At 70.0% G+C, this 56719-nt stretch carries 53 protein-coding genes and 5 pseudogenes (2 of these 58 only partly in view); 38 read left to right on the top strand and 20 right to left on the bottom strand.

Annotated elements, in window-relative coordinates; all coding sequences use genetic code 11:
• Both DK389_RS00720 and DK389_RS00715 read left to right on the top strand, forming a co-directional pair.
• A protein-coding gene (locus tag DK389_RS00720) for an outer membrane beta-barrel protein (protein ID WP_418291993.1) crosses the window boundary here: on the top strand, positions 1-90 show its 3' portion. 1191 nt of this gene lie to the left of the window's left edge; 90 of the gene's 1281 nt are visible here — the last part of the coding sequence; the start codon falls outside the window, past its left edge; its stop codon occupies positions 88-90.
• A gap of 253 nt (positions 91-343) precedes the next feature.
• Positions 344-1288 (top strand): TorF family putative porin, encoded by a 945-nt coding sequence (locus DK389_RS00715; RefSeq protein ID WP_236960500.1) that lies wholly within the window; start codon positions 344-346, stop codon positions 1286-1288.
• 78 nt (positions 1289-1366) lie between these two features.
• Here DK389_RS00715 and serA read toward each other — a convergent pair whose 3' ends face one another.
• The 3 genes from serA to trmD form a co-directional block, all read right to left on the bottom strand.
• Positions 1367-2959, bottom strand: a complete 1593-nt coding sequence (gene serA, locus DK389_RS00710) for a phosphoglycerate dehydrogenase (RefSeq protein WP_109886844.1) — start codon at positions 2957-2959, stop codon at positions 1367-1369.
• A gap of 135 nt (positions 2960-3094) precedes the next feature.
• Positions 3095-4264: a phosphoserine transaminase gene (locus DK389_RS00705; RefSeq protein WP_109886842.1), complete on the bottom strand. Its 1170-nt coding sequence runs from the start codon at positions 4262-4264 to the stop codon at positions 3095-3097.
• A 137-nt stretch (positions 4265-4401) separates the two neighbouring features.
• Positions 4402-5130: a tRNA (guanosine(37)-N1)-methyltransferase TrmD gene (trmD, locus tag DK389_RS00700; RefSeq protein ID WP_109886840.1), complete on the bottom strand. Its 729-nt coding sequence runs from the start codon at positions 5128-5130 to the stop codon at positions 4402-4404.
• Between the two features lie 158 nt (positions 5131-5288).
• On the opposite strand from trmD, the gene DK389_RS00695 reads away from it, so the two are divergent.
• A complete protein-coding gene (locus DK389_RS00695; RefSeq protein WP_109886838.1) occupies positions 5289-6032 on the top strand; it encodes a class I SAM-dependent methyltransferase in 744 nt (247 codons plus the stop codon).
• Positions 6033-6196: 164 nt separating this feature from the next.
• Here DK389_RS00695 and rimM read toward each other — a convergent pair whose 3' ends face one another.
• From rimM to DK389_RS00675, 4 genes are all read right to left on the bottom strand, one after another.
• Entirely contained in the window at positions 6197-6883 is a 687-nt protein-coding gene (rimM, locus tag DK389_RS00690; protein WP_109886836.1) for a ribosome maturation factor RimM, read from the bottom strand.
• Between the two features lie 10 nt (positions 6884-6893).
• Positions 6894-7256 carry a 30S ribosomal protein S16 gene (gene rpsP, locus DK389_RS00685; RefSeq protein ID WP_109886834.1) on the bottom strand — a complete coding sequence of 121 codons (363 nt, stop codon included), beginning with the start codon at positions 7254-7256 and terminating at the stop codon, positions 6894-6896.
• 90 nt (positions 7257-7346) lie between these two features.
• Positions 7347-8909, bottom strand: coding sequence for a signal recognition particle protein (gene ffh / locus DK389_RS00680; RefSeq protein WP_109886832.1), 1563 nt, complete (start codon positions 8907-8909; stop codon positions 7347-7349).
• Between the two features lie 19 nt (positions 8910-8928).
• Positions 8929-9150: an eL24 family ribosomal protein gene (locus DK389_RS00675; protein WP_109886830.1), complete on the bottom strand. Its 222-nt coding sequence runs from the start codon at positions 9148-9150 to the stop codon at positions 8929-8931.
• Positions 9151-9416: 266 nt separating this feature from the next.
• On the opposite strand from DK389_RS00675, the gene DK389_RS00670 reads away from it, so the two are divergent.
• The 4 genes and pseudogenes from DK389_RS00670 (at position 9417) to DK389_RS00655 (ending at position 14294) form a co-directional block, all read left to right on the top strand.
• On the top strand, positions 9417-9893 hold the full coding sequence (locus DK389_RS00670; protein WP_109886828.1) for a hypothetical protein: 477 nt from the start codon (positions 9417-9419) through the stop codon (positions 9891-9893).
• A gap of 434 nt (positions 9894-10327) precedes the next feature.
• Positions 10328-11353 carry a Rieske 2Fe-2S domain-containing protein gene (locus DK389_RS00665; RefSeq protein WP_109895860.1) on the top strand — a complete coding sequence of 342 codons (1026 nt, stop codon included), beginning with the start codon at positions 10328-10330 and terminating at the stop codon, positions 11351-11353.
• A gap of 68 nt (positions 11354-11421) precedes the next feature.
• A pseudogene (locus DK389_RS00660) lies at positions 11422-12482 on the top strand (MBL fold metallo-hydrolase).
• A gap of 171 nt (positions 12483-12653) precedes the next feature.
• Positions 12654-14294, top strand: a complete 1641-nt coding sequence (locus DK389_RS00655) for a methyl-accepting chemotaxis protein (RefSeq protein WP_236960497.1) — start codon at positions 12654-12656, stop codon at positions 14292-14294.
• Between the two features lie 73 nt (positions 14295-14367).
• Here DK389_RS00655 and hslU read toward each other — a convergent pair whose 3' ends face one another.
• From hslU to DK389_RS00620, 7 genes are all read right to left on the bottom strand, one after another.
• The gene (gene hslU, locus DK389_RS00650; RefSeq protein WP_109886825.1) at positions 14368-15681 is read right to left on the bottom strand and encodes an ATP-dependent protease ATPase subunit HslU; all 1314 of its coding nucleotides are present in this window, start codon (positions 15679-15681) and stop codon (positions 14368-14370) included.
• Positions 15682-15856: 175 nt separating this feature from the next.
• Entirely contained in the window at positions 15857-17527 is a 1671-nt protein-coding gene (locus DK389_RS00645) for a methyl-accepting chemotaxis protein (RefSeq protein WP_109886823.1), read from the bottom strand.
• 76 nt (positions 17528-17603) lie between these two features.
• Positions 17604-18140, bottom strand: a complete 537-nt coding sequence (gene hslV / locus DK389_RS00640; protein WP_109886821.1) for an ATP-dependent protease subunit HslV — start codon at positions 18138-18140, stop codon at positions 17604-17606.
• A 97-nt stretch (positions 18141-18237) separates the two neighbouring features.
• A complete protein-coding gene (locus DK389_RS00635) occupies positions 18238-18633 on the bottom strand; it encodes a GFA family protein (protein WP_109886819.1) in 396 nt (131 codons plus the stop codon).
• Positions 18634-18691: 58 nt separating this feature from the next.
• Positions 18692-19813, bottom strand: a complete 1122-nt coding sequence (locus tag DK389_RS00630; protein ID WP_109895858.1) for an ATP-dependent DNA helicase — start codon at positions 19811-19813, stop codon at positions 18692-18694.
• Positions 19804-20739, bottom strand: a complete 936-nt coding sequence (hemF, locus tag DK389_RS00625; RefSeq protein WP_109886817.1) for an oxygen-dependent coproporphyrinogen oxidase — start codon at positions 20737-20739, stop codon at positions 19804-19806. Before hemF ends, DK389_RS00630 begins: the two co-directional genes overlap by 10 nt.
• 4 nt (positions 20740-20743) lie before the next feature.
• Positions 20744-21244 (bottom strand): tRNA (cytidine(34)-2'-O)-methyltransferase, encoded by a 501-nt coding sequence (locus DK389_RS00620; protein ID WP_109886815.1) that lies wholly within the window; start codon positions 21242-21244, stop codon positions 20744-20746.
• Between the two features lie 102 nt (positions 21245-21346).
• Between DK389_RS00620 and DK389_RS00615 the strand changes: the two genes are divergently transcribed.
• The 14 genes and pseudogenes from DK389_RS00615 to coaA all read left to right on the top strand — a co-directional run bounded on the left by DK389_RS00615 (position 21347) and on the right by coaA (position 34328).
• The gene (locus tag DK389_RS00615; RefSeq protein WP_109886813.1) at positions 21347-23266 is read left to right on the top strand and encodes an ABC transporter ATP-binding protein; all 1920 of its coding nucleotides are present in this window, start codon (positions 21347-21349) and stop codon (positions 23264-23266) included.
• A gap of 76 nt (positions 23267-23342) precedes the next feature.
• Positions 23343-24782, top strand: a complete 1440-nt coding sequence (locus DK389_RS00610; RefSeq protein ID WP_109886811.1) for an MATE family efflux transporter — start codon at positions 23343-23345, stop codon at positions 24780-24782.
• A 199-nt stretch (positions 24783-24981) separates the two neighbouring features.
• Complete coding sequence (petA, locus tag DK389_RS00605; RefSeq protein WP_109886809.1) at positions 24982-25560, top strand: ubiquinol-cytochrome c reductase iron-sulfur subunit; 579 nt, start codon at positions 24982-24984, stop codon at positions 25558-25560.
• A 24-nt stretch (positions 25561-25584) separates the two neighbouring features.
• A pseudogene (locus DK389_RS00600) lies at positions 25585-26870 on the top strand (cytochrome b).
• A 22-nt stretch (positions 26871-26892) separates the two neighbouring features.
• Positions 26893-27789, top strand: a complete 897-nt coding sequence (locus tag DK389_RS00595; RefSeq protein WP_109886807.1) for a cytochrome c1 — start codon at positions 26893-26895, stop codon at positions 27787-27789.
• A gap of 202 nt (positions 27790-27991) precedes the next feature.
• Positions 27992-28867, top strand: coding sequence for an S-methyl-5'-thioadenosine phosphorylase (locus DK389_RS00590; protein WP_109886805.1), 876 nt, complete (start codon positions 27992-27994; stop codon positions 28865-28867).
• Between the two features lie 112 nt (positions 28868-28979).
• Positions 28980-29567 (top strand): imidazoleglycerol-phosphate dehydratase HisB, encoded by a 588-nt coding sequence (gene hisB / locus DK389_RS00585; protein WP_109886803.1) that lies wholly within the window; start codon positions 28980-28982, stop codon positions 29565-29567.
• Between the two features lie 36 nt (positions 29568-29603).
• Positions 29604-30088 (top strand): annotated as a pseudogene (locus tag DK389_RS00580) (DUF2628 domain-containing protein).
• Between the two features lie 31 nt (positions 30089-30119).
• A complete protein-coding gene (gene hisH / locus DK389_RS00575; RefSeq protein WP_109886802.1) occupies positions 30120-30782 on the top strand; it encodes an imidazole glycerol phosphate synthase subunit HisH in 663 nt (220 codons plus the stop codon).
• A 37-nt stretch (positions 30783-30819) separates the two neighbouring features.
• The gene (gene hisA / locus DK389_RS00570; RefSeq protein WP_109886800.1) at positions 30820-31575 is read left to right on the top strand and encodes a 1-(5-phosphoribosyl)-5-[(5-phosphoribosylamino)methylideneamino]imidazole-4-carboxamide isomerase; all 756 of its coding nucleotides are present in this window, start codon (positions 30820-30822) and stop codon (positions 31573-31575) included.
• Positions 31576-31601: 26 nt separating this feature from the next.
• A complete protein-coding gene (locus tag DK389_RS00565; RefSeq protein ID WP_109886798.1) occupies positions 31602-32090 on the top strand; it encodes a DUF29 domain-containing protein in 489 nt (162 codons plus the stop codon).
• 7 nt (positions 32091-32097) lie between these two features.
• Positions 32098-32874 (top strand): imidazole glycerol phosphate synthase subunit HisF, encoded by a 777-nt coding sequence (gene hisF, locus DK389_RS00560; RefSeq protein ID WP_109886796.1) that lies wholly within the window; start codon positions 32098-32100, stop codon positions 32872-32874.
• A gap of 111 nt (positions 32875-32985) precedes the next feature.
• Entirely contained in the window at positions 32986-33309 is a 324-nt protein-coding gene (locus DK389_RS00555) for a phosphoribosyl-ATP diphosphatase (RefSeq protein ID WP_109886794.1), read from the top strand.
• Positions 33310-33335: 26 nt separating this feature from the next.
• Positions 33336-34328, top strand: coding sequence for a type I pantothenate kinase (coaA, locus tag DK389_RS00550; protein ID WP_109895856.1), 993 nt, complete (start codon positions 33336-33338; stop codon positions 34326-34328).
• A gap of 10 nt (positions 34329-34338) precedes the next feature.
• Here coaA and thpR read toward each other — a convergent pair whose 3' ends face one another.
• Positions 34339-34878 carry an RNA 2',3'-cyclic phosphodiesterase gene (gene thpR, locus DK389_RS00545; protein WP_109886792.1) on the bottom strand — a complete coding sequence of 180 codons (540 nt, stop codon included), beginning with the start codon at positions 34876-34878 and terminating at the stop codon, positions 34339-34341.
• Between the two features lie 7 nt (positions 34879-34885).
• Positions 34886-35566 carry an arylesterase gene (locus DK389_RS00540; RefSeq protein ID WP_109886791.1) on the bottom strand — a complete coding sequence of 227 codons (681 nt, stop codon included), beginning with the start codon at positions 35564-35566 and terminating at the stop codon, positions 34886-34888.
• Between the two features lie 115 nt (positions 35567-35681).
• On the opposite strand from DK389_RS00540, the gene DK389_RS00535 reads away from it, so the two are divergent.
• From DK389_RS00535 to DK389_RS00525, 3 genes and pseudogenes are all read left to right on the top strand, one after another.
• On the top strand, positions 35682-36365 hold the full coding sequence (locus DK389_RS00535) for an ABC transporter ATP-binding protein (protein ID WP_109886789.1): 684 nt from the start codon (positions 35682-35684) through the stop codon (positions 36363-36365).
• Positions 36366-36445: 80 nt separating this feature from the next.
• A pseudogene (locus DK389_RS00530) lies at positions 36446-39035 on the top strand (ABC transporter permease).
• A gap of 262 nt (positions 39036-39297) precedes the next feature.
• Complete coding sequence (locus DK389_RS00525) at positions 39298-40065, top strand: Bax inhibitor-1/YccA family protein (RefSeq protein ID WP_109886787.1); 768 nt, start codon at positions 39298-39300, stop codon at positions 40063-40065.
• A 79-nt stretch (positions 40066-40144) separates the two neighbouring features.
• On the opposite strand, the gene DK389_RS00520 is transcribed toward DK389_RS00525, so the two are convergent.
• A complete protein-coding gene (locus DK389_RS00520; protein ID WP_109886785.1) occupies positions 40145-40897 on the bottom strand; it encodes a phosphodiester glycosidase family protein in 753 nt (250 codons plus the stop codon).
• 185 nt (positions 40898-41082) lie between these two features.
• On the opposite strand from DK389_RS00520, the gene DK389_RS00515 reads away from it, so the two are divergent.
• Complete coding sequence (locus DK389_RS00515; protein WP_109886783.1) at positions 41083-41631, top strand: hypothetical protein; 549 nt, start codon at positions 41083-41085, stop codon at positions 41629-41631.
• A gap of 47 nt (positions 41632-41678) precedes the next feature.
• On the opposite strand, the gene DK389_RS00510 is transcribed toward DK389_RS00515, so the two are convergent.
• A complete protein-coding gene (locus tag DK389_RS00510; protein WP_236960493.1) occupies positions 41679-42095 on the bottom strand; it encodes a DUF4174 domain-containing protein in 417 nt (138 codons plus the stop codon).
• A 134-nt stretch (positions 42096-42229) separates the two neighbouring features.
• On the opposite strand from DK389_RS00510, the gene DK389_RS00505 reads away from it, so the two are divergent.
• The 11 genes from DK389_RS00505 to DK389_RS00455 all read left to right on the top strand — a co-directional run bounded on the left by DK389_RS00505 (position 42230) and on the right by DK389_RS00455 (position 53802).
• Complete coding sequence (locus DK389_RS00505; RefSeq protein WP_109886781.1) at positions 42230-43246, top strand: NADP-dependent oxidoreductase; 1017 nt, start codon at positions 42230-42232, stop codon at positions 43244-43246.
• 202 nt (positions 43247-43448) lie between these two features.
• Entirely contained in the window at positions 43449-43979 is a 531-nt protein-coding gene (gene ssb / locus DK389_RS00500) for a single-stranded DNA-binding protein (RefSeq protein ID WP_109886779.1), read from the top strand.
• A gap of 260 nt (positions 43980-44239) precedes the next feature.
• A complete protein-coding gene (locus DK389_RS00495) occupies positions 44240-44917 on the top strand; it encodes a trna delta -isopentenylpyrophosphate transferase (RefSeq protein WP_109886777.1) in 678 nt (225 codons plus the stop codon).
• 41 nt (positions 44918-44958) lie between these two features.
• Positions 44959-47184, top strand: coding sequence for an SF1B family DNA helicase RecD2 (gene recD2 / locus DK389_RS00490; protein WP_109886775.1), 2226 nt, complete (start codon positions 44959-44961; stop codon positions 47182-47184).
• Positions 47185-47351: 167 nt separating this feature from the next.
• Positions 47352-50084, top strand: coding sequence for a DNA gyrase subunit A (gyrA, locus tag DK389_RS00485; RefSeq protein WP_109886773.1), 2733 nt, complete (start codon positions 47352-47354; stop codon positions 50082-50084).
• 209 nt (positions 50085-50293) lie between these two features.
• Complete coding sequence (locus DK389_RS00480) at positions 50294-50524, top strand: hypothetical protein (RefSeq protein ID WP_109886771.1); 231 nt, start codon at positions 50294-50296, stop codon at positions 50522-50524.
• 91 nt (positions 50525-50615) lie between these two features.
• Positions 50616-51674: a zinc-binding metallopeptidase family protein gene (locus DK389_RS00475; RefSeq protein WP_109886769.1), complete on the top strand. Its 1059-nt coding sequence runs from the start codon at positions 50616-50618 to the stop codon at positions 51672-51674.
• Positions 51675-51755: 81 nt separating this feature from the next.
• Positions 51756-52256, top strand: a complete 501-nt coding sequence (coaD, locus tag DK389_RS00470; RefSeq protein ID WP_109886767.1) for a pantetheine-phosphate adenylyltransferase — start codon at positions 51756-51758, stop codon at positions 52254-52256.
• Positions 52257-52307: 51 nt separating this feature from the next.
• Positions 52308-52859 (top strand): peptidylprolyl isomerase, encoded by a 552-nt coding sequence (locus tag DK389_RS00465; RefSeq protein WP_109886765.1) that lies wholly within the window; start codon positions 52308-52310, stop codon positions 52857-52859.
• 9 nt (positions 52860-52868) lie between these two features.
• Complete coding sequence (locus DK389_RS00460; RefSeq protein ID WP_109886763.1) at positions 52869-53330, top strand: hypothetical protein; 462 nt, start codon at positions 52869-52871, stop codon at positions 53328-53330.
• Positions 53331-53343: 13 nt separating this feature from the next.
• Entirely contained in the window at positions 53344-53802 is a 459-nt protein-coding gene (locus tag DK389_RS00455) for a peptidylprolyl isomerase (protein ID WP_109886762.1), read from the top strand.
• A 96-nt stretch (positions 53803-53898) separates the two neighbouring features.
• On the opposite strand, the pseudogene mobA reads toward DK389_RS00455, so the two are convergent.
• Together mobA and DK389_RS00445 are read right to left on the bottom strand one after the other, a co-directional pair.
• Positions 53899-54473: pseudogene (gene mobA, locus DK389_RS00450) on the bottom strand (molybdenum cofactor guanylyltransferase MobA).
• Positions 54474-54522: 49 nt separating this feature from the next.
• Positions 54523-55656: an Mrp/NBP35 family ATP-binding protein gene (locus tag DK389_RS00445; protein WP_109886760.1), complete on the bottom strand. Its 1134-nt coding sequence runs from the start codon at positions 55654-55656 to the stop codon at positions 54523-54525.
• 197 nt (positions 55657-55853) lie between these two features.
• Here DK389_RS00445 and DK389_RS00440 point away from each other — a divergent pair, with 197 nt between their 5' ends.
• Entirely contained in the window at positions 55854-56357 is a 504-nt protein-coding gene (locus DK389_RS00440) for a pyridoxamine 5'-phosphate oxidase family protein (protein WP_109886758.1), read from the top strand.
• A 144-nt stretch (positions 56358-56501) separates the two neighbouring features.
• A protein-coding gene (locus tag DK389_RS00435; RefSeq protein WP_109886756.1) for a nicotinate phosphoribosyltransferase crosses the window boundary here: on the top strand, positions 56502-56719 show its beginning. 1075 nt of this gene lie beyond the right edge of the window; 218 of the gene's 1293 nt are visible here — the first part of the coding sequence; its start codon is at positions 56502-56504; its stop codon lies off the right edge, out of view.

Here is a 56719-nt window from a genome sequence, read left to right as displayed (position 1 = left end):
GGGGGCGTGACGCCTGGCCTCGGCTTCGGGCGGCTCGGCAATCGCGGCGGACAGGACCGCTACATGATCGAGACCGGGTTCACCTTCTGATTGAAAACTGATTCGACACCGGCGCGCGCTGCCCGGCAGCGCGCTCGCTTCTGCCCGGTCGCCTGGGATCCACCCGAGAGCACCGCGGCAACAATGTGGCGCCGATACCACAACCACAGAGCAAGCGCAGCGGGACGGGGGTGGATGCCTACGAAATAGGCAAGTGCCTGAAATCTCATTTTGCCGAGTTGAACCGTTTTCGGCACTTTTCCATCATCAAGAAAAAGGGGCTGGTCTTGCTATGACGTCGAACATGTTCTTGAAGGGTGCCGCTGCCGCGCTGGCCGCCTGCCTCTGCTTCGGACAGGCCGAGGCCGCCGACATGGCGGCGCCGAAGATGATGCCGCCGGAGGCCAAGGCGCCCGATCCGATCATCGGCTTCGCGTTCTACTCGCAGATCGCCTCCGACTATAACTTCCGCGGCGTCTCGCAATCCGACCGCCAGTACAGCTACCAGAGCTTCTTCGAGACGCAGTTCTTCAATAACCTCGCCTACGCGGGCTTCTACACCTGGCAGACCCGCCTGCCGACCCGGCCCGACTTCGAGTTCGACCTCGTCGCCGGCATCCGGCCGGTCTTCGACAAGCTCTCGTTCGACCTCGGCGTGATCTACTACTACTACCCGGGCGAGACGCCGCTGATCATCAACGGCACGACCTTCACCACCCGGAACACCGACTTCATCGAGTACGCCGGCAAGGCGCTCTACCAGGCGACGCCCGAACTCGCGATCGGCGCCAACGTGTTCTTCGCCCCGAACTACCTCGGCCAGCACACCAACGGCACCTACGCGTCGGGCACCATCGCCTATACGCTACCTGCCACTTGGTTCTCGTTCCTGCCGGAGGCCTATGCCGGCGGCTTCTCGATCTCGGGCGAGGGCGGCCACTACTTCCTCGGCGCGGCCAAGACCTCGGCCACCGGCTTCATCCCCTTCGACCTGCCGAGCTACAATTACGGCAACGTCGGCATCTCCTGGGCCTACAAGAACCTCCTGGTCGATCTGCGCTTCCACACGACCGACCTGAACCCGACCCAGTGCTTCAACCTGACCACAGACCCGAAGGGCATCCTGCGCGGTACCGGCCGGTCCGACTGGTGCGGCGACGCGGTGATCGGCTCGATCCGCTGGCAGGCCTCGACGGCCAACCCCGGCGTCTACGCCGAGCCCGGCGGCTTCCTCAACATCTTCAAGTAATCCGTCTGCCTCAGGAAGGACGGAGACAGGGAAAGGCCCCGGAGCGATCCGGGGCCTTTCTCCGTTCAGGCGATCGCGTCAGAAGCTGACGGCGCGCACCCGCTTCACCTGCGGGATCGCGGCGATTTTCTCCAGCACGTCCGGCCCGACGGGGCCGTCCACCGCCACGAAGGCGATGGCATTGCCGCCCTCGGTCTCGCGGCCGAGGTTGAACGTCGCGATGTTGACACCGGCCTCGCCCAGCACGCTGCCGAAGCGACCGATGAAGCCCGGCTTGTCGTGGTTGCGCACATAGAGCATGTGCGGCGCGAAGGCCGCGTCGATGTCGATGCTGCGGATCTCGATCACCCGGGGCTTGCCATCGTGGAAGACGGTGCCGGCGGCGTCTCGCGGCATGTCCTCCGCCTCGACGGTGATGCGCACGACCGACTCGTAATCTCCGTCGCCGCCCTCGCGCTTCACCTCGTCGATGACGATGCCGCGCTCACGGGCGATGGCGGGCGCCGAGACCATGTTGATGTCGGAGAGGAACGGCCGCAGCACGCCGGTCACGGCCGCGGAGGTGAGCGCGCGGGTGTTCATCTCGGCCACGGCGCCCTCGTAGGTGATGCGAATGCCCTTGATCGGCGCGTCGGTCAGCTGGCCGAGGAACGAGCCGAGCTTGTCGGCGAGCGACACGTACGGCCTCAGGCGCGGCGCCTCCTCGGCCGATATCGACGGGAAGTTGATGGCGTTGGTGATGGCGCCGCTGAGGAGGTAATCCGACATCTGTTCGGCGACCTGGAGCGCCACGTTCTCCTGCGCCTCGTTGGTCGAGGCGCCGAGATGGGGCGTGCAGATCACGTTCGGGTGGCCGAACAACGGGTTCTCACGCGCCGGCTCCTCCACGAACACGTCGAAGGCCGCGCCGGCCACGTGGCCCGAATCGAGCGCCGCGCGCAGCGCCGCCTCGTCGACGAGTCCGCCGCGGGCGCAGTTGACGATGCGCACGCCCGGCTTCGTCTTCGCCAGCGCCTCGGCCGAAAGGACGTTGCGGGTCTTGTCCGTCATCGGGACGTGCAGGGTGATGATGTCGGCCCGCGCCAGAAGCGCGTCGAGCTCGACCTTCTCCACGCCGATCTCGCGGGCCCGCTCAGGCGACAGGAACGGGTCGTAGGCGACGACCTTGAGCTTCAGGCCGATGGCGCGGTCGGCGACGATCGCGCCGATATTCCCGCAGCCGATCACGCCGAGGGTCTTGGCCGTGAGTTCGACGCCCATGAAGCGGTTCTTCTCCCACCGGCCCGCCTGGGTCGAGGCGTCGGCTTGCGGGATCTGGCGAGCGAGCGCGAACATCATGGCGATGGCATGCTCGGCGGTGGTGATGGAATTGCCGAAGGGCGTGTTCATCACGATCACGCCTTTGGCGGTGGCGGCGGGCACGTCGACGTTGTCGACGCCGATGCCGGCCCGGCCGACGACGCGCAGGCGCGCGGCCTGATCGAAGATCTTCGGCGTGACCTTGGTGGCGGACCGGATGGCGAGTCCGTCATACGCGCCGATGATGGCGGCGAGCGCGTCCTTGTCCTTGCCGAGTTCGGGACGGAAATCGACGTCGATGCCGCGGTCGCGGAAGATCTGGATCGCGGCTTCCGACAACGCGTCGGAGATGAGCACCTTGGGAGCGGGCATGCGTGCCTCCTGCTCTGGAATGGTGGAGAAGCGGCCGGATCGACCGGCCGTGGGATCGCAAAGGGCGCGGACAGCGCGACGCACGCCCTCTCCCGCTCGGGAGAGGGGACCCCGCGCCGTCAGCGGGTGCGGGCGCTACGCGGCCTTGGCGAGCTTCGCCTTGGCCTCGCCGAAGGCCCAGTCGAGCCAGGGCGTCAGCGCCTCGAGATCGGCGCGCTCGACGGTGGCGCCGCACCAGATGCGCAGGCCCGCGGGCGCGTCCCGGTAGGCGCCGATGTCGTAGGCGACGCCCTCGCGCTCCAGGATCTCGACGATGTCCTTGGCGACCGAGGCCACCGCCGCGTCACCCTTGGCGAGCACGTCCGGATCGGCGATCACGAGGCAGACGCCCGTGTTGGAGCGGGTCGCCGGATCGGCCGCGAGGTTGGCGATCCAGGGGGTGCGCGCCACCCAGTCGAGGATGATCGTCGCGTTGGCGTCGGCGCGCGCGTGCAGCGCGTCGAGGCCGCCAACGCTCTCCGCCCAGCGCAGGGTGTCGAGATAATCCTCGACCGCGAGCATCGAGGGCGTGTTGATGGTGTCGCCCTTGAAGATGCCCTCGATCAGCTTGCCGCCCTTGGCGAGGCGGAACACCTTTGGCACCGGCCACGCGGGATTGTGGCTCTCGATGCGGGCCACCGCCCGGGGCGACAGGATCAGGATGCCGTGCGCGGCCTCGCCGCCCATCACCTTCTGCCACGAGAAGGTGACGACATCGAGCTTGTCCCACGCGAGCGGCTGCGCGAAGGCGGCCGAGGTGGCGTCGCAGATCGTCAGCCCCTCGCGATCGGCCGCGATCCAATCGCCGTTCGGCACCTTCACGCCGGCAGCCGTGCCGTTCCAGGTGAAGATGACGTCATTGCGCTTGGTGTCGATCTTCGCGAGATCCGGCAGCACGCCGTAGGGCGTCTGGTGCACGACGGGGCTGATCTTCAGCTCCTTCAGCGCGTCGGTGACCCACTCGGCCCCGAAGGCTTCCCAGGCCGCGACCTCGACGGTCTTCGGGCCCAGCATCGTCCACATGGCCATCTCGACGGCGCCGGTGTCGGAGCCCGGCACGATGCCGATGCGGTAATCGGCCGGCACGCGCAGGATCTTGCGCGTCAGGTCGATGGCTTCCTTGAGCTTGCCCTTGCCGAGGGGGGAACGGTGCGAGCGTCCGAGCGCCGCGTCCGAGAGGGCATCGAGGGTCCAGCCGGGGCGCTTGGTGCAGGGGCCGGACGAGAAATAGGGCACGCGGGGGCGCGTGTCGGGGCGGTTCGTCATGTGATCCATCCTTGCAGATGGGCGCTCCTCGTTGGGGAGGAGTGTCCCGCCGATCCGCATGATGGAACTTCGTTGCGAGCGCAAGGTGCGAAACGATCAAAGCGCGGTAATCGTCCGGCTCTGTCACTTTTCCGCAGTCATTCCGTGAAGGGCATCACGCTCCGATCGAGAAGATCCGGCCGCCGCTCGGCAGTCAGGCGCAGCGCCTCTGCCCCCCGCCAGCGGGCGATCGCCGCATGGTTTCCGCCGGTGAGCACGTCGGGAATCACGCGGCCCTCCCATTCCCGCGGCCGCGTGTAGTGCGGATATTCGAGCCGCCCGTTCTCGAAGCTCTCCTCGACGCCCGAGGCCTCCTTGCCCATCACGCCGGGGAGAAGGCGCACGCAGGCGTCGATCAGCACCATGGCGGCGATCTCGCCGCCGGAGAGCACATAGTCGCCGATCGAGACCTCCTCGAGCCCGCGGCCCGCGATGACCCGTTCGTCGACGCCCTCGAAGCGGCCGCAGATGACGACGAGGCCGGGGCCGGCGGCGAGTGCCCGCACCCGCGCCTGCGTCAGCGGGCGGCCGCGGGGCGACATCAGGAGGCGCGGACGCGGATCATCCGGTCCGGAGGCCGCGTCGATCGCGGCGGCGAGCACGTCGCAGCGCAGCACCATGCCGGCGCCGCCGCCCGCGGGCGTATCGTCGACGCTGCGATGGCGGCCGAGCCCGTGCGCGCGGATGTTCTGCGCGGACAGGTCCCACGCGCCGCGGCCGAGCGCGTCGCCGGAGAGGGAGACGCCGAGGGGCCCCGGGAACATCTCGGGGTAGAGGGTCAGCACGGTGGCCCGCCACGGGGCGGACAGGGCGGTCGCGTCACTCATTCGGGCGTCTTGGCGCGGAGCCCGTCCGGGGGTCAATGGCTGGGACGCAAGGTCGTCTTTGCGAACCCGCCAGGGCTTCTATTCTCCGCACCGCGCGAAGCCGCCTCATCGTTGAGAGGGGGCATGCGCGCTACCGGCGTTCCCCAGAGAAAGCCCGCATGCTGCGTGCAAGTCCCTTCGCTTCCCTCATCGTTCTCGCCCTGGCCGGCCACGCAGGCGCGGCCGAGCCGCTTGGGCCGCCGGGCGCCCCGGCCTCGGCCTTCCCGAAGCCCGACCGGCCCGTCGCCGAGATCGTCGCGGCCCAGTGGGCGTTGGAGAAGGAGCGCGAAAAGGCGGACGAGGTCGGGCAGGTGGCCCGCCTGATGGGCATCGCGCCGGGGCAGGTCGTCGCCGACATCGGCGCCGGCAGCGGCTACTACACGCTCCGTCTGTCTCCGCGCGTCGGGCCACAGGGCCGGGTCCTCGCCGAGGACGTCACGCCGCGCTACCTCGCCGATCTCCAGAAGCGCGTTCGCAAGGCGGGCCTTCATAACGTGACCGTGGTGCGGGGCGAGCCGCACGACCCGCGCCTCAAGCCGGCTTCCGTCGACGCGGCCGTGCTCGTGCACATGTATCACGAGATCAGCCAGCCCTACGGGCTGCTGCACAACCTCGCCGCCGCGATGAGGCCGGGCGGGCGGGTCGGCATCGTGGACGCCGACGACATCCCCTCGCGCCACGGCACGCCCCCTGCGCTGCTGCGCTGCGAGCTCGCCGCCGCGGGCTACCGCGAGACTGGCTTCACGGTGCTGGAGGGCGGTGTCGGCTACCTGGCGATCTTCGAGGCGCCGGCCCCGGAGAAGCGGCCGGACCCGCGCGCGATCCGGCCCTGTCGGGACGAGGCGAGCCGCGGGGCCAAGTAACGAAGGACCAAGTGACGAAGGACCAAGTGACGAAGGACCAAGTGACGAAGGGCCGAGTGACGGCGGATCAGGTCGCAAGCCGAAGCTGGTAGATCCGACGACCTGAGATCCGGGCTGCGCCCCGGTCCCGTCGCCGCGTGGAGGCCGAATGTCCGTTCCGCGCCTCAGACCGGTTCGTCCGGCGGCTTCGGGCCGGGCGGAGCAAAGAGATCGTCCGGCGGATCGACGGTGATCCGGCCGCCGGGCAGGTCGAGGCCCGGCACGAAAGCCTTGGTGAAGGGCAGGAGCGCGGTCGGGCCGCCGGCTTCGGGACGGATCTCGAGGAGATCGCCGCCGCCGTAATTCGGCACCGAGACCACGTTGCCCAGCTTCTTTCCGTCCGTATCGACGACTGACAGGCCGACGAGATCGGCCGTGAAGAACTCGTCCTCGTCCTCGGCCTGTCCGAGCGTCCGGCGCGGGACGTAGAGCCCGACCCGGTTCAGCGCCTCCGCACCGCTCCGGTCGGACACGCCCCTCACGCGCGCGACGAGGAGGTCCGGCGCTGGGCCGGGCGCGGGGCGGGCGCTCACGATCTCGATGCTGCGGCCGTCGGTCGTGCGGAGCGGACCGTAGCTCGCGATCGCCACCGGATCGGCCGTGTAAGATTTCAGGCGGATCTCGCCGTTTAGCCCGTGCGCCCGCCCGAACTCGCCCAGGAGAACGAGGTCGGGATCGGGCGAGGCGGGCGCCGGCCTCGTCTCGGCGGCCTTGTGCCGGGGCGAGGTCTCGGACGCGGGCGCGAGGCGCGGCGGCCTCGCGCGGCGGGAGCCGTCCCCTCGGGGTGATTGTCCGCCGGGACGGCGCGCCATGTCCCGCGCCTCAGGCCGCGGCGTCCTCGGCCGGGGCGGCAGCCGCCTCCGCGCGCTTGGCCGCGCGCTCCTTGGCCTTCTCGCCGGGCTCGGCCTTCTGCGGGTTGTTGCGGGCGGGGCGCTTGGCGAGGCCGGCCGCGTCGAGGAAGCGCAGGACGCGGTCGGTCGGCTGCGCACCCTTGGCAAGCCAGGACTGGATCTTGTCGGTCTCGAGCTGCACGCGAGCCGGATCGTCCTTGGCCTTCATGGGATCGTAGACACCGACCTTCTCGATGAAGCGGCCGTCGCGCGGGGAGCGGGCATCGGCGACGACGATACGGTAGTACGGGCGCTTCTTGGCGCCGCCGCGGGTGAGACGGATCTTGAGGGACATTTATTCAACTCCTGACTGTGCTTCTTGCAAGTGACCAGCGAGCGGTGAGGCGCGAAGGGGGCTTTCCTGCCCCTCGCAGCTCGCCACTCCCTACTTCTTCTTCCCGAACGGGAATCCGCCGAGGCCGGGCAATCCCGGCATCTTCGGCCCGCCGAGCCCCGGAAGGCCCGGCATCTTTCCGCCGCCCATCCCGGACGGCATCGGCGGCAGCTTGCCGCCGAACTGCTTCTCGATCTGCGCGATCTGCTCCGGGGTCGGCTCGGGCATGCCCGGGGGCAGGGCAGGCATGCCGCCCGGCATCCCGCCACCGCCGAGGCCGAACATGTTGCCCAGCGCCTGGCCGATTCCACGCTTGCCCGACCCCATCGCCCTCATCATGTCGGCCATGGTCCGGTGCATCTTGAGGAGCTTGTTGATCTCCTCGACCTTCACACCGGCGCCCGCCGCGATGCGCTTCTTGCGGGAATTCTTGAGAAGGTCGGGGTTCTTGCGCTCCTGCGGTGTCATCGACGAGATGATCGCTCGCTGGCGCCTGAACATCTTCTCGTCGAGATTCGCGCCCTCGACCTGCTTCTTGATCTGGCCCATGCCGGGCAGCATGCCCATCAGGCCGCCGATACCGCCCATCTTCTCCATCTGGCCGAGCTGCATCGACAAGTCCTCGAGGTCGAACTTGCCCTTGCGCATCTTCTCGGCGGTGCGCATCGCCTGCTCGGCGTCGATCGTCTCCGCCGCCTTCTCGACGAGGGAGACGATGTCGCCCATGCCCAGGATGCGGTTGGCGACGCGCGCCGGATGGAACTCTTCCAGCGCGTCGACCTTCTCGCCGGTGCCGACGAGCTTGATCGGCTTGCCGGTGACCGCGCGCATCGAGAGCGCGGCGCCGCCACGGGAATCGCCGTCCATGCGGGTCAGCACGATGCCGGTGACGCCGAGGCGGCCGTCGAAGGCGCGGGCGGTGTTGACCGCGTCCTGGCCGGTGAGCGCGTCGGCGACGAGCAGCACCTCGTGAGGCTTTGTCGCCGCCTTCACCTCGGCGGCCTCGGCCATCAGGGCCTCGTCGACCGTGGTGCGGCCGGCCGTGTCGAGCATAACCACGTCGAAACCGCCGAGGCGGGCGGCGTCCATGGCGCGCTTGGCGATCTGCACCGCCGATTGGCCAGCGATGATCGGCAGGCTCTCGACGCCAACCTGACCCGCCAGGACCGCGAGCTGCTCCATGGCGGCCGGGCGGCGGGTGTCGAGGGAGGCGAGCAGGACGCGGCGGCGCTCGCGCTCGGTCAGGCGGCGAGCGATCTTGGCGGTAGTGGTCGTCTTGCCCGAGCCCTGCAGGCCCACCATCAGGATGGCGACGGGAGCGGGCGCGTTGAGGTCGATCACCTCGGCCTGATCGCCCAGCATCGCCACGAGCTCGTCGTTGACGATCTTGACGACCATCTGGCCGGGGGTGATCGACTTGAGGACGACGGCGCCCACCGCCTTCTCGCGCACGCGCTCGGTGAAGCCGCGCACCACTTCGAGCGCCACGTCGGCCTCGAGGAGCGCCCGGCGCACCTCGCGCAGGGCGGCCGTGACGTCGGCCTCGGTCAGCGCGCCGCGGCGCGTCAGCCCCGAGAGAATGCCGGAGAGTCGGTCGGACAGGCCTTCGAACATGGTCAGGCGATTCCGTGGGTCACTGGTGGAGGCCCGCCTTCTCGACGCGGCGCGCCTGGAGGGCGGCCTCGAAGCTCTGCAGCGCGCGGGCGAATTTGTCCCGGCACTCGGGATTGCAGAACCCAACGACCGCGCCGTTGTAGAGCGTCAACGAATCCGCCGCGACCGGCTTGCCGGACCACGGGCAGGTCTCGTTGATCGCATCCTCGATGCGAAGGGGGGTCTCGCGTGCTGGCGTCATGGCTTGGGCACACCGGGGCAGGACGCGCTTTCTGCCAACGCAGAACACGCCCGAGGGCGCGGACGCGCTGTCGGGCGTTGACCTCCGGCCTCGTGGACCGGTCGGCGTTCAGGTTGACGTCGATGCGTCGGATTGGAACGCGGGCCTTAGGCGGGCATGCCCGAAAAGTCAAATTCCCGGATCGGATCGGGAAGGCTACGTTAAGCTTTACGCTTCCTTAAGCATGATCTGGTCGGATGGGCACGAGATCGCAAGGACGCCCGCCGATGTCGGAACCCGCCCGTCAGTACCCGTCGCATGAGAGCGGTCGCCCGGCTCCCGGCCCCTTGCGCGACTGGCTCGCCGCGATGAAGGCCCACACGCCGCCCGCCCAGGAGAAGTCGGCCGAGCGGGCCGCACGCCCCGAGGCGCCCCGCGCCGCCGAGGCCCAGCCGAACTGGGCGCCGCGCCTCGTACCGCCGAAGCCGGCCCAGGCCGAGCGCGCACCCGCAGAGCCCGTCCGCAACGCGGTCGAGGGCGAGGACATCTCGGAGCTGATGGCCGAGAACCTGATTCTCAAGGCGAAATTGCGGGTCGAGGCGGATCGCTATGCCGAGTTGCAGGCGATCCTCGCGCAGGAGATCCGGGATCTCCGCAAGCACGTCCAAGAGGAGATGAGCGCGCTCGACGCCGTGCGCGAGGAGCGTGATCTCTGGCGGGCGCGGGCCGAGGCGCTGGCGCAGCCGCTCTTCCAGAAGCGCTGAGCCTCCGACCCAAATTCGAAAAGCCGAAGGGCCGCCCGAGAGGGCGGCCCTTCCATTGCCGAACCGCGGTCCGGCCGAAACTGTCTCGCGTCTCGGAACGCTTTACGCGAAAGCGCCGGAGGCGACGGTCCAGGTCCGGAGAGCCGACGACCGCGGCTGATGACAATGAGACACTGGATCACCTCCTTTCGTTAGTTGTGGGAGCCCCAAGGTAGGAAACCGCACGGGCGATGTGAAGGCCCCCGCCTGCGCCCTCTCGCCGCTGCCGGACCGGCGCTGGCCAGCACTGGCGGGGACGATTAAAGAGGGCGGCCCCTTTCGGGCCGCTTCGACGGCCGGAAGCCCGAAGCTCGCGGTCCCTCGTGTCGAACGCTCCCCTCCAGACCCTGCGCCAAGCAGCACCTGCCGACGAGGCCGCCCTCGATCCGGACGCCATGCGCCAGCCGCTGCCGGACGCGTGGTACTGCGTCGGCCGCGCGGAAGCGCTGAAAGCCGGGACGCTCCGCTCGGTGCAACTGAACGGCGAGCTGATCGTGATGGGCCGCGACGGGGAGGGCGCGCCCTTCGCCCTGCGCGACCGCTGCCCCCACCGGGGCATGGCGCTCTCGAAGGGCCGCTTCGACGGCGATGCGCTGACCTGCCCGTTCCACGGCTGGCGCTTCGGCACGGACGGGCGCTGCCGCGACGTGCCGACGCTCTCCGCCTCGGACGCTGCCGACCTCTCGCGCATCGCCGTGCAGCGCTTTCCCGTCCGGGAGAGCGCGGGCTTCGTCTGGGTCAACCCGCATCTCGGGGCTTCAGGGAGCGACGTGCCAGCCGTGCCCGAGCTCGACTTCGAGCCCGCGGGCTGCGTCGTGGTGGCGCTGGAGGTCGAGGCTTCGTTCGACCTCACGACGCTCAGCCTCGTCGATCCGGGCCACGTCGCCTTCGTGCACGATTCCTGGTGGTTCCGCCCCTCGAAGGAACTGCGCGAGAAGGTGAAATCCTTCCGACCGACGCCGCACGGCTTCACCATGACGAGCCACGCCACCAGCAAGAGCTCGCCGGTCTACCGGCTGCTCGGCGGCGTGCCCGACGTTGAGATCGAGTTCCGGCTCCCCGGGGTCCGCCTGGAACGGATCAGGGCCGGCTCGAAGCGGGTGGCGAACTACACGTTCGCGACGCCGATGACCCAGAACCGGACCCTGCTGACGAACGCCCTCTATTTCAGCGTGCCGGCCCTCAAGCCCTTGCAGCCCGTCGCCAAGCTGCTGATGCGCCAGTTCCTCACCCAGGACCAGCAGGTTCTGCAGCACGCGCAGGCGGGCCTCGACCGCAAGCCCACCATGGTGCTGTTCGGGCAGGGCGATCTGCCCTCGCAATGGTATTTCCGCCTCAAGCGCGAGGCGCTGCAGGCGGCGCGCGAGAGCCGCGCTTTCGCGAATCCGCTCCAGTCGCAGGAGCTGCGCTGGCGCTCCTGAGGCGCGGTGCGTGCGGCACGGAGACATGACGCCTTGACGGGATCACGGGCCAAGCCATCTCCCCGTCGATGAAACGGCGAAGCCTCCTCGCGGCCGCCAGCGCCGCCACCGTGATGACGCTGGGCGGCGTCGGGTATGCCGCGCACCGGCGCAGCCGCAATCCCTATTACCAGGGTCCGAAGAGCGACCATTTCGACGGGGTGCGCTTCCACAGCCCGGATCAGGCCGCCGACAAGGATCTCGCCGAGGTGATCCGCTGGCAGCTCGCGCGCCAGGGCGAGCCCTGGCCCGCAAGCTTCCCGAGTCCGTTTCCGGCCGACAGGCCGCCCGAACGCTCCGAGACGCTCCGTGTCGTGCTCATCGGCCACGCGAGCTACCTGTTCCAGGTCGCCGGCCGCAACATCCTGGTCGATCCGGTCTACGCCAAGCGCGCGAGCCCGGTTCGGTTCGCGGGGCCGAAGCGCGTCAATCCACCGGGGGTCGCGTTTGCTGATCTGCCGCCGATCGATGCGGTGCTGATCACCCACAACCACTACGACCATCTCGACGGGCCAACCGTCGCACGCCTCTGGCAGGCGCATCAGCCCTTGATCGTGGCGCCCCTCGGCAACGACGCGATTCTGCGCTCCTACGACGAGACCATGCATGTCGAGCCGCGGGACTGGGGCGAGAGCGTCGATCTCGGCGCCGGGCTCGCGGTCCACCTCGTGCCGGCCAACCATTGGTCCGCCCGGGGCTTGAACGACCGGCGTATGGCGCTCTGGTGCGCCTTCGTGATCACGGGACCGCACGGCGTCCACGTCCATGTTGGCGACAGCGGGCTCGGCGACGGCAACGTCTTTCGCTCGCTGCGCGACCGCTTCGGTGCGCCCCGCCTCGCGACGCTGCCGATCGGGGCCTACGAGCCGCGCTGGTTCATGCAGCCGCAGCACATGAACCCCGAGGACGCGGTCGAGGCGGTGCGGCTGCTCGGCGCCGAGCAGGCGCTCGGCCATCACTGGGGCACCTTCCGCCTCACCGACGAGGGCGTCGAGCGGCCGCTCGAGGCCCTGGAACGCGCGCTCGAGGCGGCCGGGCGCCCGGCCGACAGCTTTCTCCCCTCCGTCCCGGGCAGGTCTGGGCAGCCTGAGCGATCAGGATCGATCGCGCGGAACCGTACCGATTGAAACGAGACGCTAAGACACCCGTGCCAAGATGTTCGCTCCAAGCAGAGCAGATGCCGATCGAGCGAACGATTTCCATGCATAGGTTTAGCAGCCTCACGACCAAGATCATCCTCCTAGCCGGTGCGGCGATCGTCTTGACGGTCGGTATCCTCCTCGCTGCTGCGAGCCATCAGATCTGGTCGCAGATCGAAGACAAGCAGCGTGAAGAGGCTGAAACCCATCTGAGGACGCTCTCGCTCGTCTTCGCCGGCAAGGTCGCAGGCGCCTCAGTCGGCCTCGACGGCTCACGGGTCGAGCGCGTCGTGGCGCCCGATCTCGGGAGCCTGAGCGATCTCACGATCGTCGACGACGTCACCGCCTTCATCGGCGGCAACGCCACGGTCTTCGCCAGCGAGGCTGGCAGCGACCGCTACCTGCGCCGCATCACCAACGTGAAGAAGGAGAACGGCGAGCGCGCCGTCGGCACCGCTCTGGCGGCCGACCACCCGGCCCAGGGCGCGATCCGGGCCGGCCGGGCCTATTCGGGCACCGTCACATTGTTCGGGCGCCCCTTCTACACTCTTTACCATCCGACCTTCGACAGGGCGGGCACCGTCAACGGCATCCTCTACATTGGCATCCCCCTGGAGCGGTACCACGCGGATTACGCGGCCACGATGTGGACGATGGCGCTGCTCAGCCTCGCCGTGGCCGTCCTCGCCTGCCTCGTCATGATCCCCATCGCAGTCAGGATGTTCCGTCCTCTCAACGAGATCGCCGCGCGCACGACGCGCCTTGCCGAGGGCGACCTCGACAGGCCGATCCCCTCGCAGGCGCGCCGGGACGAGATCGGCGCCGTGGCGCGCGCGCTCGGCACCCTGCGCGACACGAGCCGTCGCGCCCGCAGCCTCGAGTCGGATCAGCGCATGGCAGGCGAGGGCGAGCGGCAGCGCCGGGAGCTTCTCGACGGCGAGGTCGAGCGGTTCCGCGTACGCGTGCAGCAATCGATCGCGACCTTCAACGCGCGCACCGGCGAGATGCGCGAGCGCGCGGCGGCGATGAGCGCCGTCTCGGCCGAGGCCAACGCGGCGATCGACGGCGCCTCTGCCGGCTCGCGGGAGACATCCGCCAACGTCCAGACCGTGGCGAGCGCAGCCGAACAGCTCGCGGCCTCGATCGCCGAGATCCAGGCCCGGATCGAGCGGGCGAAGGGCGAGGTCGATGGCGCTCTCGGCGAGGCGGAATCGATGAACGCGCAGGTCGGCGACCTCGCAGCCTCGGCCCAGCGCATCGGCGACGTGGTCGGCCTGATCCGGGCCGTGGCCGAGCAGACGAATCTTCTGGCGCTCAACGCCACGATCGAGGCGGCGCGGGCCGGAGAGGCGGGCCGCGGCTTCGCGGTGGTCGCCGCCGAGGTCAAGGAGCTCGCCGGACAGACGGCGCGGGCCACCGACGAGATCGCGGCCCAGGTCGCGCGGGTTCAGGGTGCGACCGGCGTCGCCGTCGACGCGATCGGCCGGATGACGAGCCGGATGGGCTGCATCAGCGCCACCACGGCCGACATCTCGGGCGCGGTCGCCGCGCAGGGCGCCGCCACCGACGAGATCTCCCGCAACGTCGGCGAGACCGCCCAGACCAGCGTCGCCATCGCCCGCGACCTCGGCACCGTCTCGAACGCAGCACAGCGCACGTCCGAGATGGCCTCGACGGTGGAATCGGCCGCCTCGTCGGTAGAGGACGTGGCTACGGGGCTCGAGGCCGAGATCGGCCGCTTCCTCAAGGCGGTGGCGGCCTGAACGGAACGCGCCTCTCCTTCCTCATGCGGAGAGGAGAGGCGCCCTCGCGCCCCTGAAGGGCCGCGACGCGAATTCAGAGGATGAACCGGCTGAGATCCGCGTTCGCCGCCAGGCTCTCGACGCGGTCGCGCACGTAGGCTGCATCGATCGTGATCGTCTCGCCCGCGCGATCAGTCGCCGTGAAGGAGATGTCGTCGATCACGCGCTCCAGCACGGTTTGCAGCCGACGGGCGCCGATGTTCTCGACCGAGGAATTCACCTCGACCGCGACGCGGGCCAGAGCGTCGACCGCGTCCTCCGTGAAGGCGAGGGTGACACCCTCCGTCTCCATAAGCGCGACCGTCTGCTTGATCAGGCTCGCCTCGGTCGCGGTGAGGATCTGCCGGAAATCGTCCACCGTCAGCGGGTTCAGCTCCACGCGGATCGGCAAGCGCCCCTGCAGCTCGGGCAGGAGGTCGGCGGGCTTCGAAACGTGGAAGGCGCCGGACGCGATGAACAGGACGTGGTCGGTCTTCACCGGCCCGTGCTTGGTGGCCACCGTCGTGCCCTCGATGAGCGGCAGCAGGTCGCGCTGCACGCCCTCGCGGGAGACGTCGGCGCCCGACCGGCTCTCGCGGGCACAGATCTTGTCGATCTCGTCGAGGAAGACGATGCCGTTGTCCTCGACCTCGCGAACCGCCTCCTGGATCAGGGCATCGTTGTCGACGAGCTTGTCGGATTCCTCGGCGAGCAACGGCGCGTAGGCGTCGCGCACGGTGATGCGGCGCGGCTTCCCCTTCGCGCCGCCGAGCGCCTTGCCCAGCATGTCCCCGAGGTTGATCGCCCCCATCGAGGCGCCGGGCACGCCCGGGATCTCGAACATCGGCAATCCGGCCGGCGCACCGGAGGCGAGCTCAAGCTCGACCTCCTTGTCGTCGAGGTCGCTGTTGCGGAGCTTCTTGCGGAAGCTGTCGCGGGTCGCCTGGCTGGCGGTCGGTCCGACGAGAGCGTCGAGGATGCGGTTCTCGGCCGCCGCCTCCGCCTTGGCCTTCACCTCGCGGCGCTTCTCCTCGCGCCGCAGCCCGATGCCGACTTCGACGAGGTCGCGCACGATCTGCTCGACGTCCCGCCCGACATAGCCGACTTCCGTGAACTTCGTGGCCTCCACCTTGAGGAAGGGGGCGCCCGCGAGCCGGGCGAGGCGGCGGGCGATCTCGGTCTTGCCGCAGCCGGTCGGTCCGATCATCAGGATGTTCTTGGGCGCGACCTCCTCGCGCAGCGGGCCCTTCAGTTGCTGGCGCCGCCAGCGGTTGCGCAGGGCGATGGCGACCGCGCGCTTGGCGTCATGCTGGCCGACGATGAAGCGGTCGAGTTCGGAGACGATCTCGCGGGGAGAGAAGGTGGTCATCGGGCTCCAATCGGATGCGGCAGCCGGAGTCCGAAACGTCCGCCCGGCAAACCCCTGCGCCGCGTCGCACCCGAAGCCGGTCGGAGGGGCGAAGCAGCGCTCATGCCGGGGATTTAGGCGTGCGAGGCCGCGCCCGGAAGGCGCAGCCTCGCTTTTCGCCCGGGATCGACGTCCGTCAGGCGGCGCGCACGCCGCTTACGAAGCCGTCCACCTCGCGGCCGAGGCTCTCGGATTGCCGGGTCAGGTCGCCCGCGGCGGTGAGAACCTGCGTCGCGCCCGTGCCCGCCTGGAGCGCGGCGCGCTGCACCTGCGCCATCGTCTCGGTGACTTCCTGGGTGCCGCGGGCGGCGTCGTTGACGCTGCGGGCGATCTCCTGGGTGGCGACCTGCTGCTCCTCCACCGCGGCCGCGACGCCGAGGGCGATCTGGTGGACGGTGCCGATCGTGTCGCTGATCTCACCGATGGCGCCGACCGTATCGCGGGTGGCGTCCTGGATGGTGGCGATCTGTGCTGTGATCTCGTCGGTGGCGCGCGCGGTCTGGGAGGCCAGTTGCTTCACCTCCGCGGCGACGACGGCGAAGCCGCGTCCCGCCTCGCCGGCGCGGGCCGCCTCGATCGTTGCGTTCAGCGCCAGCAAGTTCGTCTGGCCGGCGATGTTCGAGATCAGGGCCACCACCTCGCCGATGCTCGAGGCGCTGCGGGCGAGCATCTGCACCCGCTCATTGGTCCGGCGGGCGCTCTCGACGGCACCGGCGGCGGCCTGCGAGGTCTGGGTGACCTGCATGCCGATCTCGTTCGCCGTGGCGGCCAATTCCTCGGTGGCGGTGGCGACCGCCTGCACGTTCATCGAGGTCTCGTTCGCTGCAGCCATCACGGCGCTCGACTGGCGATTCGTCTGCTCCGCATTGGCTGCCATGGTGCGGGCGGTATGCTCCAACTCCGCGGCGGCGCCCGCGAGATTTCGGACGAGGCCGCCGACGCTGCCCTGGAACCGGTCAGCGAGGCCGTTCATCTCGGAGCGCTTGCGCGTGCCGGCCTCGACGCTGGCGAGATCCTGATTGTGCCGCAGCTCTGCACTCTCCTGCATCGAGGCGGCGAAGACCTGCATGCTGCGCCAGATCGCGCCGATCTCGTCGCGGCTCGGATGGACGGCCGGCAGGTTGTGATCGCCCTCGGCAAGCCGGCGGATGGCGGCCGAGACCGCCCCGAGGGGCCGCGAGATCTGGCGGTATCCGACGAAGCCGCCGAGCGCCGCGCAGGCGAGAGCTCCGCCGATGGCGATGAGGAGGAGGAGCCGCAGGCGCTCCGCGTAGAGGTCGTCCGTCGCCTTGTCGATCGCCTCGACCTGGGCGCGGCTTCTCTGGACGAGGGAATCGACCCCGGCCTGGAAAGCCTTGCGGTTCGCACGATTGTCGTCGTTGAAGCCGAGTTCCGTGGCCGCCTTCGGCGAGACCTCGACGCCTCGTTTGGCGAGTTCGGTGCGCAGGCTCGTGAAGGCGGCGGCGTCCTTCAGCATCTGCTCGAAGACGGGACGGTCCGCGGCGGAGACGTGGGGCGCCCAGTCCTTCAGGAGCGCGTTCATCGCGCCGAGGCTCTTCAGGAGACCCTCCGCGTACTTCCTCGCCTCGGCCGTGTCGGCGGAGGCGTAGATGCCGCGGGATTCCACTACCACCTCGGTGACGAGCCGGTTGAGGTTCGCCCCGTTGAGCGCGTGCGTCGAGGCGCGCTTCACGTCCGAGATTGCGTCATTGAACGTGTGCAATGTGGTGACGCTGACGGCAGCGCCCGCCAGGGTGACGAGCGTGCAGGCTCCGACGAAGCCGAGGATCTTGGTCTTGATCTGCATTTTACAACCTGGGGGCGCATTTCCGCTCCCAAACGTTGCAAGAAACTGCTCAAGACACCGTTAACGTGACCATTCTTTAGTCAGCGCCAGCCTCCAGAGCCTCGATCACGAGATTTCCGTTCGTGTAGACGCAGATCTCGGCCGCAATACCGAGGGCTCTGCGCACGATCGTCTCGGCGTCGTGCTCGCTGTCTTCCAGAGCTCGCGCCGCGGCGAGCGCGAAATTGCCGCCCGAGCCGATCGCCATGACGCCACCCTCCGGCTCCAGGACATCGCCGCTGCCGGACAGAAGCAGGCCGACATCCTTGTCGGCCACCAGCATCATCGCCTCGAGGCGGCGGAGATAGCGGTCGGTGCGCCAATCCTTGGTCAGTTCCACGCAGGCGCGGGTGAGTTGACCCGGATATTGCTCGAGCTTGGCCTCCAGCCGCTCGAACAGCGTGAAGGCATCGGCGGTCGCACCCGCGAACCCGCCGATCACCGCGCCCTTGGCCAGCCGCCGGACCTTGCGGGCATTGCCCTTCACGATGGTCTGCCCGAGGCTCACCTGACCGTCGCCGCCGATCACGACACGCCCGTTCTTTCGCACCATCAGGATGGTTGTGGCATGCATCTGCGGCGGATGGCCGGTTTCGGAATGGGGCAAGGGACGCTCCGGTCGGGGGATCGATACCGCGCTCAGGTAGGCGCTGCGGTGCGGCGCTCCAAGCCTATCCGGGGAAGCGCGGGAAGCGGGGCAGCGCGTCGAAACGCTCGAACCAGTTGGGCGCTTCCGCGGTCTGGATGCGCGCCTTCGGAGGCAGGGCGTCCGGATCGTCGAGGGTCGCGGTCTGAATGTCGACCTGACCGGGAAAGATGGATTCGTTCCGGTAGAAAAGCCCCGTGCCGCAGGTTCCGCAGAATTCCCGCAGGGTGCCCGGGGAGGATTCGTAGCGCGCGGGGTGGCCGGTGATTGCGAGGCGCTCCTGCGGGAACAGCGCCCAGGCCACCATGGGCGCCCCGGCCGACCGGCGGCAATCGGCGCAGTGGCACACGGACGCGTGGCCCGGCTCACCCTCGGCGGAATAGCGGATCGCGCCGCAGCGGCAACCTCCCGTCAGAACCATCACCGATCCTCCGTTCCCGGCCTGTGTCGCATGCCCGTCCGCGGCCCGACAACCCGGCTCAGGTCACGACGGTGATCGCCTGGGCCGCCCGCGTCAGCCCTGTGTAGAGCCAGCGGGCGCGGTGCTCGCGGAACGCGAAGGACTCGTCGAAGAGCACCACCTTGTCCCACTGGGACCCCTGCGCCTTGTGCACGGTCAGCGCGTAGCCGTAGGTGAACTCGTCGGTCTCCCGGCGCAGGAAAGCCGGGATCTCCTCCTCCGAGCCCTCCATCACGGCGCGCAGGACCTTGATGTCGGTGGGCCGGCGGCGCAGGGCCGGGTCGTCCTCCGGCACCACGTCGAGGCGGATCGTGTCGGGACGCGGCGGGGCGCGGAGCGCGTGCACCGTCCAGGTCGAGCCGTTGAGAAGGCCCTTCGTCCGGTCGTTCCTCAGGCAGACCAGTTTCTCGCCCACCGCCGGCATCGGATCGGTCTGTCCGCCGAGTTCGCGGATCCGGTTGTTGTAGAGGCGGCGCGTCCTGTTCATGCCGACCAGGACCTGATCGGATTCAAGCACCATCATCGGGTCGAGGTCGCGCCGCGAGATCACGCGGCTCAGACCGTAATCGCCGCGCTCGAGGCGGCCGCCCTCGCGCACGGTCATCGCCATCCGGACGATCGGGTCGTCGGCGGCCTGCCGGTGGACGTCGGTCAGCATCACGTCGGGCTCGGCCTCCGTGAAGTAGCCGCCGCCGCGCACCGGCGGCAACTGGGCCGGGTCGCCGAGCACCAGCACCGGCTTGTCGAAGGAGAGCAGGTCGTTGCCGAGGTCGACATCGACCATCGAGCACTCGTCGATGACGATGAGTTCGGCCTTCGCGGCCGGGCCCGACCGGTTGAGGGTGAAGGTCGGGCCGCCCTCGTCCGTCTCCTTGGTGCGGTAGATCAGGCTGTGGATGGTCTGGGCGTCGTGGCAGCCCTTCTGGCGCATCACCGAGGCCGCCTTGCCGGTGAAGGCGCCGAACACGACCGTGCCGTCGACGTCGTCGGCGATGCGGCGGGCGAGCGTCGTCTTGCCGGTGCCGGCATAGCCGAACAGCCGAAAGACCTGGGCCCCACCCCCTTTGCGCCACGCGTCGATGGCTTTCAGCGCCGCATCCTGCTGCGGCGCGAAGCGCGTCGGCAGGTCGCTCACGGCCAGCGGACGGTGGGCGGCAACGAGGACAGGATCGAGGCGACGTTGCCGCCGGTCTTCAGGCCGAAGATGGTGCCGCGATCGTAGAGCAGGTTGAACTCCACGTAGCGCCCGCGCCGCACCTGCTGCTCCAGCCGGTCGGCCTCGGTCCAGGGCGTCGCGAGATTCGCCCGCACGATCTCGGGATAGACCGACAGGAAAGCCTGGCCGACGTCGCGGGTGTAGGCGAGGTCCGCCTGCGTGTCGCCGGTCCAGTGGTAATCGTAGAAGATGCCGCCGATGCCGCGGGGCTCGTCCCGGTGCTTCAAGTGGAAATACTCGTCGCACCACGCCTTGTAGCGGGCGTAATCCGCGGCCGGAGCGTGCGCCTCGCAGGCCGTCCGCAGGGCCGCGTGGAAGGCTTGCGTATCCGGATCCTCCTGCGTCCGCCGCCGGTCGAGCACCGGCGTCAGGTCCGCGCCGCCGCCGAACCACGCCCTGGTCGTCACCACGAAGCGGGTGTTCATGTGGACCGTGGGCGCGTTCGGGTTCCACGGATGGGCGATCAGCGAGATGCCGGTGGCGAAGAAGCGCGGGTCTTCCGCCGCGCCCGGCATCTGCGCCCGGAACTCGGGGGCGAACTCGCCGTGCACCGTCGAGATGTGCACGCCGGCCTTCTCGAAGACCCGGCCCTTGAGCATCGCCATCACGCCGCCGCCGCCGGGCGCGCCGCTGTGGTCGGTGCGCTGCCAGGGCGTCTTCACGAAGCGGCCGGGCTCGGGGGGAGCATCCGGATGGAAGGGCCCCGTCGCCTCGTCCTCGATCGCTTCGAGGGCGACGACGATCCGGTCGCGGAGCGTGGCGAACCACTGGCCCGCCTCGCTCTTCAGGGCGGTGAGGTCGTCCGCGGAGGGCAGGGGGGCCGGCGGGGTCGTGGTCGTCGGATCCGTCATGGGATCAGGCTTTCCCATCCGCCGGGCGACGCGTCAATTCGGCGAGGTTCACGTCCGCTCCGGTCTGCCGGATCGCCTCGCCAGCGATCATCCCGGCGCACACCGCGACGTTGATCGCGCGCATGCCCGGCCGCATCGGCACGACGATGCGGGCATCGGCCGCCGCGTGGACCTGCTCCGGCACGCCGGCCGATTCGCGGCCCATCAGCAGGCAATCGTCGGGGGCGAAGGCGAAGTCCGTGTAGGGCAGGGCGCCGCGCGTGGTGGCGAGAACGAGGCGGATACCGGCCTCGTGCCGCCACGCCTCGAAGGCGGACCACGAGCGGTGGCGGGTGATCGCGACGTGATCGAGGTAGTCGAGGCCGGACCGGCGCAAGTGCCGGTCCGAGACGTCGAAGCCCGCGGGCTCGATGATCTCGACGGGAAGACCGAGGCAGGCCGCCATCCGCAGCATCGTGCCGGCGTTCTGGGGTATGTCGGGCTGGTAGAGGGCGAGGCGCAGCATCGGTTCGTCACGGGACTTCGGTCCGTGCGGCATCGCCGCCCGGTTGGCAGAGCGTCAAGAGCGCATACATCGGGGGGCTCATCCGGAATCCGGTTCAGCCCCATGTTCCTCGACTGGCTCGAGCGCCGCATCGACCCGTTCGCGCCCTTCGACGAGGGGCGCATGCCCCCGAAGACCGTGCTCGGTTTCGCGGCCTTCTACCTGCGGCCGATCCGAGCGGCGCTCCTCGTCCTGCTCGTCATCTCGCTCGTGGCGGGCACGATCGAGGCCTCGCTCTACCTGCTGATGCGCTGGTTCATCGACCTGATGAGCACCGCCGACCGGGCCAGCGTGCTCCATGAGCACGGGCTTGCCATCGCGGGGGCCGTCGCGCTCGTGGCCGTGGTGCGGCCGATCTCGATCTGGCTGCACGAGGCCTTCTCGAATCAACTTGTCGTGCCCCAGGCCACGAATCAGGTCCGCTGGCGCGCCCACCTCTACACGCTCGGCCACTCGCTCTCTTACTTCCAGGCGGATTTCGCCGGGCGTCTCGCCAACCGGGTGGTGCAGGTGGGGCCGGCCGTGCGCGAGCTCGCCGTCGTCTTCATCGACACGCTGCTCTACGTGGCGATCTACGCCGTCACGGCGGTCGGCCTGTTCGGCTCGATCTCGCCCTGGCTGGCGCTGCCGGTCGTCGTCTGGGTCGTGGCCTACACCGCGCTCACCGCGTGGTTCGTGCCCCGGGCGCGCAAGCGCTCGCACGCCACCGCCGACACCCGCTCCACCCTCGTCGGGCGCGTGGTCGACAGCTACACGAACATCCTCACCGTCAAGCTGTTCGCTCGCACACAGGAGGAGCGCGCCGCGGTGCGCGAGGCGGTGGACGTCCACACCAAGGCCTACCTGCACCAGTTCCGCCTGGTCACGACGACGACGGGGCTGCTCGGCATCCTGAACAGCCTGCTCATCCTGGCGACGGGCAGCGTCTGCCTCCTGCTCTGGCAGCGCAACGGCCTGACGACCGGCGAGGCCGCGGCGGGCCTCGCCCTGGTGCTGCGCCTCATCGCGATGTCGGGCTGGGTGATGCAGACGGTGCGCGGCATTTTCGAGAATGTCGGCGTGATCCAGGAGAGCATGCAGACGGTCTCGCGCCCGCACGCCGTCGTCGACGCGCCCGATGCCGGGACGCTCGCCGTGGCCGGCGGCGAGATCCGCTTCGAAGGCGTCGACTTCCATTACGGCCGCGGCGACGCCAACGTCATCGAGGACCTGAACCTCACGATCCGGGCCGGCGAGAAGGTCGGCCTCGTCGGCGTCAGCGGCGCCGGCAAGACCACGATCACCTCGCTCCTTCTGCGCCTCCACGACCTGGAGGGCGGCCGCATCCTCGTCGACGGGCAGGACATCGCCCGCGTGAGCCAGGATTCCCTGCGCTCGGCCATCGCGGTCGTGACGCAGGACACCTCGCTCCTCCATCGTTCGATCCGCGACAACATCGCCTACGGGCGCCCCGAGGCGACCGAGGCCGAGATCGAGCGCGCGGCGCGCCTCGCCCACGCGGACGCCTTCATCCGCGAACTCGCCGACCACAAGGGCCGGCGCGGCTACGAGGCGCAGGTGGGCGAGCGCGGCGTGAAGCTCTCCGGCGGCCAGCGCCAGCGCATCGCCATCGCCCGGGTGATCCTGAAGGATGCCCCGATCCTGATCCTCGACGAGGCGACGTCGGCCCTCGACAGCCAGGTCGAGGCGGCGATCCAGGAATCCCTCGACACGCTGATGGCGGGCAAGACCGTGCTCGCCATCGCCCACCGCCTCTCGACCATCGCCGCCCTCGACCGGCTCATCGTCATCGACGAGGGCCGCATCGTGGAGGAGGGGACGCACGCGGACCTAGTCCGTCGCGGCGGCCTCTACGCCCGGTTGTGGGAGCGGCAATCGGGCGGTTTCCTCGCCGACCGCAAGGGGGAGGGAGCGCAAGACGACAACGGCAAGAGCCAGGGCGACGGCAGGGAGCGTCGAATTCCTGACGCGGTCCGGCGCTAGGCCCGTCGACGCGCACGCCCTCGCATCGGCGGCCGGCTCGCCTTCCGCCTGCCCAACACCTCGGGACCTCTCGACCATGTCGGCACTCGGTCTCGCGGCGCCAGTCGCGCGGGAGCGGGAGATCCGTCGCCCGTACGGCACGGAACTTCGCGCCACCCTCGCGCTCGCCGCGCCCCTCGTCGTCACGAACCTCGCCCAGCACGGCCTCGTGACGAGCGACGTCGTGATCCTCGGCCGCCTCGGCGCGGGGCCGGTCGCGGCCGGAGCGCTGGCGACGAGCCTGTACTTCGTCCTGTTCATCTGCGGCATCGGCCTGACGATGGCGGTGGCGCCCCTGATCGCCGAGGCGCGGGGCCGGGACCGGGCGCGGGCGGGCGCGGCCACCGATCCGGACGCGCTCCGCCGGATCGTGCGGGCCGGGTTCTGGGCGGCGACGCTCGCGTCCGCGCCGCTGATGCTGCTCCTCTGGCACACCGGCGCATTCCTGCATGCGCTCGGCGAGCCCGCCGACCTCGCGGACGCGGCCGGCACCTACATGCGGGCTCTGCAATGGGCGATGTGGCCGGCCCTGCTGTTCCTCGTCCTGCGCTCGACCCTGACCGCGCTGCAGCGGCCCGGCTGGCCGCTCGCGGTGAGCCTAATGGCTCTGCCCGTGAACGTGCTCCTCGCGGTCTGGTTCTCCTACGCGGGCGGGCTCGGTCTCGGGCCCGTCGGGGTCGCGCTCGGGACCACGCTCACCGCCTTCCTCAGCCTCGCCGCCCTCTGCGCCGTGGTGCTGCTCGATCCGGGCTTCCGGCGCCACCGGATGCTTCACCGGCTCTGGCGCTTCGATCCGGCGCGGCTGCGGTCGCTTGCCGGCCTCGGCGTGCCGATGGCGGCGACGGGGCTCGCCGAGGCCGGCCTGTTCGAGGCGGCGGTGCTCGGCATGGGTCTGTTCGGCACGGCGCAGCTCGCCGCGCACGCGGTCGTGATTCAGATCGCGGCCTTCTGCTTCATGGTGCCGAACGGGATCGCCCAAGCCGCCACGGTCCGGGTCGGCCTCGCCTACGGCGCGCGGGACGCCGCCGGCATCCGCCGCGCGGGCCTCGTGGCGCTCGGCCTCGCCTTCGGCTTCATGCTCCTCTGCGCGCTGATCCAGGTCGCCCTGCCGGAGACGTTGATCGGGCTGTTCCTCGACCGCTCGGCGCCCGCCAATGCCGGGGTGCTGCCTTACGCCACGGCCTTCCTGATGCTCGCGGCGCTGTTCGCGGTTTCGGACGGCGTGCAATCGGCCGCGCTCGGCATGCTGCGCGGGCTGCAGGACACGCGGGTGCCGATGCTGATCGCGCTCGTGGGCTACTGGGGGATCGGCGTGCCGGTCGGCGCCGGTCTCGCCTGGATCGCGGGTCTCGAAGGCACCGGCATCTGGCTCGGCTTCTGCGCGGGCCTCCTCGTGGTGGCCGGCCTCCGCGTCGCCCGCTGGTTCCGCCTGACGGGGCTCCGCCGGCCGCGCCGAGCAGCCGCCGCGGCGCGGTAGGAGCCCCGGACACAATCCTCTCGTTTGTGCACCGCTGCGGCGCGGGTCAGCTTGACTTCGGGCGACGCGCGGTCGCATTGCACACTTTAGAACGATAATGCTTCGGTCCCCCACGGGCTGGCGTTCCTCGAGAGCCTCATAGGTCCCGGTCGCTCGGACGCGGCCGGACCCGTCGTTTGCATGCTTGGAGTTTCCGACCTTGGCAGACACCGTGGCCACAGGCGTTGCCGCCCCACACGGGGCTGAAGGAACGCGACGCGACTTCCTCTTTCTCGCCACCGGAGCGGGCCTCGCCGTGGGCGTCGGCGCCGTGGCGTGGCCGTTCGTCTCCTCGATGGCCCCCGACGCCGCGACCGTCGCAGCCGGCGCGCCGATCGAGGTCGATCTCGCCCCGATCCAGGAGGGCCAGATCATCAACGTGTTCTGGCGCGGCAAGCTGATCTTCGTCCGGAACCGGAGCGAGAAGGAGATCCAGGATCTCCGCGCGGTGCCGATGTCGGATCTCATCGACCCGCAGACGGACGCCGCCCGCACCAAGGAGGGCCACGAGAAGTGGCTCGTGGTCTACGGAAACTGCACGCATCTCGGCTGCGTGCCGGCGGGCCATTCGGGCCCGTACGACGGCTGGGCCTGCCCCTGCCACGGCTCACTCTTCGACGCCTCCGGCCGCGTGCGCCGCGGCCCCGCCCCGAGCAACCTGCCCGTCCCGCCCTACGCCTTCCAGACCGACACCAAGATCCGGATCGGCGAAGAAAGCGGCGGCAAGGCCGCGGCCTGACCTGAGGGAGATGCGGGTAGCATCATGAGCGCACACGCCACCACCTACGTCCCGAAGAGCCGCTTCGCGAAGTGGTTCGAGTCTCGCCTGCCGATCGCGGGCCTGATCCACTCCTCGTTCATCGCCTTCCCGGTGCCGCGGAACCTGAACTATTTCTGGACCTTCGGCGCGATCCTGATCGCGATGCTCGGCGTCCAGATCGTCACCGGCGTCTGGCTGGCGATGCACTACCAAGCCTCCGCGACCGAGGCGTTCAACTCCGTCGAGCACATCATGCGCGACGTGAACTACGGCTGGCTGCTGCGCTACGCGCACGCCAACGGCGCCTCGATGTTCTTCGTGGCAGTCTACATCCACATTTTCCGCAGCCTCTATTACGGCTCGTACAAGGCCCCCGCGAGGTGCTCTACATCCTCGGCGTCATCATCTACCTGCTGATGATGGCCACCGCCTTCCTCGGCTACACCCTGCCGTGGGGCCAGATGAGCTTCTGGGGGGCGACCGTCATCACCAACATCCTGGCGGCGATCCCCGTGGTCGGCGACACGATCCAGAGCCTGCTCTGGGGCGGCTACTCGGTCGGCAACCCGACCATCAACCGCTTCTTCTCGCTGCACTACCTGCTGCCCTGGATGATCGCCGGCGTTGTCGTGCTCCACGTATGGGCGCTGCACGTCACGGGCCAGAACAATCCGACCGGCATCCCGATCAAGACCGGCAAGGATGCGGTGCCCTTCACCCCCTACGCGACGATCAAGGACGTGTTCGCCACGGTGGTGTTCATGATCCTGTTCGCGTGGTTCATCTTCTACCAGCCGAACTACCTCGGCCACGCCGACAATTACGTGCCGGCCAACCCCGCGGTGACCCCGGCCCATATCGTGCCCGAATGGTACTTCCTGCCGTTCTACGCGATCCTGCGCGCGGTGCCGGACAAGCTCGGCGGCGTCGTCCTGATGTTCGGCGCGGTGCTGATCCTCGCCTTCGCCCCCTGGCTCGACACGTCCCGCGTCCGCTCGACCAACTACCGGCCGATCTACCGGCAGTTCTTCTGGCTGTTCGTGATCGTCTGCATCGTGCTCGGCTGGCTCGGCGCGAAGCCCCCGGAGGGCGGATACGTCCTCGCGGCGCGCATCTGCACCGCCTACTACTTCGCCCACTTCCTCCTAGTGATGCCGCTGGTGGGCCTGTTCGAGACGCCGAAGGCGCTGCCGGGCTCGATCCTGGAGAGCGTCACCGGACCGGGCAAGCAGGTGAGCGGCTCTGGGCTCCCGGCGGGTGCCGCCGCGTCGCCGACGACCAAGGGTTGAGGACAGGGGACACGAGAGAGACATGAAGACGACACGCGTCCTCGCCGCCTCCCTGTTCGCGGCCCTTCTCGGCGCCTCCGCCCTGCCGGCGCTCGGCGCCGAGGCGCCGCAGCCTCCGCGCGAGAAGTGGAGCTATGCCGGAGTGTTCGGCCGGTTCGACCAGGCTCAGCTCCAGCGCGGCTTCCAAGTCTACAAGGAGGTCTGCGCCGCCTGCCACAGCATGAAGCTCGTGGCCTTCCGCAACCTCTCGCAGGAGGGAGGGCCGGGCTACAGCGCCGCCCAGGTCAAGGCGCTTGCCGCGACCTACCAAGTCAAGGACGGGCCGAACGACTCGGGCGAGATGTTCGAGCGCCCGGGCCGCCCGGCCGACACCTTCCCGCCGCCCTTCCCGAACGACCAGGCGGCAGCCGCGGCGAACGGCGGCAAGGCGCCGCCGGACTTCTCGGTTCTCGCAAAGGCCCGCACCTACGAGCGCGGCTTCCCCTGGTTCATCTCCGACGCTCTGCCGTTCTTCGGCTACAGCGAGCAGGGCGTGGACTACATCCACGCGCTCCTCAACGGCTACGAGGATCCGCCCGAGGGCAAGGAGGTGCCGGCGGGCACCTACTACAACGAGTATTACCCGGGCCACCTGATCGCTATGCCCAAGCCCATCAGCGACGGGCAGGTGACCTATCCGAAGAACGACGCCGGCGAGCCGGTCGTGCCGGAGACGGTCGACCAGTATTCGAAGGACGTCGCGGCCTTCATGGCCTGGGCGGCCGAGCCGCACATGATGGCCCGCAAGGCTCTCGGCTTCCGGGTGATCCTGTTCCTGATCCTGCTCTCGGGCCTGCTCTACTACGTGAAGAAGCGGGTCTGGGCGGATGTCGGCGGGGAAGTCCACGGCCTTCAGCCCGAGTTGCACAAGACCTACTGAGACGGCGAAGCCGCACCGTCCCGGACGGGCCCCTCGCGGGGCCCGTTCTCGTTTCGGGGCGCCGCCCAGGGAGGCGCCCTTGCGGCGCGGCGCGCCCGCGTGCAGGGTTCCGGCAGCTTCCGCCTCCCCCTTGGAGGGGAGGGGACGACGCCGGACACGGCCGTCGGCGCCCGGGCGCCCCTCCAACAGCGGAAACGACAGCATGAACGCAGCGGTGCTCGGGGTGATCGGCGGTTCCGGCGTCTACGACCTGCCGGGCCTGGAGGATGTGCGCGAGGAGCGGATCGCCTCGCCCTGGGGCGAGCCCTCGGATGCGCTGCGGATCGGGCGGATCGGCGAGACCAGGGTCGTGTTCCTGCCCCGGCACGGGCGGGGGCACCGGCTCTCGCCTTCCGGCATCGACTACCGCGCCAACATCGACGTGCTGAAGCGGGCCGGCGTGACCGACCTCGTGTCGCTCTCCGCCTGCGGCTCGTTCCGCAACGAGCTGCATCCGGGCCTGTTCGTCCTCGTCGACCAGTTCGTCGACCGCACGCACGGGCGCGACGCATCCTTCTTCGGCAACGGCTGCGTCGCCCACGTCTCCCTCGCCCACCCGGTCGGGCCGGGGCTGCAGCGGCGGATCATGGCGGCCGCCGAGGCCGAGGAGATCCTGGTCCATCGCGGCGGCACCTACGTCTGCATGGAGGGGCCGCAATTCTCCTCGCTGGCGGAATCGAAGTTCTACAAGGCGCAGGGGTTCGACGTGATCGGCATGACCAACATGCCGGAGGCCAAGCTCGCTCGCGAGGCCGAGATCACCTATGCCACCATCGCCATGGTGACCGACTTCGATTGCTGGCACCCCGGCCACGACGCCGTCGACGTCGCCTCCGTGATCGCGGTGGCCCGCGCCAACGCCGACCGGGCGGCCCGGCTCGTGGCCCGGCTCGCCCGCGACTTCCCGGCCGAGCGCGAGGACTGTCCCGTCGGCTCGCACCGGGCCCTCGACGGCGCCATCATGACGGGGGCGGAGCACCGCGATCCGGCGCTGCTCGCCAAGCTCGACGCGGTGGCGGGCCGCGTCCTGCGCGCCTGAGCGATCCGGCGTCCCCGCTTTTCGCCGGCCGCCAATGTGACACGCGGCGCTTTGATGCGTAGAAGGCGCGAGCCGGCCCTCTCGCCGGCGCCGCGAACCCATTGAAAGTACGATGCGCTCTGCCAGCATCAGCCGCCGGACGGCGGAGACCGACGTCACCGTCTCGATCGATCTCGACGGGACCGGAAAGGCCGACATCGCCACCGGCGTCGGCTTCCTCGACCACATGCTGGAGCTGTTCGCCCGGCACGCCCTGTTCGACGTCACCGTGAAGGTCCAGGGCGACCTCCATGTCGATCAGCACCACACCACCGAGGATGCGGGCATCGCGCTCGGCCAGGCCTTCGCCAAGGCGCTCGGCGACAAGCGCGGCATCGCGCGCTACGCCGACATCCACCTGCCGATGGACGAGGCCCTGACCCGGGTCGCTCTCGACATCTCGGGCCGCCCGTTCCTCGTCTTCCGGACGCAGTTCCGGGTCGAGAAGATCGGCCGGTTCGACACCGAGCTGGTGCGCGAGTGGTTCCAGGCGTTCGCCGGCAATGCGGGACTGACCCTTCACGTCGAGACGCTCTACGGCGACAATGCGCACCACATCGCCGAGAGCTGCTTCAAGGGGCTGGCGCGGGCGCTGCGGGGCGCCGTCGCCGTCGATCCGCGCGAGGAGGGCCGCGTGCCCTCCACCAAGGGCTCGCTCTGAGGCGTGCCGCCGCCCTGCGGGGCAGGAGGACCGGACATGCGAAGCTACACGCTGCACCTGCCGCGGGATTCACGGGCGGGCGAGTCGCTCGGGCTCGACCGAGCGCAGATCGTGCCGGACGGCTTCTCCTGGGGTGCCTTCGCCTTCTCCGTCCTGTGGTTCTTCTTACACCGGCTCTGGCTCGCGGGCCTCGGGGTGCTCGCCGGGCTGATCGCCATCGCGGTGCTGGGGCGCGTCCTCGGCCTGTCGCCGTTCACCGGCTTCCTGGTCACGCTCCTCGTCTCGGTCCTGATCGGCCTCGAAGCGTCGAGCCTGCGCCGCTGGACGCTCGCGCGCCGCGGCCGGCCGGTTCGGGACGCGGTCGTCGCGGGCTCGGTCTCGGAGGCCGAGAGCCGCCTGATGGCGCGCTGGCTCGATCCCGCCGTGTGCCCCACCCGGTCGCCCCGTCCTTCCAGGCTTCCCCGAGCCGCGGAGCCCAGCCGGTGATCGGGATGTTCCCCTTCCAGGAGGGCCGCCGGTGAGCGGCCGCGCGAGCATGAGGACGCGTCAGGCGTGAGCGAGGAGACCGTCGCGATCATCGATTACGGCTCGGGCAACCTGCACTCGGCGGCCAAGGCCTTCGAGCGCGCCGCCCGCGAGGCCGGGCTCGACCGCACCCGCATCGTCCTGACGAGCGACCCCGACCTCGTGGCGGCGGCCGAGCGGGTGGTGCTGCCGGGCGTCGGCGCCTACGCCGATTGCCGGCGCGGCCTCGACGCGGTGCCCGGCATGGTCGAGGCGATGACGGGCGCCGTGCACGGGCGCGGCCGGCCCTTCCTCGGCATCTGCGTCGGCATGCAGCTGATGGCGACCCGCGGGCTCGAATACGAGACCACCGCCGGGCTCGACTGGATCCCCGGCGATGTCGGCCCGATCCGCCCCGCCGATCCGGCCCTGAAGGTTCCTCATATGGGCTGGAACACGCTCCACCCGGACCGTTCGCACCCGCTCCTCGACGGCATCCCGACGGGCGAGGGCGGCCTGCACGCCTATTTCGTGCACAGCTACGCCCTCAAGGCCGACCGGCCGGAGGAGGTCGTCGCCCACACCGAGTACGGCGGCCCGGTCACGGCGATCGTCGGGCGCGACAACCTCGCGGGCACCCAGTTCCACCCCGAGAAGAGCCAGCGCCTCGGCCTTGCGCTGATCGCGAACTTCCTCCGCTGGCGGCCCTGAGCTGCCCGCGATCACCCCCGAGACGAGTTCCACGACCGTGATCCTGTTCCCCGCCATCGATCTCAAGGAAGGGCGTTGCGTGCGCCTCGTGCAGGGCGACATGGCCCAGGCCGTCGTGTTCAACGACGACCCGGCGGCGCAGGGAGCGTCCTTCGAGGCGCAGGGCTTCTCTTGGCTTCACGTGGTCGATCTCGACGGCGCCTTCGCGGGCGCGCCGATGAACGCGGCGGCCGTGGAGGCGATCCTCGCCCGGGTGAGCCTGCCGGTGCAGCTCGGCGGCGGCATCCGGGACATGAAGACCCTGGAGGCGTGGCTCGAAAAGGGCGTCAGCCGGGTCATCATCGGCACGGCCGCCGTGCGCGACCCGGCCTTCGTGCGGGAGGCCGCCCGCCGCCACCCGGGCAAGATCGCCGTCGGCATCGACGCCAAGGACGGCAAGGTCGCGGTCGAGGGATGGGCGCAGACCTCCAGCATGAACGCGGAGGAGCTCGGGCGCCGCTTCGAGGATGCGGGCGTCGCCGCGATCATCTACACCGACATCGCCCGCGACGGCATCCTGAAGGGGCTCAACATCCCGATGACGCTGGCGCTGGCGCAGGCCGTGCGGATCCCCGTCATCGCCTCGGGGGGGCTCGCCTCGATCGAGGACGTGCACCGCCTGCTCCAGCCGGATTGCGCGCTGCTCGCCGGCGCCATCACCGGCCGCGCCCTCTACGACGGCCGCATCGACCCGGCTGCGGCGCTCGCCGCGATCCGCACGGCGGAGCGGGGGGCCTCAGCCTCCTCTTCGTGATATCGTGGCCGCTCGGGAGTCACGCGATGTCGGTTGCGGCAAAGACGAAGGCCCGGACGCCGCCCCGCGGGGCGTCCTACGAGGCCGATTTCTACAGCTGGACGCAGGAGCAGGCCGCGCGCCTGCGCGCCGGTGCGCACGCGGCCCTCGACGCGGAGAACCTCGCCGAGGAGATCGAGAGCTTGGGCCGCAGCGAGTTCAACAGTCTCGTCGGCGCTTGGCGCGTCGTCCTACTGCACATGCTCAAGGTCGACCATCAGCCCGAGCGCCGGAGTCGAAGCTGGGCCATCTCGATCGCGGCCCAGCGCGCCAACGCGGGCTACGTGCTTCAGGACAATCCGGGCCTCAAGCGACGCCTCGACGAGGCATTCGCGCGCGCCTACCACGGCGCGCGCCTTGAGGCGGCGCGGGAGACCGGCCTGCCGCTCTCCGCCTTTCCGGAGACCTGCCCCTATACGCGCGAGGCGATGCTGACGCGCCCCTTCGACATCGACCCCGACAGCGTCACCCCGTAAGGCCCCCGTGCTCAAGACCCGCATCATCCCCTGCCTTGACGTGAAGGACGGGCGCGTCGTGAAGGGCGTGCAGTTCCTCGAGCTGCGCGACGCCGGCGACCCCGTCGAATCCGCCAAGGCCTACGACGCGGCGGGTGCGGACGAACTCTGCTTCCTCGACATCACGGCGAGCCACGAGGCCCGTGGCACGCTGCTCGACGTGGTGAGCCGCACGGCGGAGGCCTGCTTCATGCCGCTCACCGTCGGGGGCGGCGTGCGCACGGTCGAGGACATCCGCACCCTGCTGCTGGCCGGCGCCGACAAGGTCTCGATCAACACCGCCGCTGTGAAGGACCCCGACTTCGTGGCCCGCGCCGCGGAGAAGTTCGGCAACCAGTGCATCGTCGTGGCGATCGATGCCAAGCGCACCTCGGCGCCGGGCGAGCCGGACGCCTGGCAGATCTTCACCCATGGCGGGCGCACGCCCACGGGCATCGACGCGATCGAATTCGCCCGCACGGTCACGGCCAAGGGCGCGGGCGAACTCCTCGTGACCTCGATGGACAGGGACGGGACGCGTTCGGGCTACGATCTCGGCCTGACCCGGGCGATCGCGGACGCGGTCAGCGTGCCGGTCATCGCCTCGGGCGGCGTCGGCGGCCTCGATGACCTCGTGGCCGGCGTTCGCGACGGCGGCGCCAGCGCCGTGCTGGCCGCCTCGATCTTCCATTTCGGCGAGGCGAGCGTCGCCGAGGCCAAGGCCCACATGTCCGCCGCCGGGCTCGCGATGCGCCTCGGTGTGTAAACGCCGCCGAGTGTCAGCGACCGCGCTTGCCGCGCGTCCGGCATTGACGCAGTTTCGCGACACATCAGCGGACGACGATGCGCCCCGCAGCCCAGACGACATGACCGCGACATGAGCGATTTCACCCTCGACGACCTCGCCGCCCTGGTGGCCGACCGCGCGGAGGCGCCGGTCGATCAGTCCTACACGGCGAAGCTCCTCAGCGGCGGGCCGGCCAAGCCCGCTAAGAAGCTCGGCGAGGAGGCGGTCGAGGCGGCCATCGCGGCGGTCCAGGGCGACCGGGCGGGCCTCGTCTCGGAAGCCGCCGACGTGCTCTACCACCTCGTCGTGCTGCTGCGGGCAGGGGGAGTCGAGCTCGACGAGGTCATGGCGGAGCTGGCCCGGCGCACGGCGCAGGGCGGCCTCGCCGAGAAGGCCGCGAGGCGCCACACGTGAACGCCGTCTTCGGGTCGCAGAATCCGCTGCCGGAGCCCGATCCCGGTCCCGGGCAGGACCCGGTGACGGGGGAGGGGCCGCAGAGCCTCTCACCCTATCGGCTGTTCAAGCGTGAGGAGTGGGCGCAGCTTCGCGCCGACACGCCGCTGACCCTGAAGGCCGAGGATATCGAGCGGCTGCAATCGATCAACGACCCGATCTCGGTCGAGGAGGTCGTCGCGATCTACCTGCCGCTGTCGCGCCTGCTCTCCCTCTACGTCGCGGCGACCCAGGGGCTGTTCAAGGCGACGCAGCGCTTCCTGATGGCCGAGCGCGAGACCAAGGTGCCCTACATCATCGGGCTCGCGGGCTCGGTGGCGGTGGGCAAGTCGACGACGGCCCGCATCCTCGCCGCGCTGCTGGCGCGCTGGCCCAATACCCCGAAGGTCGACCTCGTCACCACGGACGGCTTCCTCCTGCCGAACGCGGAACTCGCCAGCCACGGGGCGATGGACCGCAAGGGCTTCCCGGAGAGCTACGACACGGCGGCGCTCCTGCAGTTCCTCCACGACGTGAAGGCGGGCCACAAGCGGGTCACGGCCCCGCTCTACTCGCACCTCGTCTACGACCGGGTGCCGGGCGAGGAGCGGGTGGTGGAGAGCCCTGACATCCTGATCGTCGAGGGCCTCAACGTCCTCCAGCCGGCGCGCCTGCCGCGGGACGGGACCGCTATCCCCTTCGTGTCGGACTTCTTCGACTTCTCGATCTACCTCGACGGGCACGAGGACGACCTGCACCGCTGGTACGTGACCCGCTTCATGAAGCTGCGCCAGACGGCCTTCCGCGACCCGCGCTCCTACTTCGCGAAATACGCAGAGGTGCCGGAGGACGAGGCCCTGCGCATCGCCGACAATCTCTGGACCTCGATCAACCTGCCGAATCTGCGCGAGAACATCCTGCCGACCCGGCAGCGGGCGAGCCTGATCCTCGCCAAGGGCGCGAGCCACCGCATCGAGAGCGTGGCGCTGCGCCGGCTGTGAAGCCCGCCCGTCACGCGAACGGAAACACCGCCTCCGTCACGTAGGGACCGCCCCCGGTCGATTCGCGCGCGGAGAACAGGGCAACCCGGGACGCGGTGAAGCGCAGGGGCTCGAAGAGCGGGGCCTGGGAGAGATACATCGCGACCGCCTCCGGGCTCGCCTCCCGGCGCAGTCGCGCCAGCGTCACGTGCGGCGTGAACTTGCGACGCTCCGGCTCGGCGCCGGCGCGGCGGGTGATGCGCTCCTGCTCGGCCTGCAGGTCGACGAGGTCCGGCACGGCCGCCACGGCAGCGAAAAGGGCGCGGGGCTTGTCGCCGCCGAAGCTCGACAGTCCCTCCAGCGTGACCGGGATCGGCCCGCGCGGGCGCGCTTCCGCGAGACCTTCGCAGAGATCGTCCGCCACAGTGCCGTCGACGTCGCCGAGGAAGCGCAGGGTGATGTGGTAATCCTCGGGCTCGATCCAGCGGGCGCCCGGCAGACCGCCGCGGCAGCGCGCGAGCGCCTCGCCGATCTCGGGCGGGATCTCGAGCCCGGTGAACAGACGCGGCATGGACGCCTCACTGCGAGGAGGGTTTCAGCTTTCCGAGGAAGCGCTCGACGGCGGGCAGGATGCCGGCGACGACGGCCTCCACGCCCTTGGCGTTCGGGTGCATCCCGTCATCGAGGTTGAGGCCGCGCTCGCCCGCCACGCCTTGCAGGAAGAACGGATAGAGCGCGACCCCGTATTTCTGCGCGAGATCGGGAAAGATCGCGTCGAACCGGGCGACGTAGTCCGGCCCGAGATTGGCCGAGGCGCGCATCCCGGCGAGCAGGACCGGGATGTTGCGCTCCTGCAGCCGCGCCAGGATCGTGTCGAGGGCCTTGCGCGTCACCGCCGGATCGGTGCCGCGCAGCATGTCGTTGCCGCCGAGTTCGAGAATCACGCCGTCCGTCCCGTCCGGCACCGACCACTCGAGCCGGTCCAGCCCTGCTGTGGTCGTGTCGCCCGAGACGCCGGCATTGGCGACCGTGACCGCGTGTCCCCTGGCGCGCAGCGCCCGCTCCAGGGCCGCCGGAAAGGCGGCGTCCGCCGGCAGGCGATAGCCCGCGGTGAGGCTGTCGCCGAAGGCGACGAGGTTCAACGAGCGCCCGGCCGGCGCGGCAGCGAGGGACCCGTTGAGCGATCCGAGTGCGGCAAAGAGCACCAGGAGCGCCGCGACGCGCCGCCCGCCTTGGCGTTCGGGCCGCGGGCGGCCCATATCGTCCCGGCGTTGCCGCGTCGCCGCGAGACGTGCCAAAGCGCACCGAATCATCCGCACCGAACCCCGACCTTCGTTTCATGCCCGCTCCCGCGCACAGATCGGACTCCCGCTGATGTCCGGCAAGGCCATCGCCCTCTCGCAGGTGGATCTCAGCCTCGGCCGCGGGGCGGCGCGGGTGCACGTCCTGCGCGGGATCTCTCTCGACGTCGCTGGCGGCGAGGCGGTGGGCCTCGTCGGCCCCTCGGGCTCCGGCAAGTCGACGCTCCTCATGGTGATGGCCGGTCTGGAGCGGCCGGATTCCGGCGCCGTCGCGATCGAGGGGACCGATCTCGGGCGCCTCGACGAGGATGCGCTCGCCCACTTCCGGGGCCGGCGCATCGGCATCGTGTTCCAGGCCTTTCACCTCGTGCCGACCATGACGGCCCTCGAGAACGTGGCCCTGCCCCTCGAACTCGCCGACAAGCCGGACGCGCACGAACGGGCGCGGATGGAGATGGAGGCGGTCGGCCTTGGCCACCGGCTGCACCATTACCCGGCTCAGCTGTCCGGCGGCGAGCAGCAGCGCGTCGCCATCGCCCGTGCGGTGGCGCCGGATCCGGCGATCCTGGTGGCCGACGAGCCAACCGGCAATCTCGACGAGGCGACCGGCCGCCAGATCATCGACCTGCTCTTCGCCCTCAAGCGCGACCGCGGCGCGACGCTGGTGCTCGTCACGCACGATCCGGGGCTCGCTCGGCTCTGCGACCGGACCGTGCGCCTGCGCTCGGGCCGCATCGAGGAGCCCGTGGCGGCGTGAGCCAACCCAGCACATCCGCGACGTTCCCCCTCTCCCGAACGGAAGAGGCGAATCGGCTTACCCTTCGCGGAGCCGCCTGAATGCACGGCACCCTTCCGCGGGCGGCGCCCGAGCGGCGCTCTCCCCCCTCGCAGCCCGCCTGCCGCTGACGCTACGCCTGGCGTTCCGCGAACTGCGCGGCGGACTGAAGGGCTTTTCCGTCTTCCTCGCCTGCATCGCCCTCGGCGTCGCGGCGATCGCGGGCGTCGCCTCCATCTCACGTTCGCTCAGCGACGGGCTCGGGCGCGAGGGGCGGCGCATCCTCGGCGGCGATCTCAGCTACAACCTGATCAACCGCGAGGCGACGGGGCCCGAGCGCGCGGCGCTCGCGGCTGAGGGCCCGGTCAGCGTCGTGGCCTCGCTCCGCGCCATGGCGGTGGCGCCGGGCGACAGAGGGGCGGCCCTCGTCGAGTTGAAGGCGGTCGACGGCCGGTATCCGGCGGCGGGCGAAGTCGTGACCGATCCGCCGGCGCCGCTGCCCGATCTCCTCGCGCTCCGCGACGGCGCCGACGGCGCGGTCGCCGATCCGGCCCTGCTGACGCGCCTCGACCTGAAGGTCGGCGACCGCATCACCCTGGCGGGCCGGCCCGTCGCGATCCGGGCAGCCCTCGTCTCCGAGCCCGACAAAATCGCCAACGGCGTCGGGTTCGGTCCGCGCCTGATCGTCTCCGAGGCGGCCCTGCGCGGCACCGGCCTCGTCCAGCCGGGCAGCCTCAATCGCTGGAGCTACCGGCTGCAGATGCCGGGCGCCAGCGATGCCGACCTCGCCGCCGCCCTGGAGCGGGTGGCGAGGGCCGCGCCCGAGGCCGGCTGGGAGGTGCGCTCGCGCAGCAACGCCGATCCGCGCTTTTCCAAGAGCATCGAGCGGTTCACGCAATTCCTCACCCTCGTCGGGCTGACCGCTCTCATCGTCGGCGGCGTCGGCGTGGCGAACGCCGTGCACGCCTTCGTCGAGCGCAAGCGCGGCTCGATCGCGACGCTCAAGAGCGTCGGCATGCCGGGCACCGGGGTCGTCGGCCTCTACCTGACGCAGGTGATGCTGATCGCGGGCCTCGGCACCGCCATCGGGCTCGTCGTCGGCGCCCTCCTGCCGTTCGGGCTCGACGCGCTGTTTCGCGCCGACCTGCCGCTGCCCCTCGACCCGACGGTGGCCCCGGCCGAGCTGGCGCTCGCGGCCGCCTACGGGCTCCTCACCGCGCTCGCCTTCGCGATCACCCCGCTCGGGCGCGCCCACGACATCCCCGTCTCCGGCCTGTTCCGCAACGCGGTCGACCCGGCCCGCAGCGGCGTGCGCTGGCGTTACCGGATCATCCTCGTCGCGGCGCTCGCCGCCCTCGTCGGGCTCGCCCTCGCCACCGCCTTCGACCGGCGGGTCGCTCTCATCTTCATCGCGGCGGCGGGCCTCGCCTTCGGGTTGCTGCGCCTCGTGGCGCTCGGCCTGATGGCGGGCGCCGCGCGCCTGCCGCGCCCGAAGCGGGCGGCGCCCCGGATGGCGCTCGCCAACCTCCACCGTCCCGGCGCCCTGACCTCGGCGATCGTGCTGTCCCTCGGCCTCGGCGTGACGCTCCTCGTCACGCTGAGCCTGATCGACGCCAACGTCCGGCGCACGCTGACGAGCACACTGCCCGCGCGCGCGCCGAACCTGTTCTTCCTCGACATCCCGGCCGCGGACGCGGACGCCTTCCACGGCTTCCTCGGCACGGCTGCGCCGGGTGGCAAGATCGAGCGGGTTCCGATGATGCGCGGGCGCATCGTCTCCCTCGACGGACGACCCGCCGCGAGCATCCGCCCGCCGGACGACGCCGCCTGGGTTCTCGACGGCGACCGGGGCATCACCTACGCCGAGGATCTCCCGGAAGGCTCCGGGCTCGTCGAGGGCCGCTGGTGGAACGCCGAGGAGGCGAAGGGCCGCCTCGTCTCCTTCGACGCGGAGCTCGGCCGGGCTCTCGGCCTGAAGATCGGCTCAAGCGTCACCGTCAACGTGCTCGGCCGCAACGTCACGGCGACGATCGCCAATTTCCGCAAGGTCGAGTGGCGCTCGCTCGGGATCAACTTCGTGATGGTGTTCTCTCCCGGCACGTTCCGGGGTGCGCCGCACTCGGACCTCGCCACCCTCACGCTGCCCGGCGGCACCGACGCGCGCATCGAGAACGCGATCCTCCGCGACGTGGCGCGCGCCTACCCGTCCGTCACCAGCGTGCGGGTGAAGGACGCGCTGGAGGCGGTCAACGATCTCGTCGGAAAGCTCGTCCTGGCGATCCGCGGCGCCAGCGGCATCGCGGTCGCGGCGAGCCTGTTCGTGCTCGCGGGCGCCGTCGCCGCCGGCCACCGCGCCCGCCTCTACGACGCCGTCGTGCTCAAGGTGCTGGGCGCGACCCGGGGCGCCTCCTCTCGGCCTACAGCCTGGAATACGGTGCGCTCGGGCTCGCCACGGCGCTGTTCGGGCTGCTCGCGGGCTCCCTCGCGGGCTGGGTCATCGTCTCGAAGGTGATGCGGCTCGAATTCGTCCTCGACCTCTCGGGCGCACTGGTCGCGGCGGGCCTCGCCGTCGCCTTCGCGATCGTGATCGGACTCGCCGGCACGTGGCGGATCCTGGGCCAGAAGCCCGCGCCCTATCTCCGCCAGTTCTAGGGTCCGTGGCGGCCGCATTCGGCGGCCGGACCGTACAGTCCTGGGACCGGACGAGCCGAGGTTACGCAGTTTTAATCCCTGATTTAACAAAGAAAAACAGCCGTCTCGGGGCGGAAAAACCGGCTCCTGAAGCTCGGCCGGCCTCTTGTGTGCGGGAGCGCGACGCAACATATTCAGGCCCGAGGCGTCCGTGGGGCGCCAGAGGTTTTGCGTGAGCCTCGTCCTCAACCCCACGCTGAGAGAGCTTCCAAAGGAAACTCCCATGGCTTTCGACAACTCTCCCTTCCGGTACGGCGCGCAGGCCCCCGGGTACGCCGGCACCCAGGTCGAGGTCGACCAGGGGCTGCGTGCCTTCATGCTCGGCGTCTACAACAACATGGTCATCGGGCTCGGCATCTCGGGCCTCGTGGCGCTCGGCCTCAACATGGCCGCCACCGCCCAGACCGCGACCGGCCAGCTCGCGCTGACGCCGTTCGGCCAGATGCTCTATCAGAGCCCGCTCAAGTGGGTGCTGATGCTCGCCCCGCTCGCCTTCATCTTCATCTTCTCGATGCGGATGGACCGGATGTCGGCGGCCTCGGCGCGCATGACCTTCTTCGCCTTCGCGGCGGTGATGGGCGCCTCGATGTCGACGCTGCTGCTCGTGTTCACGGGCGCCAGCGTGGTTCGGGTGTTCTTCATCACGGCGGCGACCTTCGGTGGCCTCAGCCTCTATGGCTACACCACGAAGCGCAGCCTGTCGGGCATGGGCTCGTTCCTGATCATGGGCCTGATCGGCCTGATCATCGCCTCGCTGGTGAACATCTTTCTGGCTTCCAGCGCCCTGCAGTTCGCCATCTCTGTGATCGGCGTGCTGATCTTCGCGGGCCTCACCGCCTACGACACGCAGAAGCTGAAGGAGATGTTCCTCTACAGCGGCCTCGACGCGGAGGGCGCGGCCAAGATGTCGGTCAACGGCGCCCTGACGCTGTATCTCGACTTCATCAACATGTTCCAGTTCCTGCTCTCGCTGATGGGCGACCGTCGCTGAGCGACGCAGGGTTGGACGAACGAGTGACCTCGGCGCGCGAGCGCCGGGGTTTTTTCATGGCTGGATCGCGCCTGGAGGGTCAGCGGCTGACCGCGCCGACCAACGGCCCGAGCGGGCGGCTGAGGTCCGAGCGGTTGAGGGCGGGCGCGTAGAGGCTCGACACGCTGCCGTCGAGGAACAGCGCGTTGCGGCAACCGAGATCGTCCCGGAACAGACGCGCGAAGGAGCCGAAGCTGACCGGCCGCTCCGAGATCGCGAAGATCGCCGTGCGCCCGTCGTCGCGCACGCCGACGCCGTTGCGGATCTTCTGGGAGGGGCCATCCGTCGAGATCTTCGGATGGATCTGCCCCTCGATCACCAGCATCGGCCCCGATTGGGTCGCGAAATCCGGCTTGATCCGCGCCTTCAGATAGCGCCCCGTCTCCGCGACGCCGGCCCGGTCGCCCTTCACGTAGAAGATGCCGTTGGGCTTGAGGTGAAAATTGCCGGGCCCGTTCGCGGTCGAGACGCCTTTCATCTCGCGGCCCTCCTCGACGTAGAGCCCGACCGGTGCCTGCCCCTTGTCGTACATGCCCGCATTCATCGCGAAGCTGAGGCGACCGCCCTGCTTCTCGGCAAGGTTCGAGAGCGAGGAATAGGGCAGCCCGTCCGGGCCGAGCCAGAAAAGGCGCAGCCGCTGCCGCTTCAGATCGACCACGCAGATTGTGTACGCCTCGCCCTCCGCCTGAACCGAGCGGCAGGGCCCCGCGGCCGGGCCGGGCTCGGCGCGGGCGGCGGTCGCGGCGCAGATCAGGCCCGCGAGCAGGGTCGCTCGCGCGAGACTTAACATCATCGTGAGATCCCGAGGTGAAGCGGCGGTCCGAACGGGCCGGGCGCGCTTCCTCGCCCGAAAACCGGGCAATTTTCAAGCGGGGCCGGGCACCGCTGGCGGGGAGGCCGCGGCAACGCGGCCCGGGACCGTTTTCTCAACCCGGGCGTTTCTGCCAAGCGGGGGTATGGGTTGTGGGAGATCCTGAGATGATGCGCGTTGCATTGGCATCCGTCGCCCTGGCCGGGGCGCTGGCCCTCGTGCCGCTCGCGGCCGAGGCGAGGCCCGGCGGCTTCGGGGGCGGCGGCTTCCGCGGCGGCGGTTTCGGCGGTGGTGGCTTCCGCGGCGGAGGATTCGGTGGGGGTGGCTTCCGCGGCGGCGGCTTCGGCGGTGGGTTCCGGGGCGGCGGCTTCGCCGGCGGGCCTCGCTTCGGAGGCGCCGGCTTCGGGGGATACCGCGGCGGCTTCTACCGCGGTGCGGGCTTCTACCGCGGCGGCTTCGGGGGTGGCGGCTGGCGGGGCGGCTACTGGCGCCGCGGCTACGGCTACGGACTCGGCGGGTTGGGCCTCGGCGTCGGCCTGGGCCTTGCCGCGGGCGGCCTCTACGGCGGCTATTACGGCTGGCCGGGCTACGGATACGGCTACGCGCCGGTCGGCTATTACGGAGATTACGGCTACGGTGGCGGCTGCTACACGGTCCCGCGTGTGCGCTGGACGCCTTGGGGCTACCGCCGTGTCTTCGTGCAGCGCTGCTACTGAGCGGCTGCGCGGCCGGGGAGGGGCGGCGCGAGCCGCCTCTCCCGGTCTCAGCGCCGCCTCTCCCGCGCCTCGTCCCGCCGCATCGGCATCGCGTCGATCGTCGCGAACAGGCGCTCCGGCGGGATCGGCTCGGCCGATTGGAGTTTCGCGCCGCCATCCTTGCCGACGAGGACCGCCCGGAAGGCATCCGCCGGCAGGTTCAGCCGCCGCCGCAGGGCTTCGGCCTCGGCCCCGCCGCCGACCGCCTCCAGCGTGACGAGGTCGCGCTCGCCCGAACCCGCTTGCGCCGAAGCCAGGGCCTCGCGCTGCGCGCGCAGGCGCGCATCCTCCGGGACCGGCGCCGAGACCACGAGGATCCGCGACTTCCAGAGATGACCCGCCAGCGGGTCCTCGCCGGCCTTCGCGCCCTCCGCGCCCCCGGCCATCGCGAGGGCGAGCATCGTCATCCGGAAGGCGTGTCGCATCAGCGGTCTCCTGCTGCCTCCGTCTCAACGCACTGGACCCCCGCTTCGATCGCGCGGACAATCGCGGCATCGGCGCCGCATTCCGCTCTCGCCCGGCGTGGCGTCCTTGAGCGTCCGCCGAACCGGAGCCCGCCATGGCCACCGTGAACCGCCGCATCGTCCTCGCGTCCCGCCCTCACGGCGAGCCGACGCCAGCGCATTTCCGGATGGAGGAGGGGCGGATGCCGAGCCCGCGGGACGGCGAGATCCTGCTGAGGACCCGCTGGCTCTCCCTCGATCCATACATGCGCGGCCGGATGAGCGCCGCGAAATCCTACGCGGAGCCTGTCGCGATCGGCGCCGTGATGGTCGGCGAGGTGGTGGCCGAGGTCGCGTCCTCAAACAATCCGGACTTCGCGGTCGGCGACCTCGTCACGGCCTTCTCGGGCTGGCAGGATTACGCGCTCTCCTCCGGCCGTGGCCTGCGCAGGGTCGATCCCCATCTCGCGCCCCCGACGACGGCGCTCGGCATCCTCGGCATGCCGGGCATGACCGCCTATACGGGCCTTCTCACCATCGGCGATCCGAAGCCCGGCGAGACGGTGGTGGTCGCCGCTGCCGCCGGTCCCGTTGGCTCCCTCGTCGGCCAGATCGCCAAGCTCAAGGGTGCCCGCGCGGTCGGCGTCGCCGGCGGTCCGGAGAAGTGCGCCTTTCTTCGGCAGGCGCTCGGCTTCGACGCCGCGATCGACCATCGCAGCGACGACTTGGCGGACGCGCTCGCCGCCGCCTGTCCGGACGGTATCGACGTCTATTTCGAGAATGTCGGCGGCGCCGTCTTCGACGCGGTGCTGCCGCTCCTCAACAACTTCGCTCGGGTGCCGGTCTGCGGTCTCGTGTCCGGCTACAATGCTACCGAGCTCCCGCCCGGGCCCGACCGTTCACCGATGCTGATGCGGGCGATCCTGACGAGGCGGCTTCGGCTCAAGGGCTTCATCGTCTCGGATTTCGCCGACCAGGCGAGGGACTTCGCCCGGGACGTCGGCGGCTGGCTGCGGGAGGGTCGGGTGCGCTACCGCGAGGACATCGTCGAGGGTTTGGAGCAGGCGCCGGAGGCCTTCATCGGCCTGCTGAAGGGGCACAATTTCGGCAAGCTCATCATCCACGTCGCGTGAACGCGAGTGCGATCGCGGCCTTGCGCGAGGTCAGGAACAAAGATAGAACGAATGACGGATCGACGCGTGTGTTTTTCCATTGTGTTTTCCGGGGACCGGTGTCCCGCCCGCATTGCGGGTGGCCTCGCCCGGCCCCAGAACCTGACGATGGGCATGCGCCGGTCCGCGACGGCCCAGTGAGATCGACAGCAAGGAGAGAGCGATGGCGGGCAGCGTGAACAAGGTCATTCTCGTCGGCAATCTCGGGCGCGACCCGGAGACCCGGCGCCTCGCCTCGGGAGATCCGGTGGTGAACCTGCGGCTGGCGACCTCCGAGTCCTGGAAGGACAAGGCATCGGGCGAGCGCAAGGAGAAGACCGAGTGGCACTCGGTCGTGATCTACAATGAGAACCTGGCCCGCGTGGCCGAGCAGTACCTGCGCAAGGGCTCAAAGGTCTACGTCGAGGGTCAGCTCCAGACGCGCAAGTGGACGGACAATTCCGGTGCCGAGAAGTACACGACCGAGGTGGTGCTGCAGCGCTTCCGCGGCGAGCTGACGATCCTCGACGGGCGCGGCGGCGGGGCCGAGATGGGTTCCGACGAGGAGGGCGGTGGCCAGATCAGCCGCGGCGGCGATTTCGGCGGCGGCCGCTCGTCCGGCTCCGAGCGGCGCCCGGCCTCGACGGGCGGCAACGGGAACAGTGGCGGCGGCAACCGGGGCAATTACGACCTCGACGACGACATCCCGTTCTAGGATCGGATCGCCCCGCTTCAACACCGAGCCCATTCCCTCACCCGCACAGGCTTGCCGCGGCGCTGGCCTGTCGAGCGCGCCTTCTTTTCCGTTCGGGAGAGGGGGCGCGTCGTGTCTCCCGTGCCGACATGAACAGGTCGGAGCCGGCGCGGTTCGAATGAAGGCATCCGTCCGGAAGAGATGGCCCGTACCCGATCCCTTGCGCCCACCCGGACAGGCGCCCCATATCGTAACCAGAACATAAAGTGAACGTAGCCGCCATGCGGACCGCCGACAAGCAGATCGCCGACATCCTCGTGCGCTACGGCGAGCCCTTCGCGGGCAACGTCTGGCGCGTGCAGGGCACGGCTGTGATCTATCACAAGACCCTGGAGCGCATCGCCGCGCAGGCCGGCATCGCGTTCGACCCGCCGACCATCATCCGGGCCGAGCGGGACGAGGCCGTGATCCTCGTGACGGGGCGTCTGGCCGGGACGAAGCCCGGCACGGAGCGGGTCGAGTGGTCCCTCGGCGAGGCCCTGGTCAACGTGAACTACCGGGTCTCCGGCAAGCAGGCGGCCTACGTCTACGCGATGGCCGAGAAGCGAGGGAAGGACCGCGTCATCCTCAAGCTGATCGAGCTGCACGGCCTCGTCTACAGCGAGGAGGAGGCGGACGAGTTCCGGCAGACCCACGGGGTGCCGATCCGCGCGGTCGACGAGGATTTCGAGGCGGCCGACCCCTTCGACGAGGTCACGGAAGCGGAGGGCGACCTGAAGCGGCGCATCGACGAGGCGGACAGCATCAATGCGGTGACCGACCTGATGCTCGACGCCGAGACGCAGCGGATCCTCAACGGCTTCCCGGCCGGCACCCGCGACGAGGTGCGCGACTACGCCAAGGCCCGCCTCGTGGCGCTCGGCTGGCCGGGCAGGAAGGGCCGCGGCCGCGCCGCGTGAGGCGTAATGAGGATGCAGGCTGAGGTGGTATCGTGAACCGCATGGTGCGGCCTCAGGATCTCAACAGCGAACGCGGCACGGGCGCGCCCGCCGAGATCCTGGCCGGCACCGTGGAGCGGGTGACGTTCCACAATGCCGAGACCGGGTTCTGCGTCCTCAAGGTCGGCGTGCGGGGCAAGCGCGATCTCGTCCCCCTCGTCGGCCACGCGCCCGCGATCGGCGCGGGCGAGTGGATCACCGCCACCGGCCACTGGGTCTCGGACCGCGCGCACGGCCTCCAGTTCAAGGCGATCTCGCTGAAGGCGACGCCGCCGACCGGCGTCGAGGGCATCGAGCGCTACCTCGCGAGCGGCCAGATGCGCGGCATCGGTCCCGCCATGGCCAAGGCGATCGTGACGCTGTTCGGCGCGGATACGTTCGAGATCATCGAGGCCGAGCCGGGGCGCCTCACCGAGGTGCCCGGCATCGGGAAGAAGCGCGCCGAGCGGATCGTGCGGGGCTGGGCCGAGCAGAAGGCCGTGCGCGAGATCATGATCTTCCTGCACGCCCACGGCGTCGGCACGGCGCGCGCCGTGCGGATCTTCCGGACCTATGGCCACGAGTCGATCGCCGTGATGACGGAGGATCCCTACCGGCTCGCCCGGGACATCCGCGGGATCGGCTTCCGGACGGCGGACGCCATCGCGATGCGGCTGGGGCTGGAGAAGCACGCGCCCCAGCGCCTGTCGGCCGGGATCAGCTTCGCCCTGCAGACGGCGATGGACGAGGGCCATTGCGGCCTGCCCGCCGAGCAGCTGACCGCGCTCGCGGTCAAGCTCCTGGAGGTCGACGCGCAGGCGGTGCGCCTCGCGGTGGCCGGCGCGATCCGAACGGGGGAGGAGGTGATCGCAGACGACCTCGACGGGCAGCCTTGCCTCTTCCTGAAAGGTCTGCACGGGGCCGAGCGTGTCATCGCCGAGCGCCTCCTCGTGCGCGCGGCCGGCGCGCCGCCCTGGGGCGAGATCGACTTCGCGAAGGCGCTGCCCTGGGTCGAGGCCCGCACGGGCAAGACCCTCTCGCCCTCGCAGGGAGAGGCAGTGCGGCTGGTGCTGGGCGCGAAGCTCGCGGTCGTGACGGGCGGCCCCGGCGTCGGCAAGACCTCGACCCTCGACTCGATCCTGCGCATCCTCACAGCCAAGGGCGTGCGGGTGCTGCTCGCGGCCCCGACCGGCCGCGCCGCCAAGCGCATGAGCGAGCAGACGGGGCTGGAGGCGAAGACGATCCACCGCCTCCTCGAGATCGACCCGCGCAACGGCGGCTTCACCCGCAACGCGGAGAACCCGCTCGCCTGCGACCTCCTCGTCATCGACGAGACCTCGATGGTCGACGTGCCGCTGATGAACGCGCTCCTCAAGGCGGTGCCGGAAGAGGCGGCGCTCCTCCTCGTCGGCGACGTCGACCAGCTGCCTTCGGTCGGGCCCGGACAGGTGCTCGCCGACATCATCGATTCGGGTCGGGTGCCGGTCGCGCGCCTCACCGAGGTGTTCCGGCAGGCCGCCGAGAGCCGGATCGTCGTCAACGCCCACCGCATCAACCGGGGCGAGATGCCGGAATGGCCCCGCCGGGGCGATGCGAGCGACTTCTACTGCGTCGAGATCGAGGATCCGGACGAGGGCGTCGACAGGCTCGTGGAGGTGGTGACGCGGCGCATCCCGAAGCGGTTCGGCCTCGACCCGGCCCGCGACGTGCAGGTGCTGACGCCGATGATCCGCGGCTCGCTCGGATCGCGCAACCTGAACCACGCCCTGCAGCGCGTCCTCAACCCGGATCCGCCAGCCGAAGTCGAGCGCTTCGGCTGGCGCTTCGCCCCCGGCGACCGGGTGATGGAGACGCAGAACGACTACGACCGGGAGGTCTTCAACGGCGATCTCGGGCGTGTCTGCGGCATCGACGCGGAGGAAGGCGTCCTCAGGGTCGATTTCGAAGGCCGGGTCGTGGAATACCCCTTCGCCGAACTCGACACGCTGGTGCCGGCCTTCGCCACCACGATCCACAAGAGCCAGGGCTCCGAGTACCCCGCCGTCGTGATCCCCGTGACGACGCAGCACTGGACCATGCTCGCCCGCAACCTGCTCTATACGGGCGTCACCCGCGGCCGCAGCCTCGTGGTGCTGATCGGCCAGCGCAAGGCCATCGCGATGGCGGTGCGCGGAACCCGGGCGCGGGCACGTTTCACCAAGCTGCGCGCATGGCTCGAGGCGGGTGCGGGAGACCTGCGGCTCGGTTGACGACAGGGGCAGAAGTCCTTGCTTATCGGCCCCGTGATGATTAATTAACCACCTGATATCATTCGTATTCCCGATGGCCGCGATGCGCCGGAGCGTCAGCTCCGCCGCGAGGCGCCGCGGCCCTGGCTGGGGGCCCCGATCCGGGACCCGCGAGACGGAACAAGATCTTGGCAGACAACACCGATCAGGGTGCCGGCGCGCCCCCGCCCGCCACGGACATCAAGCCCGTTTCCATCACCGACGAGATGCGCCGCTCCTACCTCGATTACGCGATGAGCGTGATCGTGAGCCGCGCGCTGCCCGATGCGCGCGACGGCCTGAAGCCGGTGCACCGGCGCATCCTCTACTCGGCCTTCGAGTCGGGGCACCTGCCCGAACGGAAATACGTGAAGTCCGCCCGCATCGTCGGCGACGTGATCGGTCTCTACCATCCGCACGGGGACCAATCGATCTACGACGCCTTGGTGCGCATGGCGCAGGATTTTTCCATGCGCCTGATGCTCATCGACGGGCAGGGCAATTTCGGCTCCGTCGACGGCGACCCGCCGGCGGCCATGCGCTACACGGAGTCGCGCCTCGCCAAGCCCGCCACCGCGCTCCTGACCGACATCGACAAGAATACCGTCGATTTCGGACCGAACTACGACGAGTCGCGCGAGGAGCCCACTGTCCTCCCGGCCCGCTTTCCGAACCTGCTGGCCAACGGCGCCGGCGGCATCGCCGTGGGCATGGCGACGAACATCCCGCCCCACAATCTCGGCGAGTTGATCGACGCGTGCGTCGCGCTCCTCGACGATCCGGCGATCACCATCGAGGGCTTGAACGAGATCGTGCCCGGCCCCGACTTCCCGACGGGCGGCCTCATCATCGGGCGGGCCGGCACGCGCCAAGCCTACGCCACGGGCCGCGGCTCCATCATCATGCGGGCGAAGTCGCACGTCGAGGAGCTGCGCAAGGAGCGCGAGGCCCTGATCTTCACCGAGATCCCGTATCAGGTGAACAAGGCGACGCTGATCGAGAAGATCGCCGAGCTTGTGAAGGAAAAGCGCGTCGAGGGCATCTCGGACCTGCGCGACGAATCCGACCGCGACGGCATGCGGATCGTGATCGAGCTGAAGCGCGACGCCATGGCCGACGTGGTGCTGAACCAACTCTACCGCTACACGCCGCTGCAGACCTCGTTCGGCGCCAACATGGTGGCGCTGAACGGTGGGCGGCCGCAGCTCCTCAACCTCAAGGACCTGCTGCAGGCCTTCGTCGACTTCCGCGAGGAGGTCGTCTCCCGCCGCACCAAGTTCCTGCTCGGCAAGGCTCGCGAGCGCGCCCACGTCCTGTGCGGCCTCGCCATCGCGGTCGCCAACATCGACGAGGTGATCCGCCTGATCCGCACCTCGCCCGACCCGAACACGGCGCGCGAGGCGCTGATGGCCCGCGACTGGCCGGCCCACGACATCGCGCCGCTGATCGCCCTCGTCGACGATCCGCGCCACCGCGTGGCCGATGACGGCACCTACCGCCTCTCCGAGGTGCAGGCGCGCGCGATCCTCGACCTCCGACTGCAGCGCCTGACCGCCCTCGGCCGCGACGAGATCGGCGACGAGCTGAAGACGCTCGCCGACGAGATCGCGGACTATCTCGACATCCTGCGCTCGCGCGCCCGCATCCAGGGGATCGTCAAGACCGAGCTCGCCGACGTGCGCGCGCAATTCGCCACGCCCCGCAAGACCGAGATCGTCGATTACGATTCGAGCGTCGAAGACGAGGATCTGATCCAGCGCGAGGACATGGTCGTCACCGTGTCCCATGCCGGCTACGTCAAGCGCGTGCCGCTCTCGACCTACCGGGCCCAGCGCCGCGGCGGCAAGGGCCGCTCCGGGATGAGCACGCGCGACGAGGATTTCGTGACGCGGCTGTTCGTGGCCAACACCCACACGCCGGTGCTGTTCTTCTCCGATCAGGGCCAGGTCTACAAGGAGAAGGTCTGGCGCCTGCCGGTGGCCGCCCCGAACGCCCGCGGCAAGGCGCTCGTCAACATCCTGCAATTGCAGGCGCAGGGCGAGCGCATCACCACGATCATGCCGCTACCGGAGGACGAGGCGTCCTGGGAGGCGCTCGACGTCATGTTCGCGACCGCGAGCGGAAGCGTGCGCCGCAACAAGCTGTCTGACTTCGTGCAAGTGAACCGCAACGGCAAGATCGCCATGAAGCTCGATCCGGGCGACCACATCGTCCACGTCGAGATCTGCCGGCCCGACCAGAACGTCCTCCTCACCACGGCGGAGGGCCAGTGCATCCGCTTCCCCGTCGAGGACGTGCGCGTCTTCAAGGGCCGCGATTCTACGGGCGTGCGCGGCATCAACCTCGGCCAGGACGACCGGGTCATCTCGATGACCATCCTGAACCATTTCGAAGCGTCGCCCGAGGAGCGGGCCGGCTATCTCAAGATGCGCCGGGCGATCATCGGCGACGGCGCCGAGGCCGAGGAGAGCGGGGTGGAGGACGAGGGCGTCGCGGAGGCGTCCGCTATCTCGCCGGAGCGCTACAGCGAGATGAGCGCTCACGAGCAGTTCGTGCTGACCCTGTCCGAGCGCGGCTTCGGCAAGCGAAGCTCCTCCTTCGAGTACCGGGTCTCCGGACGCGGCGGCAAGGGCATCACGGCGATGCGGGTGAACGCCCGCAACGGCAGCCTCGTCGCCTCCTTCCCGGTCGAGGCATCAGACCAGATCATGCTCGTCACGAACGGCGGCCAGCTCATCCGCGTGCCGGTGGACGACATCCGCATCGTCGGCCGGGCCTCGCAGGGCGTGACCGTGTTCAACACGGCCAAGGACGAGCGCGTCGTCTCGGTGGAGCACATCGAGGGCGAGGACGAGTCGGACGACGAGGCGGCCGCAATCTGAGGACGGGAATCGGTACCCCCGCCGCTTCGAGCCTGCGAAGCGGCGGGGGCACAAACCGGAGGCGTGCCGAAAATTGAGGCAGCCGTCCGGTCCCACCCCCGGTTTCGTCAAAGGATTCTCTACGAATTGCCTCTATTGCACGGTGTTGTGAAGGGGCGCGGAAGCGACCGCGCTCATCTGTCCTCACACCGCGCAAGGGGTCGGTTCACGTGTATTTTCAGGTCAGCGCCATCGATCGGTCCCGCTCCGTCACCTTCCAGCGGGCCTCGATGACGGACGCCCTTGAGAAGGCCCTCGGCCTCCTGGGCAGCGGCCTCACCGAGGTCACGATCACCCACCCGGACGGGGCACGCCACACGCCGACCGAGTTCCTCGCCGCGTATCGCTCCGCGCAGGAGCGGCGCCCGGCCCAGGCCGGCCTGCGCGCCCGGGCCGCCTGAACCGCCCGCCGGCCGGAACCGGCGGCGCCTCGTGCCCTTTCCTGCACGCCTCCTGCATGGAGGCGGGGACACGGCGAGACGAGGCCCCTCCATGAAGCTGTTCCGATGCCAGTCCTGCGGCAACATCCTGTACTTCGAGAACCAGACCTGCGAGCGCTGCAGGCACAGGCTCGCTTATCTCCCCGAGACGGGCACGCTCTCGGCGCTCGAGCCCGCGGGCGGCAATGCCTGGACCCCACTCGCAATTCCTGACCGGCCGAGTCTGTTCTGCACGAACGCGGAGCACGATGCCTGCAACTGGCTGGTCCCGCCGGGCTCGAACGACGCGTTCTGCCTGGCCTGCCGCCACAACGGCACCATCCCCGACGTCGCCGATCCCGCCAATTTGCTGGCGTGGCAGCAGATGGAATTCGCCAAGCACCGGCTGTTCTACACGCTGCTGCGCTGGAACCTGCCCCTGAAGACGCGCGCCGAGGATCCGGAGCACGGCCTCGTCTTCCATTTCCTCGCCGACCCGCCGGCAGAGGGCCCGAAGGTGATGACGGGGCACGACAACGGCGTCATCACGATCGCCCTCGTCGAGGCGAACGACGCCGAGCGCGAGACGCGCCGCCACGCAATGGGCGAGCCCTACCGTACCCTGATCGGGCATTTCCGCCACGAGGTGGGCCACCATTACTGGGACATCCTCGTGCGGGACCAAGCTAAGCTCGACGCCTGCCGCGCGGTCTTCGGAGATGATTCCGAGGATTACGAGGCGGCGCTGAAACGCCACTACGCGGACGGCACGCCGCCCGACTGGCAGGAGCGCTACGTTTCGGCCTACGCGACGACGCATCCGTGGGAGGATTTCGCCGAGACCTGGGCGCATTACCTCCACATCGTCGACACCCTGGAGATGGCGAGCGCCTTCGGCCTCGAGGTCAACCCAGCCGTCGACACGAACCGCGAGATCTCGGCCAAGATCGATTTCGACCCCTACGCCGCCGTGAGCGTCCAGCAGATCGTCGATGCGTGGCTGCCCTTCGTCTTCGCGATCAACAGCGTGAACCGCGCGATGGGCATCAGCGACCTCTACCCCTTCGTCCTGGCGCCCGCCGTGGTGAGGAAGCTCGGGTTCGTCCACGACCTCGTGCACGGCCACGTCTGACGGCCCGAGGCACCGGGCAGGCGTCGGCGACGGTGTGGCAGCGGTTCCGTTCGCGGACAAAATGCTCTACGCCCACGGGCGATGATCCGAACCGCCCTCTACGCCGGCTCCTTCGACCCGGTCACGAACGGCCACCTCGACGTGGTCCGGCAGGCCTGCCGGCTGGTGCCGAACCTCGTGATCGCGATCGGGGTGCATCCGGGCAAGGCGCCGCTCTTCACGGCGGAGGAGCGCGCCGAGCTCCTGCAGGAGACCTGCGCGCCGCTCGCCGCCGAGGCGGGGACGGCGCTTGAGATCGCGACCTTCGCCGATCTCGCGGTGAGCGCTGCCCGCCGCTTCGGAGCGAACCTGTTCATTCGCGGCCTGCGCGACGGCACCGATCTCGACTACGAGATGCAGCTCGCCGGCATGAACGCCGCGATGGCACCCGAGGTGCAGACCGTGTTCCTGCCGGCCTCGATCCAGGTCCGGCCGATCACCGCGACCCTCGTCCGGCAGATCGCCGCGATGGGAGGCGACGTCGCGCCCTTCGTGCCGCCGAGCGTGGCCGAGCGTCTGAAGGCGCGCTTTTCCGGGGCTTGAGCCCCCACGACACCGACACGACACCGACGATCCTTGGGAGAGACCTCGCCGATGAACCGCCGCCACGCCGTCCTCGCGCTCGCGCTGAGCGCCTTCCTCGGCGCCACCCCCGCGGCCCGCGCCGCCGACGACAACACCGTCTTCCTCGACACCAAGGACGGGCGCGTCACGATCCAGCTGCGCCCCGACCTCGCGCCGAAGCACGTGCAGCAGATCAAGACGCTGGTCGGCCAGGGCTTCTACAACGGGCTGAAGTTCCACCGCGTCATGGAAAGCTTCATGGCCCAGACCGGCGACCCGAACGGCAACGGCACCGGCGGCTCCAGCCTGCCGAACATCCCGGCGGAATTCTCCTCCGCCTCGTTCACCCGCGGAACCGTCGGCATGGCCCGTTCGAGCGACCCGAACTCGGCGAACTCGCAATTCTTCATCTGCCTCGCCGACGCGCCGTTCCTCAACGGCAAGTACACGGTGGTCGGCACCGTCACGGGCGGCATGGAGGCAGTCGACAAGATCAAGAAGGCGGAGCGCAACGCGCCGGGCGGCGCCGTGCAGAACCCCGACAAGATCGTGACCATGCAGCTCGCCGGGCCGGCGCGCTAAGGCGAGCGGGTGCGGACGGCGCTCGCGCTCCTCGTGATCGGCACCGGCTTGCCCGGTGCGGCAAGCGGGCAGAGCGCGGAGATCTTGCAGCCGCCGCTCGCACTGCCGGAGACGCTCCAGGGCACCGTCCGGGTGCCGCTCGGGCAGGCGCCGTCCGGGCCCGCCGACACCCTGGCGTCCCTGTTTCCGGCTCTCGCCGCCTGCTGGACCTTGCCACCGGGGCTCGACGGGCTGAAGGACCTGCAGATCACGGCGCGCTTCGCGCTGCGCCTTGACGGAACGCTCATCGGGACGCCCCGCATCACCTTCACGGCGGGCACGCCCGACGCCGCCGCCAGGCTCGGCCTGGAGCGGGCGACGCTGACATCGATCCGGCATTGCACGCCGGCTCGCATAACTCCCGCCCTGGGGCGGGCCATCGCGGGGCGCCCCCTGGCGCTCCGCCTGATCGATCGGGGACCAGAGAGGTAGAGGAGTACCCATCATGGCCGACAACGAGACCATCGTCCTGGAGACCACCAAAGGCCGCGTCGTGATCGCGCTGCGTCCCGACCTCGCGCCGAACCACGTCGAGCGCATCAAGACGCTCGCCACACAGGGCTTCTACGACGGCGTGCCCTTCCACCGCGTGATCGACGGCTTCATGGCCCAGACCGGCGACCCGACCGGCACCGGGTCGGGCGGCTCCGAACTCCCCGACCTCAACGCCGAGTTCAACAGCGAGCCGCACGTGCGCGGGACCTGCTCGATGGCGCGGACCAACTTCCCGCATTCGGCGAACTCGCAATTCTTCATCTGCTTCGGCGATGCCCGCTTCCTCGACAAGCAGTACACCGTCTGGGGCAAGGTCATCGAGGGCATGGAGGTGATCGACACGATCAAGCGCGGCGAGCCCGTGCGCGATCCCGACCGCATCGTGAAGGCGACCGTTGCCGCGGCCTGAGGCCGAACGGGCACATCTCGAAACCCCGCCGTCCCGGGACCCGCACGAGGCGGTTCCGGGATGGCGCGCCGCGCCGCCACCGAAAGGGGCGTTCGGCTACCCTTGCGCGATCCGCGCGAGCACGGCCGTGGCGAGGTCGAGATCCTCCGGCGTGTTGATGTTGAGGAACGGGTCGACCGGCTCGATCGGCCAGTCCACCGGCACCGCTCCGTGGCGGGCCAGATAGGCGCCGACGCGGCGCTCGTCGCGCTCGACGAGCGCCGCGCGCAAATCCTCCCCGAGCGAGACCGCCCAGAGCGCCACCGTGAAGTGCTGGCGGCCGCCCGAGGCCGCCACCGCGATCGGAGCGCCACTCGCGCGCCGGGCGGCGGCGAGGCGCGCCACGAGATCGTCCGGGAGGAAGGGCGCGTCACCGGTGACGCTCGCGACCTCGGCCACCGCCGGGTGATGCGCCCGCGCGTGATCGAGCGCGGCGAGGATGCCGGCGAGCGGCCCCGGATGGCCCGAAACTCCGTCCGGCACGATCACGCCCGGAAAATCCCCGAACCGGGCCGGATCGCCGTTGGCGTTGAGGATCAGCCCGGCCGGACATTGCGGGCCGAACCGGCGCACCACCCGGTCGAGCAGCGTGCGCCCGGCCAGCACCCGCAGCGGCTTGTCGCCCCGCCCATGCGCCGGGAGAGGCCGCCTGCCAGGATGACGCCCAGCGTCGTCACCGGCTCACTCGATGACGATCTTCGGCGCAGCCCGTCCCGCCGGTGCGCCCGCCAGGTTACCCCAGAGCCGCTCCGCGATCCCGCGGTAGACCGTCGCCTGCGGTCCGTCCGGATCTGTCGCCACGACGGGGCGGCCGGAATCCGAGGTCTCGCGGATTGTCATGTTGAGCGGCACCTCGCCGAGGAAGGGCACGCCGAGGCGCTCGGCCTCCTCGCGGGCGCCGCCGTGGCCGAAGATGTGCGAGGCCTCCCCGCAATGGGGGCAGATGAAGGTCGCCATGTTCTCGATCACGCCGAGGATCGGCACAGCAACCTTCTTGAACATCGTGACGCCGCGGCGGGCGTCGATGAGCGCCAGGTCCTGCGGCGTCGAGACGATGACGGCGCCCGACAGCGGGGTCGCCTGCGCCATGGTGAGCTGTGCGTCGCCGGTGCCCGGCGGCATATCCACGAGGAGCACGTCGAGCTCGCCCCAGGCGACCTCGCGCAGCATCTGCGTGATGGCCGACTGCACCATCGGGCCGCGCCAGATCATCGCGGATTCGGGCTCGATCAGGAAGCCGATCGACATCACCTTGAGCCCGTAGCCCTGCATCGGCTCGAGCGTCCGCCCCTCGATCACCCGCGGCTTGCCGGACAGGCCGAAGAGCTTGGGCACGGAGGGGCCGTAGATGTCGGCGTCGAGGAGGCCGACCTTGAGGCCCTGCGCCTGCAGGGCGAGCGCGAGATTGCAGGCGGTGGTGGACTTGCCAACGCCGCCCTTGCCGGAGGCCACCGCCACGATGTGGCGCACGCCGGGCAGCGCCGGTCCGGGACCGGGGGCCGCGCCCCGCGGCGGGGGCGTCGCCGGCCGCTGGGGCGGCCCGCCGGGGGCCGGCGCATTCGGGCCGCGCTCCGAGGTCAGGCTCGCGAAGACGCCCGCCACGCCGGGAATGGCGAGAACGGCCCCCTCGGCCTTGCGGCGCAGCGGCTCGAAACGCTCCGCCTCGCTCGGGTCGACGAGAATCGAGAACATGACCCTCTGGCTCGGGTCGACCACCACCTGCGAGAGGCGGCCGGAGCCGGGCAGGGTGGTGCCTCCGGCATCGACCGTCACGGTCGCGAGCGCCTTCAGCACGTCGTCGCGGGTAATCGCCAAGGGCAGGGCTCCTCAATGCGCGCCGATGACGGGGCCGCCTCGCCCCGCCGCCGTCCCTGTCCATGTACGCGCCCGCGCCGGAAACACCAGCCCGCGCAGCGGCCGGAGCCCTCCGAAACCATCGCGGGCCTTGTCCGTTGTCGACACGATCTCGGGACGCCCCGGACGGCGTCCCGCCACGTTGGAGACATCCCCCCATGCATCAGGGCAACCATCGCGACCACGAGGGCGCGCAGAAGCTGTTCGACCTCATCAAGGACATCAAGGTGGCGATGATGACCACCGCCGACCCGGACGGGAAGCTCTACAGCCGCCCGATGTGGTGCCAGGACGCGGACGAGGTCGGCGACCTGTGGTTCTTCAGCAAGCTTCACTCGCCCAAGACCGCCGAGATCTCGAAGGACAACCAAGTCAACCTGGCCTATTCCGATCCGAGCGCGCAGACCTACGTCTCGGTGGCCGGCAAGGCGGAGATCGTCACCGATCAAGCGGTGATCGACGCCAAGTGGAATGAGAGCCTGAAGACCTGGTTCCCCAACGGCAAGGACGACCCGGAGGTAGCCCTCATCCGCGTGCACCCGGAGAAGGGCGAGTACTGGGACAGCCCGAACGCCACGATGCTGCACCTCTACGGCTACGTGAAGGCCGCCGTGACCGGCGAGAGCCCGAAGACGGAGAGCGCGAAGGTCGATCTGCGCTGAGCCTAGCGTCCCGCAAGTTCGAACCGGGCGGCGCCTCTTCAGCGGAGGCGCCGCCCGCTTCGCGACGGGACGCGCGATTGACTTTGCGGGCGCCCTCGCGGCCATTCGGAGGCAGCCTCGGCAACGGACTGGCCCCGGACGGACATGATCGACCTCGCCGCGCGGGTCTACAATCACACCTGGAAGATCGACCCGATCGTCCGGTCGCTGCTCGATACCGACTTCTACAAGCTCCTGATGGCGCAGACGATCCTGCGCCGCCATCGCGACACCCACGTCACCTTCGGCATCCAGAACCGCTCGCGCAACGTGCGCATCGCCGACATCGTCGATGCGGGCGCGTTGCGCGAGCAGCTCGACCA

The sequence above is a fragment of the Methylobacterium durans genome, assembly GCF_003173715.1.
In the GTDB taxonomy this organism is placed as follows: domain Bacteria; phylum Pseudomonadota; class Alphaproteobacteria; order Rhizobiales; family Beijerinckiaceae; genus Methylobacterium; species Methylobacterium durans.
This window is presented reverse-complemented; position numbering and strand designations above follow the sequence as displayed.

Excerpts from the sequence above, each read along its gene's own strand:
- DK389_RS00715 (WP_236960500.1), top strand. The coding sequence starts at position 344 with ATGTTCTTGAAGGGTGCCGCTGCCGCGCTGGCCGCCTGCCTCTGCTTC.
- serA (WP_109886844.1), bottom strand. The coding sequence starts at position 2,959 with ATGCCCGCTCCCAAGGTGCTCATCTCCGACGCGTTGTCGGAAGCCGCG.
- DK389_RS00705 (WP_109886842.1), bottom strand. The coding sequence starts at position 4,264 with ATGACGAACCGCCCCGACACGCGCCCCCGCGTGCCCTATTTCTCGTCC.
- trmD (WP_109886840.1), bottom strand. The coding sequence starts at position 5,130 with ATGAGTGACGCGACCGCCCTGTCCGCCCCGTGGCGGGCCACCGTGCTG.
- DK389_RS00695 (WP_109886838.1), top strand. The coding sequence starts at position 5,289 with ATGCTGCGTGCAAGTCCCTTCGCTTCCCTCATCGTTCTCGCCCTGGCC.
- rimM (WP_109886836.1), bottom strand. The coding sequence starts at position 6,883 with ATGGCGCGCCGTCCCGGCGGACAATCACCCCGAGGGGACGGCTCCCGC.
- rpsP (WP_109886834.1), bottom strand. The coding sequence starts at position 7,256 with ATGTCCCTCAAGATCCGTCTCACCCGCGGCGGCGCCAAGAAGCGCCCG.
- ffh (WP_109886832.1), bottom strand. The coding sequence starts at position 8,909 with ATGTTCGAAGGCCTGTCCGACCGACTCTCCGGCATTCTCTCGGGGCTG.
- DK389_RS00675 (WP_109886830.1), bottom strand. The coding sequence starts at position 9,150 with ATGACGCCAGCACGCGAGACCCCCCTTCGCATCGAGGATGCGATCAAC.
- DK389_RS00670 (WP_109886828.1), top strand. The coding sequence starts at position 9,417 with ATGTCGGAACCCGCCCGTCAGTACCCGTCGCATGAGAGCGGTCGCCCG.
- DK389_RS00665 (WP_109895860.1), top strand. The coding sequence starts at position 10,328 with ATGCGCCAGCCGCTGCCGGACGCGTGGTACTGCGTCGGCCGCGCGGAA.
- hslU (WP_109886825.1), bottom strand. The coding sequence starts at position 15,681 with ATGACCACCTTCTCTCCCCGCGAGATCGTCTCCGAACTCGACCGCTTC.
- DK389_RS00645 (WP_109886823.1), bottom strand. The coding sequence starts at position 17,527 with ATGCAGATCAAGACCAAGATCCTCGGCTTCGTCGGAGCCTGCACGCTC.
- hslV (WP_109886821.1), bottom strand. The coding sequence starts at position 18,140 with ATGCATGCCACAACCATCCTGATGGTGCGAAAGAACGGGCGTGTCGTG.
- DK389_RS00635 (WP_109886819.1), bottom strand. The coding sequence starts at position 18,633 with ATGGTTCTGACGGGAGGTTGCCGCTGCGGCGCGATCCGCTATTCCGCC.
- hemF (WP_109886817.1), bottom strand. The coding sequence starts at position 20,739 with ATGACGGATCCGACGACCACGACCCCGCCGGCCCCCCTGCCCTCCGCG.
- DK389_RS00620 (WP_109886815.1), bottom strand. The coding sequence starts at position 21,244 with ATGCTGCGCCTCGCCCTCTACCAGCCCGACATACCCCAGAACGCCGGC.
- DK389_RS00615 (WP_109886813.1), top strand. The coding sequence starts at position 21,347 with ATGTTCCTCGACTGGCTCGAGCGCCGCATCGACCCGTTCGCGCCCTTC.
- DK389_RS00610 (WP_109886811.1), top strand. The coding sequence starts at position 23,343 with ATGTCGGCACTCGGTCTCGCGGCGCCAGTCGCGCGGGAGCGGGAGATC.
- DK389_RS00595 (WP_109886807.1), top strand. The coding sequence starts at position 26,893 with ATGAAGACGACACGCGTCCTCGCCGCCTCCCTGTTCGCGGCCCTTCTC.
- DK389_RS00590 (WP_109886805.1), top strand. The coding sequence starts at position 27,992 with ATGAACGCAGCGGTGCTCGGGGTGATCGGCGGTTCCGGCGTCTACGAC.
- hisB (WP_109886803.1), top strand. The coding sequence starts at position 28,980 with ATGCGCTCTGCCAGCATCAGCCGCCGGACGGCGGAGACCGACGTCACC.
- DK389_RS00565 (WP_109886798.1), top strand. The coding sequence starts at position 31,602 with ATGTCGGTTGCGGCAAAGACGAAGGCCCGGACGCCGCCCCGCGGGGCG.
- DK389_RS00555 (WP_109886794.1), top strand. The coding sequence starts at position 32,986 with ATGAGCGATTTCACCCTCGACGACCTCGCCGCCCTGGTGGCCGACCGC.
- thpR (WP_109886792.1), bottom strand. The coding sequence starts at position 34,878 with ATGCCGCGTCTGTTCACCGGGCTCGAGATCCCGCCCGAGATCGGCGAG.
- DK389_RS00540 (WP_109886791.1), bottom strand. The coding sequence starts at position 35,566 with ATGGGCCGCCCGCGGCCCGAACGCCAAGGCGGGCGGCGCGTCGCGGCG.
- DK389_RS00535 (WP_109886789.1), top strand. The coding sequence starts at position 35,682 with ATGTCCGGCAAGGCCATCGCCCTCTCGCAGGTGGATCTCAGCCTCGGC.
- DK389_RS00525 (WP_109886787.1), top strand. The coding sequence starts at position 39,298 with ATGGCTTTCGACAACTCTCCCTTCCGGTACGGCGCGCAGGCCCCCGGG.
- DK389_RS00520 (WP_109886785.1), bottom strand. The coding sequence starts at position 40,897 with ATGATGTTAAGTCTCGCGCGAGCGACCCTGCTCGCGGGCCTGATCTGC.
- DK389_RS00515 (WP_109886783.1), top strand. The coding sequence starts at position 41,083 with ATGATGCGCGTTGCATTGGCATCCGTCGCCCTGGCCGGGGCGCTGGCC.
- DK389_RS00510 (WP_236960493.1), bottom strand. The coding sequence starts at position 42,095 with ATGCGACACGCCTTCCGGATGACGATGCTCGCCCTCGCGATGGCCGGG.
- DK389_RS00505 (WP_109886781.1), top strand. The coding sequence starts at position 42,230 with ATGGCCACCGTGAACCGCCGCATCGTCCTCGCGTCCCGCCCTCACGGC.
- ssb (WP_109886779.1), top strand. The coding sequence starts at position 43,449 with ATGGCGGGCAGCGTGAACAAGGTCATTCTCGTCGGCAATCTCGGGCGC.
- DK389_RS00495 (WP_109886777.1), top strand. The coding sequence starts at position 44,240 with ATGCGGACCGCCGACAAGCAGATCGCCGACATCCTCGTGCGCTACGGC.
- recD2 (WP_109886775.1), top strand. The coding sequence starts at position 44,959 with ATGGTGCGGCCTCAGGATCTCAACAGCGAACGCGGCACGGGCGCGCCC.
- DK389_RS00475 (WP_109886769.1), top strand. The coding sequence starts at position 50,616 with ATGAAGCTGTTCCGATGCCAGTCCTGCGGCAACATCCTGTACTTCGAG.
- coaD (WP_109886767.1), top strand. The coding sequence starts at position 51,756 with ATGATCCGAACCGCCCTCTACGCCGGCTCCTTCGACCCGGTCACGAAC.
- DK389_RS00465 (WP_109886765.1), top strand. The coding sequence starts at position 52,308 with ATGAACCGCCGCCACGCCGTCCTCGCGCTCGCGCTGAGCGCCTTCCTC.
- DK389_RS00455 (WP_109886762.1), top strand. The coding sequence starts at position 53,344 with ATGGCCGACAACGAGACCATCGTCCTGGAGACCACCAAAGGCCGCGTC.
- DK389_RS00440 (WP_109886758.1), top strand. The coding sequence starts at position 55,854 with ATGCATCAGGGCAACCATCGCGACCACGAGGGCGCGCAGAAGCTGTTC.